We start from the raw sequence: 56,973 nt of genomic DNA, 5'->3' as shown, positions 1-56,973 counted from the left end.
ACCTGAGCCACCCCGGGCAGTCCGTCCAACGCCGCCATGTCGCCCACGACGTGCACCTCGGGATGGCCGGGCAGCGTGAGGTCGGGCTGCACGACGATTCGTCGGGCATGGTCGATGTGCGCGCCGGACTGGTCGGCCAGGATCCGGGCGAGCGGGCTGGCTTGCACACCGGCAGCCCAGATCGTGGTCGCGGCGTCGAACCGGTGGCCGTGGCCATCGCTGTCCTCCATCTCGATGCCGTCGGCGTCGACATCGGTGACCGTGGCACCGACGTGCACCTCTACGCCGACGCGGCTCAGCCGACGGCGGGCGAGGCCACCGAGCTTCTCCCCGAAAGCCGGCAACACGCCCGGGGAGGCATCCAGCAGCACGACCCGGGCGCCGGCCGGGTCGATGTTGCGGAAGTTCTCGCGCAGGGTCCGCCGCGCCAGCTCGGCGACCTGACCGGCCATCTCCACACCCGTCGGGCCGGCGCCCACGACGACGAAGGTGAGCAGCCGGTCGATCTCCACCTGCGTCTCGGCCAGCTCGGCCAGCTCGAAGGCCCCGAAGATCCGGCCACGCAGTTCGAGCGCGTCGTCGATGCTCTTCAGGCCGGGCGCGAACTCGGCGAACCGGTCGTTGCCGAAGTAGGACTGGCCGGCCCCCGCGGCCACGATCAGCTCGTCGTAGCCGTGCACCGTCGTGCGACCGAGGACGGTCGAGGTGACCGTGCGGGCGGTCAGGTCGATGTCGGTCACCTCACCCAGGACGACGCGAACATTCTGTTGCCGGCGCAGGATCTCCCGGGTCGGTGCGGCGATCTCACCCTCGGACAGGATCCCGGTCGCGACCTGGTAGAGAAGCGGCTGGAACAAGTGGTGACCGGTCGCGTCGATCATCGTGATGTCGACGTCGGCCCGGCGCAGAGCCTTGGTGGCGAAGAGGCCCCCGAAACCGGACCCGATCACCACGACCCGCGGCCGTGGCTTCGTGCGGTGCTGGTCGTTCATGGTTGCTCCACGTGGCGAGTGGGATGGGTTGATGCACGGCGCGTGGGTGACCAGGCCCGGCCGTCAGCCGCAGCCGAGGGGGCGACCGCAGTGATCACGAGCCAACGGCGGTCTGCTGGTCCGCGGTGTGCCCTGCCTGGATGACGGTAGGAAGGCCACCCGCACCGCACAGGTGCCGGCGGTAACCGGTTCCGGCCATGACTTCCGGCAGGCTGTCCGCTGGACGGAGTCGGCGGTCAGCTGTCGCAAGCCGTGACTTCCGGCACCCGCACCAGGGCCTCGTCGTCCCTACGCTCCGGGCAGGAGGTGGCAGCCATGATGTCCCGGGCCGCGGTGCGGACCATCGGCACGGCCGCATTCGTCTCGGTCGTCGCCGTCGGCGTGGTCGTGCTCATGACGGCGTCGGACCTGGATCCGGGCTCCTCGCCCGCGCGACCGGCGTGGTGGTGGACGGCCTACCTGCTCTACGTCGTGGTCTTCCTCGTCATGCTCGACCACCTCCCGCGGCCGCCCGGGGTGACCGACGACGCGTTGGTCGTCGCAGCGGTCGCGCTCGGCATCGCCGTCTTCATGCTGTACCCGGACCCCGGTTGGACCGCGATCGTGCTGGTCGTCACGGCGGCGGGCGCGGCATTCGTCTGGCCGCCGCGCGCCGTCGTGGCCGTCATCGCCGTCCAGACCGCTGCAGTCGGGCTGGCCTTCGGGATCGGTGTGGCGACGAAGGGCTGGCCCGTCTCGGAGCTCGTGCTGTCCGTCCTGGCGGACGGCAGCTTCCAGTTCTTCGCCGCGCTCCTGGTGCGGACCGCACGGCGGGAGGCCGAGGCCCGTACGGACCTCGCCGTGGCCCACGCCGAACTGCGCGCCGCCTACACGCTGCTGGAGGTCACCAGCCGGGACGCCGAACGGCTGCGCATCTCCCGCGACCTCCACGACGTGCTCGGTCACAAGCTCACCGCCCTCGTCCTGGAGCTGGAGGTCGCCTCCCATCTGGTCAGCGGGACGGGCGCCGAGCACGTGAGCGGAGCACGGACGATCGCCAAGGACCTGCTCGGTGACGTCCGCGCGACCGTCGGCCGGATGCGGGAGAGCGGGCGCGTCCTCGAACCCATGCTCCACTCCCTGGCGCGCGACGTGCCCGGACTGGACGTGTCTCTGCAGGTCGTGGAAGCGGGCCCGGTCGAGGGGGACCAGGCCCAGGTGGTGCTGCGCTGCGTGCAGGAGGCGATCACGAACACCTTGCGGCACTCGGGGGCGGAACAGCTGCACGTGACAGTGGTCGCCGACGCCTCGGGCATCTGCGTCGAGACACGGGACGACGGCTGGGGCACCGCGGTCATCGTCCCCGGCAACGGGCTGACCGGGATGCGCGAACGGTTCCAGGCACTCGGTGGCAGCCTGCACGTCGGCTCCAGCCCCGGCCACGGTTTCACCGCGACCGGGCGTCTGCCGGCGAGGATCCCCGCAGGACGGTCGACATGACCGACGCGCCGGTCCGCGTCCTCCTCGTCGACGACCAGACCCTGGTGCGACAAGGCATCCGCGGCCTCCTCTCCCTCACTCCGGAGGTCGACGTGGTCGGTGAGGGCGCCGACGGCGACGAGGCCCTGCGCCTCCTCGACGAGTGCGACGTGGACGTCCTGCTCCTCGACCTGCGCATGCCCGGCTGCGACGGCATCGCCACGCTGGAGGCGATGCGCGAGCGCGACATCCACGTCCCCGTGCTGGTGCTGACCACGTTCGACGACGAGGAACTCGTGCTGCAGGCGCTGCGCGGCGGCGCTCGTGGCTATCTGCTCAAGGACGTCACGCTCGAGCAGCTCGTGAGCGCCGTGCGGTCGCTCGCCTCGGGCGGCACGGTCCTGCAGCCGGCGCTCACCGAGCGACTCCTGCAGGCGATGGTCGAGCGGCCGGAGATCATCGAGGGCAGCCAGCGGCCGGAGCCGCTCACCGCCCGCGAGCTCGACGTGCTGCGGCTCGCAGCCGCCGGCTGGTCCAACCGGGAGATCGCCCACGGGCTGCACCTGGCCGAGGGGACGGTGAAGAACCACATGTCCAGCGTCCTGCTCAAGCTGGGGGTGCGGGACCGCATCCGAGCCGTCCTCCGCGCGCTCGAACTCAGGCTGCTCACCTAGTGATGGCCGGATCGCCCGCCGATGTTCGCGGACCGGCGGGCCAGCCACGCGATGGGCAGGAACAGCCAGAAGGGTGAGGCCGGCATCAGGAGGACGCCCCACAACCCGGTCGCGACGAGGACGGTGGCCGTCGCGGGAGGCGGGCGTCCGTGGACCTTCTCGTGACCCCGCACGATCGCGCCCAACCCGATCACGCCGAGTCCTGATGTCACGTACCAGAACCCCACGCCCCTGCGTTCGGTGAGCACGGGGTCCGCGTCGACCGAGGCGATCACTCCCCCGTCCACGACACTGCGGACGGACTCGGGGTAGAAGGCATGCACGGACGCGACGTGCGCGACGCCCAGCACCACGGTCCAGAGGCCCGCGCTGCGCACCGGGGGCACGCCGCCTGGCGCCGTGCTCATCGCGGAGCTCCGGTCTGCGACATCTGGAGTCGAGCCAGCATCCGCCGGACTGCTCCCGGCGCCTGAGCGCGAACCCGGGGCGGGCGGCCTTCGCGGTCGGAGCCGCCGGTGGTGTCGACGCGTTCCGTGCCCGGGCCGCGCACGACGCGAGCCAGGCTCACGCATGCATCGACGTTCAGCGCCATGGTCTGTCCCGTCCTACGAGGGGCGGGTCGGGCGCCGTGTCCCCCTCGCCGCCGGCGGGAGTGACGAGGCCGTCGTCCTCCGCAGGGTTCACCGTCACGTGCAGCCCACGCATTGCGCCCGCCACCCGCGGCCGGAGGACGACGGACGGCGAGGCGTCGACGTCCCCCGGGCAGGACGAGCGCCGCGACGTCGGCACGGCAGGTGCGTGGGTCGGGTCCGTGCCGCTGGGTGCGGTCCGGTGCTCGGCCCGGACGACCCGGAGTGACCGGCGGAACTCCGGCGCGGCCCTCCGGTCGAGACTGCTCGCCGCAGCCGCCGACGGGCCGGTCGCTTGCCGGAGCCCTCCGGTCACGACTCGCCGCGCGGTCCTCCGGTGGAGGATCCCGACGATCGCCCAGACCCCCCGCGTGAGCACCGGCCGCCGGTAGCGCAGGATGGTCGTGAGCACCCTGCGCCCCGGTTCGACGTTGCGGGCGACCATCACCGTGTCCATCAGCCGGTCGGAGTCCTCCAGCACGACCACAGCGGCAGTGGACTCGACGATGCGGACCGAGCCGAGGCCGTCGGCGTTACCGGCGATCCGCTTGATCCAGGTCGGTGTGGCGTCCACTCCCGCGCGGACCCACTCCTCGGGCGAGCAGTGATCCGGCCCCTCGAGCCGCAGTTCGAAGGCGTCGGCGTAGTCGTACGGCCGGGCGGCGGCGATCGGGTCGGTGACCTTCACGCGGCGCCCCACGTGGGTGGCCCGGCCCATCCTTCGCGCCGCCCGGCTGGACGGCGACCCGGCATCGCGGCGTGCTGTGCCACGTCGCCCACCGTCAGCGCCTGCCGCGCACCCGGGGACGGGGCAGGCCGTGCGGTCGGTTCGATCGTCCATGGGGCAGTCCTCCAACACCTCGGGGTGTCCGTCTCGACTCCGGAGCGGACGGTGGCCGGCGGCTTACGCGGCTCTCGCCCACCGCCGTCGCCGACGCTAGGAGGGGTTAGGGGCTGGCACAGGTGCGTGTGGTCACCGCTTCCGGCCATGACGTCCGGCATGGCTGCCCTTGAACGGCTGGACACCTCCGGAGGCGTGATGCCCGGCTGCTGCCGCTCCAGGGCAGGCTTCGACCCAGGCACGTCCGTCCATGGGACGACGGGGCGCCCGTACGTGCCGCGCCTGGGCAGGACGGACCGGACGTCGTCCGGGCCGTCACCGTTCGTCGTTCGTTCGGAGGCCGTCGGTTCCGGACGCACGGGCCCGCTCGTAGGTGAGGACGGCGACGCCGCCCTCGATGGCCTGGACGTCGACGAGACGCATCGGCCTCAGGTGACCGGCCTCGCCGAACAGACGCGCGCCGGCTCCGAGCACGATCGGGAAGACCTTGAGCCGGATCTCGTCGACGAGGTCCTGCTCGAACAGCCCGCGGACGAGCTGGAAGCTGGCGAGCACCACGATGTGCCCGGCCAGTTCCTCCCTGAGGACGGAAGCCGCGGCGGCCCCGTCACCCCGGAGAACCGTCGAGTTGCCCCACGCCGGCTCCTCCAGCGTCGAGGACACGACGTACTTGCGGAGGCTGTTCAGCCTGTCGGCCAGCTCACCCGTCCGGGACGGCCATCGCGCCGCCAACCACTCGTAGCTCCGGCGCCCGAGGAGCAGCGCCTCGGCACCCCGCGCCTCGTCGAGGGTGAGCCTGTCGAGCTGGGGACGGTCCGTGATCCGGCCGACCCAGCCGCCGACCCGGGAGCCCTCGTCACCGGCCGGGTCCTCGACGACTCCGTCGATCGTGATGTTGTCGCTGACGACGATCCTGCCCATCGTGGTTCTCCCTCGTCCGCTGATGCTCCGGTCGATGCCGGGCGCCGAAAGCCCGCATCGATGAGGCAGACACCGCGGCGTCGGGGAAGTGGGCGGTCGGGAACCGCCCACTTCGTCGCTCGCCCGGTGTACGTACAGGACGACCTGGTGATCACGGCCCGGACGGAGGGACGCCTGTGACCGCGGTGAGATCCGACCTGATCTCGAAGGCGCAGGCCGGGGACGGCGGCGCGTTCCGGGAGCTCACCGAGCCGCACCGGCGGGAGCTCCAGGTGCACTGCTACCGGATGCTCGGGTCCCTCCAGGACGCCGAGGACGTCGTCCAGGAGACGCTGTTGGCGGCCTGGCGAGGCATCGGCGGGTTCGTCGAGGAGCGGGCCACGCTCCGCACCTGGCTCTACCGCATCGCGACGAACCAGTCCCTCAACGCGCGCCGAGCGGCCGGTCGGCGGCCCGCCACGGCGTGGGACGTGCCCGACGTCGAACCGCCCGAGCCGACGAGCCTCGGCGAGGTCACCTGGCTCGAGCCCTGTCCCGACGCCCTCATCGGCAGTCCGATCGAGGGGGCATCCGGTCCAGAATCCCGCTACGAACTGACCGAGTCCATCTCCCTGGCCTTCGTCACGGCCCTGCAGGTCCTCCCCCCGCGCCAGATCGCCGTCCTGATCCTGCGGGACGTCCTCGGGTTCCACTCCCGCGAGGTGGCCGGCATGCTGGGCTCGACCGTCGACTCGGTCAACAGCGCGCTCAAGCGGGCGCGCAGCGGACTCCAGCGCCGCCTGCAGGGTGCCGGCCGAGAACCGCCACCCGCCCCTGGCTCACCGGACGAGGCCGCGATCGTCGGCAGCTTCGTCCGCGCCTGGGAGTCCGCCGACCTCGATGCGCTCGTGGCCCTGCTGACCGACGACGTCTTCGTCTCCATGCCGCCGATCCCCTTCGAGTACACGGGCCGCGATGCTGCGATCCGGTTGTGCGGCAGCATCTTCGGATCCGGCCGCCGGTTCGACCTCGTCCCGACCCGAGCCAACGGTCAGCCGGCCCTGGGGGCCTACCTCCGCGCCTCTACCGGCGCCCGCCGCGCAGCCGGCCTCTACGTCCTCACCGTGGCCGGCGACCGCATATGCGCCATGACCCGGTTCGAGAGCGGCGTGCTCCCGTGGTTCGGGCTGCCCGGATCGCTCCCAGTCGCCAGCCGGTGGCCCGACCAGGACAGGGCGAGGCCCATCGGTCGCTGACCGATGGGCCGTCGTGGCTCCGACCCGTCCTGTGACGCGTCCCTGGCTGCGTACCGCGCCGTCTCGTCCAGGGGGACGAGCAGGCGGGGCGCAGGCGTCGGACCTGCCGCGCCGTTGAGTCTCCCGCGGGCGATCACGTGGCGTGTTCGGGACGGCGCAGGTCCTGCACCCGATGCTCACAGCTGAAGGACCGATGCCGCGAACAGATACGCCGCGGAGACGCCCGCTGGATCGTGCAGGTCTCCCGGGTTCTCCAGCACCGCCCGCGATCGAGCGCGCACGGCGGCGCCAGGATCCTCGGCCACGAGATCGACGCACAGCCCAGCGACGAGCGCACCGGCGTCGTGGGAGTCCAGACCCTCGAGGGCCAGCCCGTCGTCGAGCAGGGTCGCCGCCTCGCGGAACACCTCGCGAGCCATCTCGACGTCCACGTCGGGCCGAGCGCGAGCAACCGCCTCGGCGGTGAGCAGGAACTGATCGAACGGCGGGCGCACGTCGCCGGGCGGCATGCCGGAACGATCCCAGCGCGCCGCTTCGCGTGGCCATCCGATAACGGGCACCCGCCCGTCAGACATGGACCGCGCGAGGAAGGAGTGGACACTCGCGATGGCCCCCGGGCCGCCTCAGCCGTGTGCGCACGCAGCGGGCCTCCAAGCAGCGGCTGACAGCCGTCCGGAGATTCTGGCTGCCCGTCGCGGCAGCTCAGTTCTCGCTCTCGCGGACATCCTTTCCCTGTTCGGCGAACGCCTTGAAGTCCTGCATGTGCTGCTGCGACTGCTTGCGGAAGGAGCCGGGCATCAGCAGCGCCACCAGCCGCATCGGCAGGCTGCTGAACCGGTACTCGCTCTCGCTCTCCCAGAGCGTCGTGTCCGGGTGGGCCTCGGTCAGCCGATCACGCTGGACGCTCCGCATGCCCGCGCCGACGATCTCGCGGTCGAAGTGGACGACGCTGTCGGTCGGGATCCCGTGCAGGTCCGCCGGATCCCGGCGGGTGATCGTCTCGGTCATCTCGGTCTTCCGCTGCCCCCACTGCATCACCACCCGCGACCTGGTGCCGAGCTGCCCGTGCACCCCGTTCACGGGCTCGCGCAGCACCAGGCCCCGCAGCCACTTCGGTAGGTGTGCCGGGTCGGCGAGCAGTTGAGCCACTTTCTCCCGCGGCAGGGCGATCTCGATCGAGTTGGTGTACTTCATGTCGCCCGTTCCTCCTGGCTGTGGGATGACCTGCCTGTTGTGCTGCTCGTCCTGCTCCTCGACGGACGCGGTCTGACGTTCGTCTCGCGAATCGACACCTCGCATCGGCTGCGCGACCGCCGGGAATGCCGATCAGCCCACCGCAGCGGGAATGTCAGCTCGGGTCGGGCGCGTAGAACGTGCTGGTGGCCTCGACTGCAGCCGCGACGTGCTCCGGTTCGCCACCGGCGGCCAGGTGCGCATCGCCCCAGGCCGCAGCGCTGCGGCGGATGAACTCGCGCCCTTCGGGCGATTGCTGGACCACCTCGTGGTCGGCGGTCTCGCGACCGGCCAACAGCCGGGCCAGGGCGAGGAGGTACAGGTCCCAGCCGACGCCGCCGGCACCGGGGCCGTAGGTCGGGAAGAGCGGTTCCTCGACGACCGCTGCGTGGATCAGCTCGACATGGGTGGTCCCGGTCGCGACCGGGACCAGGCGCACCTCCACCTCGCTCGTGCCGGGCCAGGCGTCGGCGTCCGGCCCGAAGAGCCAGGACACCTTCAGCAGACGCGGCGGCTCGCACCGGAGGATCTCGCCGTGCTCGCCGCTGTCCAACGCGAACTTCCCGCCGACCCGCAGATCCCCGGTGACCGAACTCAACCAGCGGTGCAACCGCTCGGGGCTGGTGACGGCGTCCCAGACGTCGTCGATCTGCGCTTCGTACCGCCGCCGCAACTCGATGGTGTACGCCTCGCCGGCGGGCACGCTGCCCTTGCCCATCGCCCGCTGCGTGGCGGCCAGTTGGTCCAGCAGGTCTTTCACGTCAGGTTCCCTTCGCAGCTGGATCGGTCTCGTCCACATCGATGCCAGGCCCGGCCGGTCGGGTGGGCTCCCCGCCGGCCGGAGACCGAGCCGCTCGCCTGCCCCGGGCCAGTTCGGTCTCCAGGGCGTCGAGGCGGTGTTGCCACAACCGGCGGAACCGGTCCAACCATGCGTCGACCTCGCTCAGCGGCCCGGGCTCGACGGCATAGAACCGGCGAGCACCCTCGGGTCGCACCGACGTGAACCCGCTGTCACGCAGCACGCGCAGATGCTGTGAGACACCCGGCTGGGAGAGTCCGAACTCGGCCCGGATCACGTCCGTGAGCTGACCGGAGGTCTGCTCGCCGTCGGCGAGCAGCTCCAGTATTCGTCGCCGCACCGGGTCGCCGAGGACGTCGAACGCGTACACGAACCGGGACCCTACCTCCCCTCCTTATATAAGTCGATACGGGCATCCTGTCGCCGGTCGAGCGTCTTCAGGGCTGACCCTTGCCTTGCGCCGTGACCTGCGTCACGATCTCGGGGCCGATCCGCCGAGGGAGAACTGATGCGCCTGCGACGACGTCCCACCCTGCTCCTCACTCTCGGCACCGCGGTGGCACTCGCGTTGCCGGCCGGGCCGGCAGCCGCGCACCCGGGCGGCCACGGGCCCGGCCACGGTCCGGGAGGCGAGCCCTGCACCGCCGACGACACGGTGCACGTGCCCGGCGCCGAGCTGGCCGTCACCGCCTGCCTGCCGGACATCACCACCGCCGGGCTGCTCCAGGCACCCGCGGGCCAGTACACCGACCAGACGGACTGGCTCTCCCTCCACGCGCCCGGCACGGCCAACCCCAGCGGTGTGCCGGGGCTGCAGGTCGACGGCTACTTCCCGGACACCTCGAGCTTCAACACCACCCACGGCTGGAACCACGACAGCCAGTTCGTGCTGCGCATCCCGGACGACTGGAACGGCGGCCTGGTGGTGACCGGCGCGCCGGGCAACCGCAAGCAGTACGCCAACGACTTCCTGATCTCCGACTTCGTCCTCGCCCAGGGCTTCGCCTTCGCCTCCACGGACAAGGGCAACAACAGTCCCGACTTCTACCTGGACGGCGACCGGCCCGGCGACGCCGTGGTCGAGTGGCACGACCGGGTCACCCAGCTCACGATCGCTGCCCAGGGCGCGCTGCGCGAGCGCTTCGGCCACCGGCCCGAGCGGACGTACATGGCCGGCATCAGCAACGGCGGCTACCTGGTGCGCTGGCAGCTGGAGAACCGCGCGCCGCTCTACGACGGCGGCGTCGACTGGGAAGGCACCCTGTTCACGCCGGACGGGCCCAACCTGTTCACCTACCTGCCCACGGCCGTGCGCTACGTCCTGGGCCAGGCCGACGCGGAGGACATGTACGCCGCCGGCTTCGCCCGCGGGTCCGAGGCGCTGTGGCCCTACCACCAGCAGGTGTACTGGAGCCTGACGCAGAAGATCTACCGGGCCGAGTTCGACCCGGCGTACGACCCGGACTGCCCGGGGGCGACGGCGGGGACGACGCTGGCCGAGATCCTGGCACCGTGCCCCAGTGACGCCGCCTACGACGCGTGGTTCGCCGGCCCCGAGTCCGAGGACGTGCACAGAGCGCTGGCCCGGATCAGCCTGACCGGCAAGATCAAGAAGCCGCTGCTGACCCTGCACGGGACGCTGGACACCCTGCTGCCGATCAGCACCGACAGCGACGTCTACGCCGAGATGGTCGCCGACCAGTACCGGAGCCGGCTGCACCGCTACTACCGCATCGAGGGCGGCAACCACGTGGACAGCCTGGTGGGGCTGGACCCCGACACCCTCCGCCCGATGCTGCCCTGCTTCCGGACCGCCTTCGACGCCCTCACCGCCTGGGTCGAGGACCGCGAGCGGCCGCCGGCGAGCACGACCGTGCCCCGCCCGGCCGGCAACGGCGCCACCGACCCGGAGCTGCTGAACACCTGCTCGCTGAGCTCTGCGAATTGAGCCCTGCGAGCTGAGCCAGGTCCACCTGTCCGGTGGTGCCCGGCGGTCGGGACTGCGTTCCAGGTCCTGCCCGGACGTCGCCGCCGGTGGGGAACCAGCCCAGCCGGCGGGGACGTCGGCTGCGCTGACGCGGTCGTGACGGAGGAGTGACGCCCGCCGCCCAGGATCAGCGCGCGGGGATGAGCGCACGGGATCGGCCGCCGGCGGTCGACCGGCCCGAGCCGTAGCGCTCCCCCGCGAAGCACCCGACGCAGAAGGGGATCCGCTCATGACCACCCGCGATGCCGAGGACGTCGGACGCCCCGACGTCATCACCCCGTCCAACACCACACCCACCCAGCCCAAGCGACACTCGCGGCTGCACCGGGGCGTCGACGTCCTGCCGTCGTCCTCCTTCACGAGCGGCCGGTTCGGCCGGATGTTCCGCCACCTCCCGGTCTTCGAGCACCAGCCGGGTGCCCTGACCGCCCTGGCGGCGAGGATGACGGCCCCCGGGCAGCCGAGGGAGAACGCGACGATCCCGTCGGGGTACACCTACCTCGGTCAGTTCATCGACCACGACATCACCTTCGACCCCGTCTCCAGCCTCCAGCGCCAGAACGACCCCGATGCCCTGCACAACTTCCGGACGCCTCGGTTCGACCTCGACTCCGTCTACGGCCGCGGCCCGGCGGACCAGCCCTACATGTACGAGGAGTCCGGTGGCCTGACCCGCTTCCTGCTCGGTGAGGACGTCGGCGAGGTCCCGGGCGAGGCGAGCGGTGCGGGCCCGGACCTACCGCGCAACATCCCCCGCCGCAGCGGCAGCCACGAGAACTTCTTCGGCCGGGCGCTGATCGGCGACCCGCGCAACGACGAGAACCTGCTGGTGTCCCAGCTGCACTGCACGATGCTGCGGTTCCACAACAAGGTGATGGAGGCCGTGGCACAGACCAGTCCGCTGACCGGTGACAACCTGTTCAAGGAGGTCCAGCGCCTGGTCCGGTGGCACTACCAGTGGGTGGTCGTGCACGACTTCCTGCCGCGGGTGGTCGGGCAGGAGGTCGTCGACGACATCCTGCGCGTCGAGGAGCTCGTCGTCCACGGCCGGCCGGCGATCGCGCTCCTGCGCCCGCGGTTCCGCTTCTACGAGCCGACCAACAGCGCCTACATCCCGGTGGAGTTCGCGGTGGCCGCGTACCGGTTCGGCCACTCGATGATCCGGGGCCGCTACTTCATCAACGACTTCGTGAAGGGACAGACCGGGCCCATCCCCGTCTTCGGCCCGCAGAACCCGCCCGACGAGCTGTCGAACCTCAACGGCTTCCGCCGCCTGCCGGGGCAGTGGGCCGTCGAGTGGAAGTTCCTCTTCGACATGCCCGGGTCGGGAACGGACCCGATGCCCAGCCTGCAGATCGACACGTCGCTGGCCGGCGCACTGGCCGACCTGCCGCGCTCGATCGCGTCGGACCCGCCGCACTCGCTCGCCGAGCGGAACCTCCAGCGGGGCCTGCGGCTGGCACTGCCGTCCGGGACGGCGGTCGCGCGAGCCATGGGCATCACGCCGCTCTCCGCCAACGAGCTCGGCCTGGCCGATCTGGACGCGGCTCTGGCCATGCATCCGCCGCTGTGGTTCTACGTGCTCAAGGAGGCCGAGCTCCTGGAGGGGGGCCGGATGCTCGGTCCGGTGGGCGGGCGCATCGTCGCCGAGGTGCTGCTGGGACTGCTCGCGAACGATCCGCTGTCCTACGTGAACGTCGAGCCGAACTGGACGCCGGCCGCGCCCATGGCGCGGGACGACGGCAGCTTCGACATGCCGCAGCTCCTCCGGTTCGCCATGCAGCCCTGAGCCGCTGAGGAGCTGAGGCCGCGGCCCTTGCGGTTCGCGGCAGGTCGGCCCGGCACGGCCGGGCCGACCTGCCGGAGGCGCGTCAGCGCTGGGGAACGCGTCCCCCGGGCCGGGGGGACGGGACACCGAGCAGGCCCGCGACGAGACGACTCATCTGCCCGCTCGGCCGCACCCCCAGCTCGCGGTCGAAGAGGTGGCGGAAGTACTCGTACGCCCGTAGCGCCTCGGCGACGTTCCCCTCGGCCATGTGCACCTGGATGACCGTGCGGTGCGCACTCTCCCGGAGGGGCTCGGCGCCGACCGCCGCGTACGCGGCCTCGAGCGCGTCACCGAAGCGCCCCGCTGCGATCAGCCGCGCCGCGACCAGTTCGAGCGCGTGCAGGCGCAGCTGCCGCAGCCGCTCCCGTTCGAGGATGACCCAGTCGTCGTACCAACCGGGGAGGAGCTCGCCCCGCATCGCCGCAGCCGGGACCGCCACGTCGTCCAGCGGCGACCGCGGGTCGCGCAGTCGCGCGGCCCAGTGCGCCAACTCGTGGACGTCGACCCGCACACCGTCGGCGAGGCAGAGGTGGACGCCGGACACGCGGACGAGCCCGGGCAGCGCCTTCTGCAGCCGCCACAGGGCCGATCTGAGGCTGCCGTGCGCGTGGTCCTCGGACGCCTCGGGCCACAGCTGACCGGCGAGTGCCGACCGGGGCGTGCGACCGCACAGGCACAGGTGGGCGACGAGCCGCTGGACCGTGTGCGGGAGCTCGCCGCCACCACGCCGCTCGACCGGGGCGTGGATCAGGAAACCGTCGAGCAACGCCACCCGTGGTGCATCGACGTCCATCGCCGCCTCCCTCCCGACCGACGCATCGACTGTCCAGCGTGGCAGGAGCGTGACAGCTCGTAAGGGCCCAAGTACCCGCTCCTGCTCCTCTCCCCCGGGAGCAACTCGTCCAGCCGGCGCTCGACGGTCACGAGCACCGCCCGGCTCGAGGCAGCCACGGCGACGTCGCCTCCTCGGGCGCGCCCGCGTCATGGAGCTGCTGATCCCGGACAGCGGAGCGCGCAATCCCTCTCGTCGGTCTGCGGGGAGCCGTCTGGCCACGGTGGTGAAGCCACGTTGGAACGCCGGACGACGACCACCGCAAGAGGTTCTCCGCCGCTGTTCCGGCGGCAGCTGAGCTGCGAACCGCTGTGGTGTCGTTCCAGCAGCTGGCTGCGTAGTCCCGATTACCCTGCCGGCGTGGCGGACCCCAGTGGATGGAGCGGGGCGTCCGTGCGCTTCGTCCTCGCCTCCCACGAGGGAGCCTGGGAGGTCATGCCGTACGTGGACGACGTCCCGCTCACCGAGCTGGTGACCGCCTACGAGGGCGCCCGGTCCTTCGACGTCGTGGGCGGATACGACCGTGCCATCCTGGCCGACCTGGGTGACGCACAGCGGTTCCTGGGACGAGAACGGCCGTGGCCCGCCCCGTCCGTCTCGCTCCTGGACTGCGACTGCGGCTTTCCGGGGTGCTGGCCCCTGCGGGCCCGCATCCGCCGCTCCGCAGGCCGGGTCGTCTGGGATCGCTTCGAGCAGCCGCACCGCCCCCGCCGGGACTACACCGACTTCGGCCCCTTCGTCTTCGACGGGGGCCAGTACCGCCGGGCCATCGACGAGGCAGTCGGCGATCAGGGGTCTGCGCACGGTGGCGAGCCGGTGTGAGCGGCGAGACCCAGTGGTTCGGCGGACAACCGGGGCGGAACGAGGCTGAGACCGCCTACCTGGCCCGGCTGCGTGAGGAAGTCGGCGGCTGGACCCTCGATGGGCTCTCACCGGGCCATACGTGGGCGGCTGACATCGGCCTCCCCCTCTACATCGACATCGACGTGCCCGGGCTTTCGGAACTGCGTCGTCCTCTGCAGGTCGGCTTCTGGACCGGTGGACCTTCGGCAGGACGTTCCGGCGGGTACGTCCTGCAGGGTGTCTGGGGCGACGACCACCCTCTCGACGACCACGACGGCAACTCCCCGGAGTGCCTCACCGTCATCGGGGTGGACGCCACCCCGGAGCAGCACGCCACCTGGGCGGCGGAGTGGCTCCTGCGTCAGCTCCGCCGTCCCGTCGTCCGCGAGGACTGGTTGCGCGACGGCCGGGTCGTGGCAGCGACCTGGCGGCTGTCCGACACGGGCACGGTTCTCGCGCGCCAGGGCAGCAGCCCTCGGCGCCTTCTCCGGCGCGCACCCGACCGCGTGACGGAGGTCCGCTGACGGAGGAGCTCCCCCGCCGGCGTCGCCGCGGGCCCGTGCTCGGGCAGCCCGGGTCAGGCCGGCTGGACGACGACCTTGCCCTCGATGCGACCGGCGGCGGCTTCGGCGTGCAGCGCGGGCAGCTCGGCCAGCGGGATGCGGCGGGTGACCTCGACCTGCAGCGCCCCGCCGTCGACCAGGGACACCAGCTCGGTGAGGCGGTTCCGGTCGGGCAGCACGAACACCGTCGCCGCGCTGACGCCGCGGGCCTCGTCACCGGGCGTGGCCATGAAGGCGGTGGTGCTGACGACCTTGCCACCGTCGCGCACCAGGGCCACGAGCGCGGCGAACCGGTCGGGATCGATCGGGGCGAGGTTGAGCAGCACGTCGACCTGCTCGTCGACCGCGTCCAGCAGGTCCGTGGTGGTGTGGTCGACGATCTGGTCGGCGCCGGCCGCGCGGACGGCGGCGTCGCTGCGCGGGCTGGCGGTCGCCACGACGTGCACGCCGGCCCGCCTGGCCAGCGCGACGGCGTACTTGCCGACCACGCCGCCGGCACCGTTGATCAGCACCCGCTGCCCGGCGGTCAGCTTGCCGTCGTCGAACAAGGCCTGCCAGGCCGTCAGCGCCACGGACGGGAGCGCTGCCGCGTCGGGCAGCGGGATGGTCGTGGGGGCCGGGACCAGCGCGTCGGCCGGGGCGATCACGTACTCCGCCGCTCCCCCGTCGCGCTCCATCGGCAGGAACCCGATCACCGCGTCCCCCACCCGCAGCCCGCCCGCGCCCTCACCGAGCGCGTCGACCGTGCCCGAGACGTCGTAGCCGGGCACGTGCGGCAGCACGACCGGAATCGGGAGGAAACCGCCGCGCATGCCCGCGTCGGCGGCGTTGAACGCCGAGGCCGCCACCCGCACCCGCACCTGGCCCGCGCCGGGCGTGGGCTGGTCGACGTCCTCGTACCGCAGGACGTCGGGACCGCCGACCTCGGAGAAACGAACTGCCTTCATCGCCTGGACCTGCTCTCTCGGGTGTGTCGTTCGGGACGGCACCCAACGTGGCAGGTTGCAGCGCGGTCATCCTGGGCCGGTTTGGCCCACCCTGACGACCGCCGGTCCATCGGCTGCGCCGACCACCTCCGCCAGCCGGGTCGCATCGCGCGAACCCGGCGCCGCGGTGAGCATGACGGCCGCCAGGTCGTCCCCGGGGATCGCGATCAGGTTCCCGACGAGCGTGACGGAGTCCCCGTCGGACTGGGTGAAGGTCGCGCTGCTCTCGTAGGCCCCCACCGGTCGCGGTGCCCGCCACAGCGTGTCTAACCGCCGGCTCCGGGTCCGCATCTCGTCGACGAGGGCGGCGAGCGACGCATCGCCGGGGTAGCGCAGCAGCGCGGCTCTCAGCTGGGCTGCCTGGATCGCCTCGTGCGCGGTCGCGTCGGCGTCGGACTGCTGGAAGGCGGTGAACGGGTGGCAGAAGATGCGCCAGGCCACGTTCCACTCCCAGCGCTCCCCGGGAAGGTCCCAGTGCTCCAGGGCCAGGAACCCGCTGTTGACCGCGACGACGTTCATCGCCGCATCGGTGACGATCATCGGCGTGTCCGGGAACCGCTCCAGCAGCCGCGTGGCTCCCGGCCCCAGGTCGGTCGGCACCTGCCCGTCCGCGGCGGCGTACCCGGCCAGCGCGCTGAGCCGCTCGTAGTCGGCACGCCCGACCCGCAGGGCGCGGGCGACGGCGTTCACCACACCGGCCGAGGGGTGGCTGCGCCCCTGCTCCAATCGGCGGACGTAGTCCGCGGACATCCCGGCGAGCTCACCGAGTTCTTCCCGCCGCAGCCCGGGCACCCGTCGGCCGCCCGCCGGTAGCCCGACGGTCGTGGGGTCCGTGCCCTCCCGCACGCGACGCAGGGCCGCCCCGAACTCCTGGCGTGTCGCCCCGAACCCCTGGCGTGTCACGGCGTGAGTCTGCCAGGGGACCCGCCCGCCCGGGGGTGCTCCGGCCGTGCGGACGCCGAGGGCCGGACGGACATCCACCGATCGATGGATCCCGATCGTCGCCGGTCGTCCGATGTCCGAGCGGGCGCCGGTCACGAGGCTGGACGCATGACAGCGCAACCATGCCATGGCGCCTCCCCGGCGGTGCGGGTCGACGGCCTTCTCAAGCGGTACGGCGAGAAGGTGGCGGTCCGGGACGTCTCCTTCGAGGTCGGCGAGGGGGAGGTCTTCGGCATCCTCGGCCCCAACGGCGCCGGCAAGACCACCACGGTGGAGTCCATCGCGGGTCTGCGCGTGGGCGACGGCGGCGCGATCCGGGTCCTCGGCATCGACCCGTGGGCCGATCGCCCGGCGCTCACCCGCGTGCTCGGCGTCCAGCTGCAGGAGAGCCGGCTGCAGCCGAAGATCACCGTCGACGAGGCGCTCACCCTCTGGAGCTCCTTCTACGACGACCCGGTGCCGTGGCGCGGCCTCGTCGACCGGCTCGGTCTCGGCGCCCAGGGCGGCACCCGCTTCGCCGACCTCTCCGGGGGGCAGCAGCAGCGCCTGTCGATCGCGCTGGCCCTGGTCGGCCGGCCCCGCGTGGCGATCCTCGACGAGCTGAGCACCGGCCTGGACCCCCAGGCCCGGCGCCAGGTGTGGGAGATCGTCCGCGAGCTGCGCGCCGACGGCGTGACGGTGCTGCTGGTCACCCACTCCATGGAGGAGGCCCAGCAGCTCTGCGACCGGATCGCCATCATCGACGGCGGCCGGATCCGAGCCCTCGACACTCCGGAGGGCCTCATCCGCGGCGCCACCGCCGCCACCGTCACCACGTTCACGGCCTCGGCCGCCGTCGATCTCGAGGATCTCCGCGCCGCGGCCGGCGTCAGCAGCGTCCGTGCCGACGCCGGCCGCATCGTCGTCGAGGGTGCCGACGGCGCCGCCCTCGCCGTCCTCGACCGGCTGCGGCAGCAACGCGTCACGCCGTCCGGGCTGCGCATCGTCGACGGCTCCCTCGACACCGCCTACCTCGACCTCACGTCCACCACCAGCGAGGAGCAGCCGGCATGACCGCCATGTACACCACCCCGACCACCGACACCCGATCCGGCACCGGCGGTGCCGGCGCCGCGGTGCTGCGCGCCGAGGCCCGGCTCTTCGGCCGGGAGCTCGGCTCCCTGTTCTGGATCCTGCTGTTCCCGACGATCCTGCTCCTGATCCTCGGCGCGATCCCCGACTTCCGGGAGGCGGACCCGAGCCTCGGCGGCCAGCGCGTCGTCGACCTCTACGCCTCGATCGCCGTGCTCCTGGCCATGATCATGGCCGCGATCCTGGCCATGCCGGCGGTGATCGCCGGCTACCGCGAGCACGGTGTCCTGCGCCGGCTGCGCACCACCCCCGTGCACCCCGGGGCGCTGCTGGCCGCCCAGGTCGGCCTGCACGCGGCCGCCGTCCTGGTCTCGGTGGTCCTGGCGCTCGGCGTCGCCCGCCTCGCCTACGGCGTGTTGCTCCCCCGCAGCCTGGCCTTCTACGCGCTCTGCACGGTGCTCGCGACGGCGGCGACGTTCGCCATCGGCGCCGTCATCACCGCCTCGGCCAGGAGCGCCCGGGCCGTCCAGACGGTCGGCACCATCGTCTTCTTCCCGACGATGTTCACCGCGGGCGTGTGGCTGCCGGTGCAGTCGATGGGCGGCTGGCTGCACGACGTCGTCGTGCGCACGCCCCTCGGTGCCGCCGCCGAGGCGCTCAACGACGCGCTGGTGGGCCGCACCCCGGACGGCGCCGACCTCGCCGTGATGATGGGCTGGACGGCGGTGCTCGCGCTGGTCTCCGTGCGCGCGTTCCGCTGGGAGTGACGGCCGGCTGCCAGGATGCCCGTCATGACCGAGGCGCAGGTGCTGCGGCTGCTGCCGTTCGCCCTGCTCGCGCTGGGCACCGCGGTCGCCACGATCGCCGCCCCCGAGATCGGGGACGCCGCCGACGTCCGGGTGACCCTGGCGCTGTCCGGCCTCACGGCCGCGTGGATGGCGCTCACGCCCGCCCCGGGCGCGGCGAACTACGTCGGGCGCACGGCTCTCGCGTTCGCGCTGTGCTGGCTCAACCCGTGGTACGCGATCTTCGCCTGGATCGGCTACATCGACGCGTACTCGGCCCTGCGCGGCGCCTGGATCTACGTCGCTGTCGCCGTCGTGGCGATCACCCAGGCCGGCGCCCAGTCCGGCGGGTTCCCACCGGACGAGCCGATCCAGATCGTGGTCTTCCTCGCACTGGTCGGGCTCAACGCCGGGCTGGTGACGGTGTTCATGCGGCTGGCGGAGCAGACCGAACAGCGCAACGCAGAGCTGGAGCGGCTCAACGCCGACCTGCAGCGGCTGCTGGACGAGAACGCCGCACTGCACGCGCAGCTGCTCGTCCAGGCGCGGGAGGCCGGCGTCCAGGAAGAGCGGCAGCGGCTGGCGCGCGAGATCCACGACACGATCGCCCAGGGGCTCGCCGGCATCGTGACCCAGCTCGAGGCGGCCGTCGGCGGCGAGCGCCAGGAGCGGGCGCTGCGGCTGGCGCGGGAGGCGCTCGGCGAGGCACGCCGCTCGGTGCTCGGCCTGGCGCCCCGGGACCTCGACGGCGCCACCCTGCCCGAGGCGCTCACGTCGGTGGTCGACGACTGGGCGGCCGACCGGGCGGTCCGGGCCGACGTGGTGGTCGTCGGCGACGCCGTGCCCCTGCACCCGGAGGTCGAGGCGACCGTGCTCCGGGTCGCGCAGGAGGCGCTCACCAACGTGGCCAAGCACGCCGCGGCCGGCCGGGTCGGGGTGACGCTGTCCTACGACGGCGACGAGGTGGTGCTCGACGTCCGGGACGACGGCACCGGCTTCGACGCCTCCGCTCCCACGACGGCCAGCTCGTTCGGGCTCCGCGGCATGCGCCAGCGGGCCGAGCGCCTCGCCGGCCGGCTCACCCTCGAGTCCCGGCCGGGTGCCGGGACCGCGGTGTCCGTCCGGCTGCCGAAGCTCGCCAGGGAGGCGGCCTGATGCCCGGCACCATCCGGATCGTGGTCGCCGACGACCACCCCGTCGTCCGTGACGGCCTGCGCAGCATGCTCGCCGGGGTTCCCGACTTCGAGGTCGTGGGTGAGGCGGCCAGCGGCCCCGAGGCCGTGGCCCAGGTGCGCGCCACCGACCCCGACGTGGTCCTCATGGATCTGCGGATGCCGGGCGGCGGTGGCGTCGACGCCGTCCGCGCCCTCCGCGCGGAGGGGCTGCGCGCCGCCGTCCTCGTGCTCACGACCTACGACACCGACTCCGACACCATCGCCGCGATCGAGGCCGGGGCCACCGGCTACCTGCTCAAGGACACCCCGGCCGAACGGCTCTTCGAGGCGGTGCGCGCCACCGCGGTCGGCGAGACGGTGCTCTCCCCCGCCGTCGTGGGCCGGCTCGCCTCGCACGTCCGGACGCCGTCCGCGGCCGGATCGCTGAGCGCCCGCGAGCGGCAGGTGCTCGCCCTCGTCGCCCAGGGGACGTCGAACCGGGCCATCGCCGAGGAGCTGTTCGTCAGCGAGGCGACCGTCAAGACGCACCTCGTCCACGTCTACGAGAAGCTCGGCGTACGTGACCGCGCCGCCGCCGTGGCCACGGCCTACGAGCGCGGGATCCTCGGCTGACCAGCGGCCTGATGCCTGTCCGAGGGGCGGAGCGACATCGGCATCACCGGGGGCCTGGGCTCCCGAAGCGACGGGACTGCTGTACGCGAGGGACGTCGCGCGGCACGTTCGCGTCGGTGGAGGGCACCTAGGCTGGCCATGACGGCAGCCGGCGACGGACGGGGAGCCCTGGTGGAGCTCGTGGGCCGGCGCGCCGAGCGCGAGGTGGTCGGGCAGCTGCTCGCCGGCGCGCGTGCCGGGTGCAGCGCCGCCCTCGTCGTGCGCGGGGAAGCCGGCATCGGCAAGACCGCGCTGCTGGGGCACGTCCGCGGCACCGCGGTCTCCGCCGGGTTCCGGGTGGAACATGCGGTCGGGGCGGAGTCGGAGGCGCAGTTCGCCTTCTCCGGCCTGCACCAGCTGTGTGCACCCCTGCTCGATCGCGTGGGTGCGCTGCCCGAACCGCAGCAGGCCGCCCTCGGCGTGGCGTTCGGGTTGCGGGGCGGTGCCGTGCCGGACCGGTTCCTGGTCGGCCTGGCCGTGCTCCACCTGCTGGCCGAGATCGCCGAGGAGGACCCGCTGCTGTGCCTGGTCGACGATGCGCAGTGGCTGGACCAGGCGTCCGCGCAGGTCCTGGCGTTCGTGGCCCGGCGGGTGGGCGCCGAACGTCTGGCGCTCCTGTTCGCGGTGCGCGACCCCGAGGGGGACGAGGTCTCCCCGTTCTCCGGGATATCCGAGCTCCGTCTGGATCGGCTCGGCGAGACCGACGCGTGGGCGTTGCTGACCGCCACCTCGCGCGTACCGCTGGACGAGGTCGTCCGCGCCCGCATCGTCGCCGAGGCACGTGGCAACCCGTTGGCGCTGCTGGAGCTGCCCCGCAGCGCGCAGCCGGCACACCTGGCCGGCGGGTTCGAGCTGCCCGACGGGCCGGACGTCCCTCGCCGCGTCGAGGACAGCTTCCAGCACCGTTCGGGCAGCTTGCCGGCCGAGACGCAGCTCCTGCTGCTGGTCGCCGCGGCCGAGCCGACCGGCGAGGCGGAGGTGTTCTGGCGCGCGGCCGAACGGCTGGGGATCGGCCGCGAGGCAGCTGCGCCGGCGGAGATCGCCGGGCTGCTGGAGATCGATATCCGGGTGCGGTTCCGTCATCCGCTGGTGCGCTCGGCGGTGTACCAGGCGGCCACCCCACCGGATCGTCGCCGCGCCCACGGTGCGCTGGCCGAGGCGACCGATCCGCAGGTCGACCCAGATCGCCGTGCCTGGCACCGCGCGCGGGCGGTGCTCGGAGTCGACGAGGAAGCCGCCGCGGCGCTGGAGCGTTCGGCCGGCCGGGCACAGGCCCGGGGCGGGGTGGCCGCCGCGGGCGCGTACCTGCAGCACGCGGCCGAGCTGACCCCCGAGCCGGCCACCCGTGCGAGACGGGCACTGGAAGCCGCCTACGCCAAGCACGAGGCCGGCGCGTCCGCCGTCGCGCTGGAGCTGCTGGCGATCGCAGCGGCCGGACCGCTGGACGCCCTGCAGCACGCCCGCCTCGAACTGCTGCGGGCCCAGATCGCGTTCCACCTGACCCGCGACAGCACCGTGCCGGGGATGCTGCTGGACGCGGCCAAGATGCTCGCCCCGCTGGATCCCGCGCTGTCCCGCGAGACCTACCTGCACGCTCTGGACGCAGCGGTCATCAACGGTGAGGGCGACGCCGTGCAGATCGCCCGGGCAGCCCTGGCCGCTCCCCCGGCCGAGACACCGGCGCGACCCGTCGATCTGCTCCTCGATGGCCTTGCGGAGGCCCTGACGGGTGGCTACGCGGCGGGAGCACCCGGGCTGCGGCGTGCCCTGGAGGCGTTCCGCGACGCCCCGCTCACGAAGCCGGAGCAGGACCGCCGGAGCGACCACTGGCTGTGGTTGGCCGCCCGCAACGCGGTGGCGGTCTTCGACGACGGGCTGCTCTCCACATTGGCCAGTCGCAACGTCCAGCTGGCTCGTCAGGCCGGGGGGCTGGCGACGCTCCCCGCGGCGCTGAGCTTCCTGTCCATCACGTCGGTCCTGATGGGCGAGCTCGCCCGAGCCGACGAGCTCGCCACCGAGGCGACCACGATCACGCTGGCCACCGGCGGCGTCCGGCTGCGGCACGCGCACGTCATCCTGAGCGCCTGGCGTGGCGACTCCGCCGGGACCACGGCGCTCGACGCCACCATCGCCGAGGACGTGGCCTACCCCGACGAGGGCACGGAGATCCTCCTGGCCCGGTATGCGGTGGCGGTGCTGCACAACGGGCTGGGCGACTACCCGGCAGCGCGGGAGGCCGCGGCACGGCTGTGCGGGTCCCGGGAACTGTCGCTGAGCAGCGCGGGTCTCCCTGAGCTGGTCGAGGCGTGCGTCCGTGCCGGTCGACCGGAGGAGGCGGCTGCCGCGGCGGAGGAGCTCAGCTCCCGAGCCGACGCCGCCGGGACCCCCTGGGCGCTCGGGCTGGCGGCCCGCTCGCGAGCCCTGATCGGCACCGGCCCGACCGCCGAGGACGACTACCGCGAGGCGATCGAGGAGCTCACGAACTCCCGGATGGCGGCCCACCTGGCCCGCACCCACCTCGTCTACGGCGAGTGGCTGCGCCGCGAGGGCCGGCGTCAGGACGCCCGGGACCAGCTCCGCACCGCGCACGACCAGCTGACGCGCATGGGGGCCGCCGCGTTCGCCGCACGCGCCGCCCGCGAGCTGCGCGCCACCGGGGAGCACCCGCGCAGCCGGACCGCGCAGCCGACCGATGCGCTCACCGCCCAGGAGCTGCACATCGCGCGGCTCGTGGCCACGGGCGCCACGTCGCGCGAGGTCGGCGCGCAACTCTTCCTCAGCCCTCGCACGATCGAGGCCCACCTGCGCAACATCTTCCGGAAACTGGGCATCACGTCCCGCCGACAGCTCAGGGAACTCCGGCTCCCCTGACCGAGGCGCCGGCTCCCCTCACCCGGCCGCGGAGGACCGTCGCTCCTCCATCTCCGCCGCCTCGTCCTCGGCGCGGTCGAAGGTGTACATGACGACGGTCGCCGTGCTGGTGAAGGCGGCGACGAGCGCGAGCAGCAGCGACGGGACGAATGCCGACGGAGGAGGCAGCCACCCCGCGGCGGCCCACGGCAGGACCACCAGCAGGAGGACCAGGACGGTCGTCGCGATCTCGTTCACGGCGACGGACGGCGACATGTGCGTCGCCCCCCTCGCCATGATCCGGCGGGAGGTGTCGACGGTCGCCGCGACGAGCGCCGCGCCCAGCAGTGCGAACGAGGCCGCAGCCCAAACGGGTCCCATCCCCACGAGGACCATCGGCACGAGCAGCGGGAGGCTGTAGGCCGCGAGCACCCACCGGGCGCCGGACCGCATGTAGCGGTCCGCGGCCCCGCCCGACCCGCGCGCGTGGTGCAGCGAGGAGTTGAGGTAGAAGAGCACCCCGACGGTGAACGTGCCGAGCAGGGTCGCGGAGATCCCGGCCGTGCTGAGCAGGAATGCGTCCGACACGTCTCGCACGTGCTCGCCCCCTTCCGCGGGAGTGCGCTTGGGAACGACGGCCGGGAAAGCCAGCCGCCCACCCCCGGGGGCAGCGGCCGGCCGTCCACCGGATCAGGCGCGGCCCCGCCGTCCGGTGGTCCCGGGCTGCTCGGGTCCCACGCTTCTGGGCACGCGCTGTCTCACGTCGACCGGGCGTCGCGGGCCGAGCCGAGGAACTTGCGCAGGGCGGCGTTGACCTCGGCCGCGTGCGTCCAGAGCAGCCCGTGCGGAGCGCCCTCGATCTCCACGTACTGCGCATCGGGGAGAGCCCGGTGGAAGCGGCGGGCCGTGGCATCGATCGGCAGGATGTTGTCAGCGGTGCCGTGCAGGATCAGCGCCGGCGTGCCGCTGTCGCGGACCGCCTCGACGTCGGCGCGGAAGTCCTCGATCCAGGAGGAGACGACGGCGTGGGCCGCCACCGGCGCGCTGGAGAAGGCGACGTTCCAGCTGCCGGTGACCGCCTCCTGGCTGATCCGGCTGCCGAGGTTCTCCTCGAGGTTGTAGAAGTCGCCGAAGAACTGGGTGAACCAGGCGTAGCGGTCACCCTTCGCCGCGGCCTCGATGCCGTCGAACACCTTCTGCGGCACGCCCTCGGGATTGTCGTCCCGCTCGACGAGGAAGGGCTCCACCGAGGCGAGGAACGCGAGCTTCGCGACCCGGTCGGAGCCGTACCGCGAGACGTAGCGGGCGAGCTCACCGGTCCCCATGGAGAAGCCGACGAGGACGACGTCCCGGAGGTCGAGGGTCTCCAGGAGCGTCTTCAGATCGGCGGCGAACGTGTCGTAGTCGTAGCCGGAGCCCACCTTCGACGACCGGCCGAAACCGCGCCGGTCGTAGGTGAGCACGCGGTAGCCGGCGGCGAGTAGCTCCCCCGTCTGGCGTTCCCAGCTGGCACCGCTCAGCGGATACCCGTGGATCAGGACGACGGGCTGGCCCGCCCCCTGGTCCTCGTAGTACAGCTCGACCGGGGTGCTGTTCTCGCTGCCCACGGTGAGGTAGCCCATGATCCGACTCCTTCTCGGCGCGCTGACGATGGACGGTGCCCGGCTGATCCGGTGGTGCCGGTCTGCCGCATCGTGAGGCTCGTCCCTGTGGTGGCGCCTTCGCGTCGGTGGAACCCACGTAGCTGTCCACCGGCGGTCACCACGCCCGCCTCCGGCGCCGTGCCGCACGACGCCGACCTACGTGGATCTCACCGACGCGAGGCCTTCGACGCCGCTGTCAGTCTGACGGCGCGGCAGGGGAAGAGCACGGGCGTGCCGATCGGGTATCGCGGCGGCAGACCGGGTCCGGACACCGCCACGACGCCGGCGGTCCCGCCATCCGCGCCGACACGACCGGAGAGGGATCGACGTCGACCCGATGCGCATCGCGACCGGCCGTGGACCCGGGGGCCGGACGGCACACCCGCCGCCGGCCGCCGGCACTCCGGACCCCACCACCTACGGCAGAAGGGCATGACGATCATGTCGGCTGACATCACCGTGACCAGGAACCCCGACCGGCGGCGCTACGAGGCCTCTGCCGGAGGGACCACGATCGCGGGCTTCATCGACCACCAGGAGACCAGCGAGCTGGTGGTGCTGACCCACACCGAGGTCGAGGCCTCGTTCGAGGGCCGAGGAGTCGGCAGCGCGCTGGCCCGCGCCGCGCTGGACGACATCCGCGACCGCGGGCTGAGGGCGCTGGTGATCTGCCCCTTCATCCTCGGCTGGCTACGGAACCACCACGAGTACCGCGACCTGCTCTTCAACGCTCCTCCGGCCAAGGCCACGGACTAGTGGCCCCGGCCAGGATCGAGCAGCCCGACTTCTCCGGGCTGCGCGCGACGTACGTCAACTGCACCCTCAACCGCTCCCCCGAACGCAGCCACACCCAGGGCGTGATCGATCGCAGCGTGGCGATCATGGAGGCGAACGGCGCATCGGTGGACCAGATCCGCGCTGTCGACCACGACATCGCGACCGGCGTCCGCCCGGACATGACCGAGCACGGGTGGGAGATTGACGAGTGGCCGGCTCTGCTGACCCGGGTCCTGGCCGCCGACATCCTGGTCATCGCCGGACCGATCTGGCTCGGCGACAACAGCTCGGTGACCCGACGGGTGATCGAGCGGCTCTACGGCTACTCCGGCGTGCTCAACGAGCACGGCCAGTACGCCTACTACGGGCGGGTCGGTGGCTGCCTGCTCACTGGCAACGAGGACGGTCTCAAGCACTGCGCCATGAACATCCTCTTCAGCCTGCAGCACCTCGGGTTCACCGTCCCGCCCCAGGCCGACGCGGGCTGGCTGGGCGAGGTCGGCCCCGGCCCCACTTACCTCGACGAGGGCTCCGGCGGCCCGGAGAACGACTTCACCAACCGCAGCATCGCCTTCATGGCCTACAACCTGCTGCACCTCGCGTCCATGATGCGGCGCGCCGGCGGTATCCCCGCCTACGGCAACCAGCGCACGGCCTGGGACGCCGGCTCGCACCCCGACCACGCCAACCCGGAGTACCGATGACCGACCCGACGACGAACTGGCCGACCCTCCGGGTCTCGGACTGGACCGCCACCCGCGACACCCTGCACATGTGGACCCAGATCGTGGGGAAGATCCGCATGGCCCACACCCCGCTGCTCAACCACTGGTGGCAGGTGACCCTCTACGTCAGCCCGCGCGGATTGACGACGTCGGCCATCCCGCACGGGACGGGAGCCTTCGAGATCGAGTTCGACTTCCTCGGCCACCGGCTCGAGGTCCGCAGCAGCACCGGCGGTGTCGGGGGCTTCCCGCTCCGGCCGATGCCGGTCGCCGAGTTCTACTCCCGGACCCTGGACGTGCTCGCCCGGCTCGGTATCGAGGCATCGATCCGGCCCTCCCCGAACGAGGTCGACCCGGCGATCCCCTTCGCCGAGGACCACGAGCACTCCTCCTACGACGGCGAGTCGGTCACCCTCTTCTGGCGACAGCTGTTGCAGGCGAACCGGGTGATCGGCGAGTTCCGGTCCTCCTTCGTCGGCAAGGTCAGCCCGGTGCACTTCTTCTGGGGCGCGATGGACCTCGCCTGCACGCGCTTCTCCGGGCGCCCTGCTCCGGCACACCCCGGCGGGGCGCCCAACTGCGGGGACTGGGTCATGGTCGAGGGCTACTCCCGGGAGCTGTCCAGCTGCGGGTTCTGGCCCGGTGGCGGAGAGGAGGGCGCCTTCTACTCCTACGCCTACCCCGCACCCGTCGGCTTCGCCGATCAGCCGATCGGTCCCGACGGGGCCTACTTCAGCACCGAGTTCCAGCAGTTCCTGCTGCCCTACGAGGTCGCCCGCGCCGCGCCCGACCCCGACCGCGCGGTCGCCGAGTTCCTCAGCACCACGTACGAGGCGGCCGCGCAGCTCGGACGCTGGGACCGGGCCGCGCTGGAGGACGATCCCCTCCGGTGGCACCCGGCTCCAGCGGTCTCCGACCGCTGAGGGCGCTCCGCTCACCGGCAGCGCGGAGCCGCAGATGCCGGCTGAGGCGGGTGCACCCGGGGGCCCGCTACGCCGAGCTCGCCCTCGCCGCGCGGCGCGGCCATCAGGTGGAGACGACCGCGCTGCACGCGGCCGATCTCGGCGCGGCAAGCGGACCTCATCGGGGCACCGAGGTCGCGTTCGTCCACTACGCGCTGGCGGTGCTGCACAACGGGCGGGGAACTACCCGGCGGCGCAGGATGCCGCGGCGCGGGCGTGCGAGGCCTACGAGATGACGCACAGCAACGTGGCCCTCCCCGAGCTCGTCGAAGCGGCATCCCGTGGCGGCCGGCCCGACCGTGCGGCCATCGCACTGGAGCAGCTCAGCTCGCGAGCCCGTGCCAGCGGCACTCCGTGGGCGCTCGGGTCGTGGGCGCGCTCGTGCGCGCTGACCAGCACCGGTCCGGCCGCCGAGCAGCATTCTCGGAGGCCATCACGCAGCTCCGGAAATGCCGGATCGCCACCCACCAGCGCGATGGCAGGCCGAGGTCGTGGCGTGGCGCGAACCGCCAGGTGAGCGCGGCGGCGTCCGGTCCGGCGGGACCGGTGAAGAGGCCTTCCCCGTCGGGCTCCGGCCACGCGTGGCCCATCCCGTGCACCAGGTAGTACTCGACGAGCGTGCGCCCCGCGGAGGTCTCGTGGACGGTGCGCTCGTACGCGTGGCGGTCAACCGCAGCCGGAACGGAGGTCGTGGTGGCGGTGAGCGCGAGCCTGTCGTTGGACAGACCGTGCGACCCCCGCGAGGAGGGCAGCCTCACCGGCTCCGCGCAGCTGGTTCCGCGGATCGGACGAGTTCCAGCAGTTGATCAGGTTCTCGGAGGGCCGCTGGGTCGGGTAGACGACGATGAAACCCTCGCCGTCGGCGAGGACGTCGAACTGCGTGGTGCTCTTCATCGAGTTCACCCCGAAGCCGGTCATCCCGCACCCGTGGATCGCCATCACCACGGGGAGCCCGGTGCGCCCGTCGTACTGCGGCGGCAGGTGGACCTGGTAGTGCTGCCGGGTGCCGCCCGCGCCGCGGTGGACGTGGAAGGAGTCGCCTTCCCCGCCTCAACACGGCAACCCGAGATGGACCACTTTCAGCACGGCGACGGCTGCGGCGACCAGGACGGCCACGACACCCGCTGCGACCCACGGCCGCCTCATCGGAGGTTCCCCCGGACGGCGGAGGCGATCGGCGTCTCCCCCGCGTTGAGCTCCAGGATCTGCCGGCGGATCCGGGGTTCGTGCAGGAGCTCGGCCAGGGTGGCCGCGACGTCCTCGCGCGGGATCTCATCGTGCGGTTGGGCAGGGCCGAGGGCGACCCTCCCGGTCCCGCCGCGATCGACGAGCATCGAGGGCCGGAGGATGAGCCAGTCGAGGTCGCTCAGGCTCACCGCGACGTCGGTGAGCTTCTTCACCGCGAAGTAGTGCTCCTCGTCGTCGCCGAGGTCGCGCTCGCGCCACGCCTCGGGCAGCACCGAGACCAGCGCGAAGCGCCGCACCCCGGCGAGCCGGGTGGCCTCGAGCGCCGTGACGACACCTTCGCCGTCGACGGCGTCCGTGACGTCCCTCCGCCCACCGTTGGACCCTGCGGTGTACACCACCGCGTCGACCCCGCCGAGCATGGCTGCCAGCGACTCGGCGGTCAGCACACCGATGTCGCCGACCCGCACCTCGACGTCCCGCGTGGCGAGCTCGGCGCGCTGCTCGTCCCGACGCACCAGTCCGGACACGACGTCCCCCCTACCGGTCAGGTCCCTCGTCAGGAGCCCCCCGACGGCGCCGCTGATCCCGATGATGAAGACCCTCACCACGGGCTCCTTCGCCGCGTGTCCGACCACGTCCCCGCGCCGTCGGTCACGGCCCGAGCCAGCTGGCCGCGGCCATCCCGACGGGGATGAAGAAGAAGCCTCCGTAGAAGGCGAACTCCCACCGGAGCGAGGCCATGGATGCACTGCCGGCCGCACGAGGAGTGGCGGGTCGGCGGTGGTGCCGGACGACCACGACAGGGGGCTCGGGGTAGGACGCCGCACGCCCGCGCGCTGCGTACGCCGGGGACTGTTCGAGCCGGGTCGTCGTGGCCATGCCGTCAGGTTCCCGTCGACCGCGGCACGCTCGCGTCGGTAGAACCCCCTGTGTACGCAGGTGACCGCTACCGACGCAGGCCCGATCGCCCTGGGGCGATCACCGCGGCGGTCCGCGTTCCGGCAGCGCGTCAGTTCGCGGCGCCGTCGAGCAGCCAGTGGTACCGGAGCCGGAGCGCTCGCTCCGCACTGGCCGCCGCCGCACCCACGCCCAGGGTGATCGTGAGCCACAGCGGCAGCTGGAGCGGGGCGTCGAAGCCCCCGTAGCGGTCGACCACGGGCGGGATCCGACCGATCGCGTCCACGAGCTCGAGGACGACGACGCCCACGCCGAGGACGAGCAGCGTCACGGACGCGGCGCCGATGAACCGGCTCAGGGCCGGATGGTCGTGCTCGAGGCGAGCCCGACGCCCCGCCGCGGAGCGCGGGTCCGGGACGAGTTGCCGCTCTCCCCCGTCCGGCGTGACGTAGTGGCAGCGCTTGAGCCCGAACATGCTCGCGGCCACCTCGATCACGCCGCCTTCGACGGGGAAGGCCGCGGGGACCTTCGACGTGGCGTGGTGCCGGCCGTCCCGGTAGAGCTCGGCCAGGACGCGGCCGTCCTCGTCGCCCGCCGGCCGGAGATCGACGGCGTAGACGGTCCGGTGATCGTCGGCGTCGAGCAGGGAGAGGTAGAACAGGGAACGGCTGAGCTGCCACCACCGGAAGGGCTGCAGCGGGCGCCCGTTCCCGGGCTTCACGCGCCTGGCGGCCCGACGCCGTCGCACCTCCTCGAACACTCCTCCGCCCCTCACGCCGACGTCTCGTCCGGCGGCGGGTGCGACTCCGCCGCCGACGGCTCGTCCAGTCCGGCATCTCCCGCGGCAGCGGCTCGGTCGAGCCGCCACGCGGGCCTCGCCGGGTCAACGGCGGAACCGGTCACGTCGGGGTGCTCGGCCACCGGGCGCCCGAGGGAACGGATGGCAGGTAGCCCCGCAGTCCGCTCGGGCAGACGGCGCCGGACGGGTCGCCGCCCCGCCCGGGAGTCCGCCGCGAGCTGCCGGGCGGCCGTGACCGATGCCGGCTCGGGGCTGTTCATCGTGTCCTCACCGGGTGGCGGTCGAGACGATCAGCAGTTCCGCCGCGGTCATCGGCGCGGCTCCCAGCGGAAGAACCGCGCGGCGAGCACGACCGCCACGACGACCCAGCCGAGCGTCGGGCCGAGCAGGAGCAGCGAGTCGGCGACCGGGACGCCGCCGTTCCAGGCGTCGATGACCAGCTCGGTGGCCGAGCCGCCGGGCACCAGCCGCTTCAGCCAGGTGAGGTCCGCCGTCCCGGCGATGCCGATCCAGCTCGCCACGCCGATCGCGCCCAGGCTGATCGGCAGGGTGGTGACCTGCGCCTGCTCGGGGGAACTGGTCACCCCGGCCGTGGCGAGCCCCAGGGCCAGCAGCATGAGGAATGCCGCGACGATCGCCGTGACCAGGAGCACCACGTCGGACGGGCGCCCGCTGACCGCGGCGAAGACCGTCAGCATCACCGCCACCTGCACCACCGCGATGACACTGACCGGGAGCACCAGGCCGATCAGGATGGCCGGGTCGCTGGCGGCGGTGGACCGCAGCCGCTTGAGGAAGAGGGTCTGCCGGCGGGCGGCCAGCACGGTCACGACCGTGGCGTAGAGGCTGAACGCGCCGACGGTGAACACGAGCACCGCCCCGATGTAGCCGAGCCCGCCGGCTCCCTCGAGCAGGTCGCGGCTGTAGATGAAGAAGGCCGCCGCGGCAGCGGGCATGAGGAGATTGGCGATCAGCACGGACCGGTTGCGGAAGATCTGGATCAGTTCGCTGCGGGCGATGGGGAGCATGACGGATTCCCTTCGGTACGGGGTCAGGAGGTGGCGGGCTCGGAGCCGACGGCGCGGAAGACGTCGTCCAGGCGGGTGGGCGCCGCGGACAGCCCGAGCAGCTCGACGGCGTGGTCGTCGGCCCAGTCGAGCAGCTGCTTGAGGTCGCGCTGCATGTCGAAGGTCTCGACCACGTAGGCGTTCCCGGAGACCGGGGCGGAGTGCATCGGCGGCGTCGCGGTGCCGGGTGGCAGGGAGAACTGGATGGACGCCGGCAGGGCCCGGGTCAGCTCCGACACGGTGCCCTGCTGGCGCAAGGTGCCCTGGTGCATCAGGCCGATGCGATCGGCCCGTTGCTGGGCCTCCTCCAGGTAGTGCGTGGTCAGCACGACGGTGGCTCCGTCCTCGCGCAGCTGCTGCACGACGTCCCAGAGGGCGTCCCGGGACTGGATGTCCAGCCCGGTCGTGGGCTCGTCGAGGAAGATCAGCTCCGGCCTGCCGTAGACGGCGGTGGCGAAGTCGAGTCGTCGCTTCTCGCCGCCGGACAGCTGGGACACCCGCGTGTCCGTCTTGTGGGAGAGATCGACGGTCTTCAGCACGGCGTCCAGGGCGTCGACCCGCCCGGTGAGCCGGCCGATCAGCCGGACGGACTCCGAGACGGTGAGATCGTCCGAGAAGCCGCTCTCCTGGAGCATGATCCCCGTCCGGGGCCGGATGGCGCCCCGGTCCGTCGGGGGCTGGCCGAAGACGCGCACCGTTCCCGATGCCGCCTCCCGGTGCCCTTCGATCACCTCCAGGGCGGAGGTCTTCCCTGCTCCGTTGGTGCCGAGGAGCGCATAGAGCTCCCCGGGTTCGACCTGGAAGGACAGGTCCTTGACGGCGTGGAAGTCGCCGTACCTGACGTTCAGCTCGTCGACGTCGATGACCGGGTTCGTGGACATGCCTCCATGGGACAGGCGTCCGTCTGGGCGGCCCAGTGTCGTGGTGTCAGCTCATGGCATGACGTCGTCACGGCGCTCGCATGACGTCGTCACGGCACCCTCCATGACGCGGCGTCACTACCGGGGCGTAGGCGCCGGGGTCGAGGATGATGCGCACCGCTGCTCCCCGCCCCGGAAGGCCGCCCGTGGATCGAAGCCCCCGTCCGGCACTCCCGGAGCCGACCACAGCCGGATCGGCCGCCGCGACGCAGGTCTCGCGACGGCGGTTCCGGACGCTCAACCTCGCCCTCTTCCTGCCGCTGCTGGCCACCGTCGGGGCGCTCCTGGTGGCGCGGCAGGCCCAGAGCTGGGGGCAGGCCGCCGTCCTCGGGCTCGGGATCGTGGCGGCGCTGGTCGCCTTCGAGCGGTGGACGGCCGGCGACGTCGCCCGCGTCGCGGTCCCCTGCCTGGCCGTGGCCGCCGGGACCTGGCCCTTCGGCCTGCTCGTGGTCGACAGCAGGAACCAGGGGGCGTTCTACGCGATCGCCGTCGTCGGCTCCCTCGTGGTGTCCCAGCTGCCCCGCCACCGCGGTCCAGCGGCGAGCGGCCTGGTCGTCTACGTCGCCGCGGTCGGCCTCATCGGCCTGCTGACGCAGAGCCCGGCCGACGCGGACGGCGTGATCGAGTACGTGATCCTGCCGACCGGCTTCACCGCGATCGTCACCGGGCTGATGTTCCCCAACAAGCGCTTCTACGACGTCGTGGCCGACCTCGAGGAGGCCCGGGAGCGCGACGCGGAGCTGGCGGTCATGCGGGAGCGGATGCGTTTCGCCGGCGACCTGCACGACATCCAGGGGCACACCCTGCACGTCGTGAAGCTGAAGATCGCGCTGGCCCGCAAGCTGATCCACAGCGATCCCGAACGGGCGGAGCAGGAGCTGGGCGAGATGTACGCACTGGTCGGGGACACGATCGCCCAGACCCGGGAGCTCGCGTACGGGCAGCGCCGGCTGAACCTCGCCGCGGAGCTGGAGAACGCGAAGAACCTGCTCGAGGCCGCCGGGGCCCAGGTCCGCGTCGACTCCGAAGGCGACGCCGGCGCCCCCGCCGACGACCTGCTGGCGCAGGTGCTCCGGGAGACGACGACGAACATCCTGCGCCACTCACGGGCGACGCTGGTGCACATCGCGATCTGCGAGCACAGCATCAGCGTCGTCAACGACGGCGCCATCGACGACGTGCTGCCGGAGCTCCGGGGCCTGGCCACGCTCGGGCACCGGGTGTCCGACGAGGGCGGCGAGCTCACCGTCCAGCTCGAGGGCGGCCGGTTCCGCACTGCGGCGACCTTCCCCGCGCCGACGTCCGCCGCGCAGCCGGCGACGGCCGGGGAGGCCCGCCGATGACCAGCGTCGTCCTGGTCGACGACGAGGTGCTGCTCCGGAGGGCGCTGGCCTCCCTGCTGCCGCTCGAAGGTGACATCACGGTGCTGGCGGAGGCCGCGGACGGGGCGGCGGCGGTGGACGCGACGCTCACCCACCGCCCGGACGTGCTGGTGATCGACCTGGAGATGCCCGGCGTCGACGGGCTGGACGCGGTCGCCGCCATCCGTCGCGAGCTGCCCGGCCAGGTCGTGCTCATGCTGACCCGCCACGCCCGGCCGGGCGTCCTGCGCAGCGCGCTCAAACTGGGCATCCAGGGGTTCGCCAGCAAGTCCGCGGAACCGGCGCACATCGCCGCGGTCATCGCCGCGCTGCACGGCGGCCGGCGATGGATCGACCAGGACGTCTCGGTCGCGGCGATCGCTGACGACTGCCCGCTGACCGACCGGGAGCTCGACGTCCTGCGGGTCACCCGCGACGGCTACTCGGTGGCCGAGATCGCCGGCCGCATGCACCTGGCGCCCGGCACGGTGCGCAACTACCTCTCCAGTGCCATGCAGAAGACCCAGACCCGCACCCGGCACGAGGCCGCCCGCTACGCCCGGGAGCACGACTGGCTGTGAAGCCGTCGCCGACGTGCTCGCCCTGCGTACGCGCGCCGATGCGACCGTGCCGGCCTGCCCCACGTGGCGGCGCTACCGGGGGCCGTCGTCCGCGGCGGGTGCCGTCGGCCGCTCCTCGGCGAGCCGGTCGGCGAACAGCGGCGGCAGGTAGCGCAGCATCAGCGCCGACCACACGACGTGCGTGAGCACCGAGGCCTGGATGCCCCCGGTGATCCGGCGCTGCTGGGCGAACAGCAGGCCCATCGGCACGCTCGCCAGCACCAGGGCCGGGTTGCGGGTGGCGGTGGTGGCCAGCCCGTAGACCGCGGTCGAGACCAGCACGGGCCGCCGCACCCCCGCGGCCGCGTAGAGCGCGCCACGGAAGAACACCTCCTCCGCCACGCCGTTGGCCAGCGCGGTGGTCGCCACCAGCGGGGTCGATCCCTGGTCGGCGTACCGGAGCACCGAGCCGATGGCCCGCTCGAGGACGGGGATCCGCCGGGCGACCAGCGCCGCGGCGTAGAAGGCGCCGAAGGCGCCCACCCCCGAGGCGACCGGCGTGACCACCGGCCGGCGCAACCGGTCGCCGGGCCCGAACATCCGGCCCAGGTGCAGCGGGCCGGACGCCAGTCCCCCGACCACCCAGGTGCCGGCGACCCCGAGGGTCAGCCCGTAGAACCGCGGTGAACCCGGCGGCGTCGACAGCGACACCCCCAGCAGTGACGCGCCGGCCACGGAGACGGCGCCGGTGACCCGCCGGCGGCGCCGGAAGGCCGCGTCAGACTCCCGGTGGTCGCGCGGCACGCTGCGCAGCAGCGGCTCGGCCGCGCGGAACGCCCGGGCCCGCAGCCCCCGCACCGCCCGGCGCCGGTTCACCGCCGCGCTCCGCGGCTCAGCCACCCGCCGCGCCGCTCGCCGGCATGCCGACGTCGTTCCCGGGCCCGTTCGACCAGCGCGGTCATCACCATCTCGTCGTAGTCCATGGGCTCGAAGGGCACGACCGAGCGGATGGCGTCGTCGGTGACCACCACCTCGTTGGTCATCGAGTCGATCAGCGAGCGGCCGGTGGCCAGGTCGACGTCGGTGACCAGGGTCAGCCAGCGCGAGGAGAGCTGCGGGCTGAGCAGCGGCACGGGGACGACGAACATGTGCCGGTTCTGGATCTCGGCCACCCGGCTCATCATCTGCAGGTAGGTCAGCACCTCGGGCCCGCCCACCTCGAACACCCGCCCGGTGGCCTCCGGTGCCTCGAGGACACCGACCAGGTACCGGACGACGTCGGCGACCGCGATCGGCTGCGTCCGCGTGCTGACCCACCGGGGGGTGACCATGGCCGGCAGGTGGGCCACGAGCTGCCGGGTCATCTCCCACGACACCCCACCGTGGCCCACGACGATGCCCGCGCGCAGCACCGTCACCGGCACACCGGTGCCGCCCAGGAGCCGCTCGACCTCCCGGCGGCTGCGCAGGTGCCGCGACAGCTGGTCGCCGTCCTGGCCCAGGCCGCCGAGGTAGACGATCCGGCCGACCCCGGTCGCGGCCGCGGCCCGGGCGAACGCGCGGGCCGCCTCGGCGTCCTTGCGCTCGAAGTCCGGGTCGTCGAGGGAGTGCACCAGGTAGTAGGCGGCCGCGCAGCCGGCGAGCGCCTCCCGCAGCGAGCTCTCGTCCCCGACGTCCCCGGCGACGGGGGTGCCGGCCCCCTCGTAGCGCTCCGGCCGGCGGGTCATCGCGCGGACGTCGTGGCCCGCCTCCACCAGCGCGGTGGCCAGCCGGCTGCCCACGAACCCGGACGCACCGGTGACCAGGACCCTCACCGCGCCCAGCCTGCCCCGGCCCGGCGACGAGCGCGACCCGTGCCGCACCCGCCCCGCCCGGTCACCGGGGCAGCGCGCGGTGACCGCGGCCACGTCCTCCCAGACCGGGATGGGACGATCTCGACCGGCGCGGGGCGCGGACGCCGGCCTCCGCCACCCGAGGACACCGGTCCGTGGAGGAAGCCGCGATGACGCATGAGCCAGGACAGACCCTCTACATCGACGGGCAGTGGCGCCCGGCCGAGAGTGGCCGGGTGTTCCCCGTGACGGATCCGGCCACGGGCGACGTGATCGGGCAGGCCGCGGACGGCGACGCGACGGACACCCGGGCGGCCATCGCCGCTGCTGATCGCGCGCTGCCGGCCTGGTCCGGCGCCACCGCCTACGAGCGCGCGGCCGTCCTCGCGAAGGCGGACGCGCTGATGCGGGAGCGGCGGAAGGACCTGGCCGCGCTGATGACCCGCGAGCAGGGCAAACCGCTGAAGGCCTCGATGAACGAGGTGGCGTACGCCGCGGACTTCCTGGCGTGGTTCGCCGAGGAGGCCAAGCGCATCGGCGGGGTCACGATCCCCTCGGCGCGGGCGGACCAGCGCTTCGTGACGATGCGCCAGCCGGTCGGCGTCGTCGCGGCGATCACCCCGTGGAACTACCCGATCTCGATGCTGACCCGCAAGCTCGCGCCGGCCATCGCCGCCGGGTGCACCTCGGTCCTCAAGCCCGCCGACCAGACCCCGCTGTGCGCCGTCCAGCTGCTCGCCGACGCAGGCGTCCCCGCCGGGGTGGTCAACCTGGTCACCACCACGCGCCCCGGCGAGGTCGGCGACGCGCTGCTGGAGTCCCCGGTGGTGCGGAAGCTGACGTTCACCGGGTCGACCGCGGTCGGGAAGATGCTGGCGGCCAAGGCCGGCGCCACGCTGAAGCGGGTGTCGGTGGAGCTGGGCGGCCACGCGCCGTTCATCGTCTTCCCCGACGCCGATCCGGTCCGCGCGGCCAAGGGGGCCGCGCTCGTGAAGTTCCTCAACACCGGCCAGGCGTGCATCAGCCCCAACCGCATCTACGTCCACCGCTCGGTCTACGACACCTTCGTGGCGACCCTCGAGCAGCGGATCGCGGCGCTGCGGGTCGGCAGGGGCGACCACGACGGCGTCTCGATCGGCCCGCTGATCGACGAGCGCGCCGTGGCCAAGATGGAGGCCCAGGTGCTCGACGCCCGCACCCGGGGCGCCCGGGTGGTGGCGGGCGGCGAGCGCCTGCAGGTCGACGGGCTCGACGGCACGACCTTCTTCGCGCCGACGCTGCTGGCCGACGTGACGCCGGACATGCTCATCTCCCGCGAGGAGACCTTCGGGCCCATCGCCGCGGTCACGCCGTTCGACGACGAGGACGAGGTCGTCGCCCGGGCGAACGACACCGAGTACGGCCTGGCCGCGTACGTCTACACCAACGACCTGTCGCGGGCGATCCGGGTCACCGAGAAGCTGCGGTTCGGGATGGTCGGGGTCAACGACATCAACCCCACGTCGGCTGCCGCACCGTTCGGTGGCATCAAGGCCAGCGGGCTGGGGCGCGAGGGCGGGTACGAGGGCATCGACGAGTACCTCGACACGAAGCTCGTCGGCATCTCGGTCTAGTCGACCCCGTCAGGGCGGCGTCGTGCCGCGGAGCCGCTCCTGCTCGACCACGGCCTCGAGGTCCGCGAGCCGGTCGAGGCCCTGCAGCGGCCGGCGCATGCGGGGGTTGCCCGCCAGCCGGTCGCGCGTGCGATCGAGGAAGGCCCAGTAGCCCGCGGTGAAGGGGCAGGCGTCGTCCCCCAGCCGCTTCCTCGGGTCGTAGCGGCAGCCGCCGCAGTAGTCGCTCATCCGGTGGATGTAGGCCCCGCCGGAGGCGTAGGGCTTGGTGGCGAGCAGGCCGCCGTCGGCGTGCTGGCTCATGCCGACGACGTTGGCGACCATCACCCACTCGTAGCCGTCGACGAAGCTCTCGTGGAACCAGTCGGTCATCGCCGAGGGGTCGATCCCCCGCTGCAGCGCGTAGTTGCCGAGCACCATCAGCCGCGGGATGTGGTGCACCCAGCCGTCGCGGCGCAGGTCGCCCAGGACGTCGGACAGGCAGGCGGCGTCGACGGCGGTGTCGTCGAGCCCGGCCAGCCAGTCCGGCACGTCGGCGTGCGCGGCCAGGGCGTTGCGGGTCCGGAAGTCGCGGCCGAGGTGCCAGTACATGTGCCAGATGTAGTCCCGCCAGCCCAGCACCTGCCGCACGAAGCCCTCGACGCTGTTCAGCGGCAGCGGATCCCCGTCCGAGACCGAGTCGCGGTAGCGGCGCTCGGCCTGCGCGACGACGTCGAGCGGGTCGAGCAGCCCGAGGTTGAGCGCGGGCGAGAGCAGCGAGTGGGCCAGCCACCGCTCGCCGGCCAGCATCGCGTCCTCGTGCGGGCCGAAGGCGCCCAGCCGGTTGTCCAGGAAGTCGGCCAGCCGGTGCCGCGCCTCCTGCCGGCTGGCCGGGAACAGCCGCGGACCGTCGTCACCCACGAACGAGACGTCACCCGCCGCCTCCCAGCGGTCCAGGTCGGCGCGCACCTCCTCGTCGATCTCGTCCTCCTCCGGCCACCACGGCTCCGGGGCCGGCGAACGACCGTCGGCGGGCGGCGGCTGCCGGTTCTCCTCGTCCAGGTTCCAGCGGCCACCGACCGGCTGTGCGCCGTCCAGGAGGACGTCGTGCCGGCGCCGGGCGTCGCGGTAGAAGTCCTCCATGAGCAGCCGCTGCCGCCCGCGGCCGTCGGCCCAGGCCGCGAACTCCGCGTGGGAGCTCCCGAACCCGCGGGCGGCGAGCAGCTGCACGCCCGGGCGGCGCAGGACGAGGTCGCGGCTGCCCCACGAGGTCGGCGCGCAGACGCTCAGCGGCTCCCCGACCCGGTCGAGCGCCTCGCCGTAGGTGCCGACCTGGTGGAACTCGGCCTGGTCGCCCAGCTCGGCGGCGCGGTGCCGGAGCGCCGAGAGCACCAGGTGCGCCTTCTGCCGGTGGAACCGGCGGCGGGCGAACACCGCCCGCGACTCGATCAGCAGCACCGGCTGCTCAGGCTGGTCGAGGAAGTGCGGACCGAGCTGATCGGCGAAGCACCAGCGCCGCGTCCCCGGGGCCCGGTCCGGGAAGTCGGCCAGCGCGGGATCGCCCCGGTACCCGTCCGGCCCCCGGCCACGACCCTCCGCGCGCGCCGTCACCGGCCCCACCTCCGCGGCCATCGTGCGGTGACCAGGGCCCGGCCGCCAGTCGTCCGGCACCGGACGGCGAGGACTCCCACGCCCCGCCCGGCGGCGTTACTGTCCCCCATGACGACCCGGCGGGCGCTGCTCCTGATCGCCGACATCGGCGGCTACACGGACTACATGCAGTTCCACCGCAGCATGCTGGGGCACGCGGAGGCGGCGACCAGACGCCTGCTCGACAAGATCGTCGGCGCGGCACGGGACTTCGACCTCATCGAGATCGAGGGCGATGCGGCCTTCCTCTCCCGCGACGCCGAGGGCCTGGATGGCGCAGCGGTCCTCTCCGCCGCCACCGGTGCCGCCGTCGCCATGCACCGCGCCTTCCACGCGCAGCGCCGGCTGATCGAGCTCAACATGTGCCCCTGCGGGAGCTGCACGAAGACCGGCGCCCTGAAGCTGAAGTTCGTGGCGCACGTCGGGGACGTCGCCACCCAGACGATCCGGCGCCGCAAGAAGCTCGTCGGCATGGACGTCATCTACGTCCACCGCCTGCTGAAGAACCCCGTGACGGTGCCGGAGTACCTGCTCGTCACCGACGACCTCTGGCGCAACGGCGGCGCCGCCCCCGCCGAGCTGGTCGCCCACGAGATCGGCCAGGACCTCGAGGGCATCGGCCCCGTGCAGAGCTTCTACATCGACGTCGAGGACATCGCCGCACCCCTCGCCGACCTGCCGGGCCCGTCGCTGCTCCTGCGCATCGGTGCCACCTTCGACATGGTGGGCCGGGGCCTTCCCCACGTCCTCCCCCGCCGACGGTCTCGGGCGCTGGCCTCAGCGACCTGAGGCGCCGTCGCCGAGGAGGGACGCGTCCAGCGCGCGTTCCGGCAGCACCTGGATGAAGTACTCGACGCCGAACATCTCGCGGAGGATCGAGTCGGGGAACATCGCCGGGTCGATCGGGTACTGGGACCGGTGCGCCGCCGTCGCCCGGATCTTGTGCCCGACGAAGTCCGAGACGTCGATGCAGGTGCTCACCCGGGCGTCGACCCGGTCCCCCGAGGGCAGCGTCCGGGTCAGCAGCGGGAGCGCCGGATCCCGCTGCCCGTCGGCGGCGGAGAAGGGCTCCGCAGCCAGGAACGTCAGGCTGGTGACGTCGTCGACGGCCACCACGTGCGCGTTGCGCGGCCGGCCGGTGGCGATGCCCTCCTCCCCGATGAACTCACCGGGGCCGGACCGGTCGACCACCTGCACGTGGCCGTGGGCGTCCTCCCGCCGGATCTCCACGGTCCCGGAGAGCAGGAAGTGCATCGTCGTCGCCTGTTCCCCCTGCTCGATGAGGTAGGAGCCGGCCGGGAACCACTCGACCTCGATGAAGTCGGCCGCGTACCCCAGCCCCGCCGTCTCGCGCGAGAAGACCGACAGGGCGCGCACGAAGTCCCGGCTGCCCTTGAACCGGGTCGTCAGCTCGACCACCCAGGCGGCCAGGCGGTCGCGGAGCAGCATCCGGCTCCGCGGCAGGTGGCAGTGGAACAGCCGCGGGGAGGTCGCCGGTCGCAGCCGGTAGCAGGCCGCGGTGACCGCAGCGCCCACGGCCACGTGGTCGGGGTGACCGGAGAACCCGTCGGCCCCGAACGTGATCACCACGTCGGGATCGAACTCCGTGATCAGCTCCGACACCTGCGCGATCAGGCTCTCGCCGTCGACGTCGGCGAGGCCGCCGTCCAGATGGTCGAGACACCTGGTCCGGGTCAGCCCGAGCGCCTCGCCGGCCGCGGCGAGCTCGCGCTCCCGGACCGCGGTCAGGGTGGCCCGGGTCGCGACGGCGGCGTCCCTGATCTGCCCGGCCCCGCCCCTCGTGAGCGCGACCACGCTGACTTCGGCGCCGGTGCTCGCGTACTTGGCGAGCGTCCCGCCGGCGCAGATCGTCTCGTCGTCCGGGTGGGCGAAGATGCCCAGCAGGCGCGGCGGCCGCCCGATCGGGTCCTCAGACATGTGCGCTTCCCCATCCCCGTCGATCCTGCCGCCGGCTGCGCGGGGTGGAGCTGTCGACGGCCGGCCGGGGTTCGGCACGGTACCGCCTCGCCGGGCAGGTCACCAGCAGCGGCCGCGGCGCAGCCGGCCCTCACGGCCCGGCATCGCTGCTAGCGTCCGCGCCGTGGCGGGCTCGTACCGCGAGGCCTGGGCGTCGGTGACCGGCAACCGGAACCTGCGCCTCGCGCAGTTGTCGTCGCTGGCCGCCTGGACGGGCGAGTTCCTCTTCCTCTCGGCGATGACGGTGTACGCGTTCGACCAGGACGGCGCGGCCGGGGTGGGTCTGGTCGGGTTCCTGCGCGTGCTGCCGGCGACGGTCGCGCTCCCCTGGCTGGGCGTGCTGGCCGACCGGGTCTCGCGCCGCCAGTTGCTCGTCGCCGCCTGCGTGCTCCGGGCGGCCACCGCGGCGGGGGCGGCGGTCGCCGTGGACCAGTCGGCGGTGGTGTACGCGCTGCTCACCCTCTCGACGGTCTGCCATGCCGCCTACCGGCCGGTGCTCGCCGCCCTGTTCCCCACGCTGTGCACCACCCCGGAGGAGCTCACCGGCGTGAACGCCGTCCGGGCCATCCTCGACGGGGCCGCCGCGCTCGTCGGCCCGCTCGCCGCGGCCGCACTGCTCGCGGCCTACGACCCGGCCGCCGCGTTCGCCGCGGTGGCCCTGCTCGCCGGGCTGGCCGGCGGACTCGCCGCCCGGCTGCGCTACGAGACGCCGCACCTCGCCGCGGCCGGTGGGCCGACCGGCCGGGGTGGCGTGGTCGCCGACGTGGTGGAGGGCCTGCGCGAGCTCCGCCGGCGCCCGCGCGCCCTCGAGGTGATCGTGCTGGGCGGCGCGCAGTGCCTCGTCCGGGGCGCGGTCACCGTGCTGGCGGTGGTGGTGGCCGTGGAGCTCACCGACCTGGGCGGCCCCGGGGTCGGGATCCTGTGGGCGGCCTTCGGGGTCGGCGGGTTCCTGGCGGCGATGGCCTCGATCGGCGCCGCGGGGAGCGCCCGGCTGGGCACGCTGTTCGGTGCCGGGATCGCGCTGTGGGGTGCACCGCTCGTGCTGATCGGCCTGCTGACGGGCAGCCCCGTGGCGATCGGCGCCTTCGTGGTCATCGGCGCGGCCAACGCCATCGTCGACGTCACCGGGTTCACGCTGCTGCAGCGGCTGGTCCCCGACCAGACGCTGGCGCGGGTGCTCGCCCTCACCGAGGCGGTGTTCTCCCTCGCTCTGGCCATGGGCTCGCTGGCCGTCCCGTTCGTCCTGTCCGCGCTGGGCGGCACCGGGGCGCTCCTCGCCACCGGCGCCGTCCTGCCGGTGGCCGTCGTGGCGCGCTGGGCGGCGCTCCGGGCGATCGATGCCGACATCGGCGTCCGGAAGGACCGGATCACGCTGCTGCGCCGGGTCGGCATGTTCCGCCTCCTGCCCGTCCCCGTCATCGAGGGCCTGGCGCAGCGCCTGGGCCGGGTCGGCGTCCCGGCGCAGACCGACGTGTTCCGGCAGGGCGACCCGGGCGACGGGTTCTACGTCGTCGAGTCCGGCCGCGTGGCCGTGCTCGTCGACGGGCGGGAGATCCGCCGGCTCGGGGCCGGCGACGCCTTCGGGGAGATCGCCCTGCTCCGCGCGGTGCCGCGGACGGCGACCGTCCGGGCCCTCGAGGACACCGAGCTCGCCACCCTCAGCGGGCCGGCGTTCGTCTCCGCGATCACCGGCTTCTCCGCCACCGCCTCGACCGCCGAGCAGCTGGTCAGCGGCTACCTGACGGAGGACCGGCAGCGGCAGGCGGAACCGCCGCGCCCCGAACCCGACCGCGGCCAGGGCCCGCGCTGACGGGTGCCGTCCGGCGCCCGGTCGCCGCGGTCGGCGGACGGGCAGGTGGGTGGGTAGGTTCCGTTGCCGGGGCGGACCCACTGGCCCGGACGCGCGACACGAGGGGACGACGATGTCCGCAGAGCCGGCCGAGCACGCGGTGCGCGGCGACCTGGAGTTCGGCCTCTTCGACTGGATCGACGCCGTGCCCGGCCGGTCGCCGGCCGAGGTCTACGACGCCCGGCTCCGGGTCCTCGCCGAGGCCGACCGGGGCGGGTTCAGCACCTACCACCTGGCCGAGCACCACGGCACCCCGCTCGGGCTGTCGCCCTCCCCGGCGGTGTTCCTCGCCGCCGCCGCGCGGGAGACCGAGCGGATCCGCCTCGCACCGACCACCTTCATCGTGCCGCTCTACGACCCCCTGCGGCTGGTGCAGGAGATCTGCATGCTCGACCAGCTCAGCCACGGCCGGCTGGACATCGGCGTGGGCAAGGGCTCCTCCCCCATCGAGGCGGCCATGTACGGGCTGACCCCGGCCGGCACCGCGGAGTCGTTCGAGCAGCTGTTCCCCGCGATCGTCGAGGCGCTGGAGACCGGGACGTTCCGCCGGCCGGGCGCCGACGGCGCGGCCGCGGAGGTCCCGCTGCACGTCCCCGTCTTCCAGTCCCCGCACCCGCCGCTCTGGTACCCGACGTCCAACGCGGCCTCGATCCCGCGGCTGGGCGACGAGGGCTACAACGTGCTGTTCGGCTTCGGCTTCGCCTCGCCGCCTCTGGAGGTCGTGCGCGAGCAGAGCCGGGTGTTCTTCGAGCACTTCTCGCGGTCCGCCGCCGACGGCGGCGTCCGGTACAGCCTGCCCGGGTCGCCGCCGCGGTTCGGGATGCTGCGGCACGTCGTCGTCGCGGAGACCGACGAGGCGGCCGTGGCGCTCGCCCGGTCGGCCTTCGACGCGCACTACGAGAACTTCACGCACCTGTGGCGGGCGCACGGCAGCGACCGCTTCACCGGCCCCGCGGACTTCGACGCCCTGGTGGCCGGGCACAAGCTGTTCGTCGGCTCGCCGGAGACGGTCGCGGCGCAGGTCGCCCGCGCCCGCGACGTCGGCGAGATCAACTACTTCGCGGGCGCCTTCGCCTGGGGCTCGCTGGACGTGGAGACGGTCCTGGCCTCCGTCCGGCTCTTCCGCGACGAGGTCGTCCCGGCCGTCCGCGCCACGGTCGGCCGGTAGTGGCGGCGGGCGCCCGCCCAGCGGCGGGGACGACGGTGCACCGCGACGTCGGCTACGCGACCGTCGACGGCCTGGAGCTGCGGCTGGACCTGTACCTACCCGACGTGCGGCCGGCCCCGCTGTGCATCTGGTTGCACGGTGGTGGCTGGCTGCGGGGGTCGCGCAGCGACCGCGCCGACGCGCGGCTCCTGCCGCTGGCCGCCACCGGGGTGGCCGTGGCCGCCGTGCAGTACCGGCTCAGCGGGCAGGCGCCGTTCCCCGCACCGCTGGAGGACGCGCGGGCCGCCGTCCGCTGGCTGCGGGCGCACGCCGGTGACCACGGCCTCGACGCCACCCGGATCGGCGCCTGGGGCGCGTCGGCGGGCGGCCACCTCGCCGCGCTGCTGGCGCTCACCGACGATCCCGCCGGCGACAACTCCTCGGTGCAGGCCGTCGTCTCCTGGTTCGCCCCCTCCGACCTGCTGCTGCGCGACTCCGACGTGCCCGAGGGCCCGCTGCCGCCCTTCGTCACCGGGCCGCTGCCGGAGCCGTCGTTCGAGGCCCGGCTGCTGGGGGTCGAGGACGTGCGGCAGGACGCCGACGCGGCCCGCGCGGCCAGCCCGGTCGCGCACGTGCGCCCGGGCGCCCCGCCCTTCCTGCTCATGCACGGCGACCGCGACGGGCTGATCCCCTCCGCGCACAGCCGCGCGCTGCACCGGGCGCTACGCGCCGAGGGGGTCGACTCGACCCTGTGGCTGCTCTCCGGCGCCAACCACGAGGACCCCGCCTTCGACTTCCCGGCCTCCCTGGCCGCGGTCAGCGCCTTCCTCCGGACGCACCTGCTCCCCTGACCTCGGCAGGGTGGGGCGCAGTCTCCTCCGACGACGACCGCCAGACCGGGCGTGCCGTCGGCCGTCGTGCCCCCGAAGACGCCGCCCTGCGCGGCGACCCGGGTGGCGAGGGCGTCGGCGCCGCGCTCGCGCCGTCGCCCGGCTATGCGGCCGCGACGCCTCGGATCAGTCCCACGAGGGTGACGGCCAGCAAGGCTGCCGCCACGGCGACCACCGGGAGCTGCCCGGCCAGGTGGAACTCGCGGCGCCCGGACGACGACGTGGTGTCCCGCTGCCCCTCCGGGACGAAGGAGACGCCGGCCAGGATGTTCTGGTAGTCCTGGGCCGCCTCCTCGACGGCGAGCCCGCCGTACTCGAGCCGCGCCTGCAACCCGGCGAGCATCGCCCCGGCCGCCTGGGCGGCGCCGACCCGCGACTTCAGATCGCTGGTCTTCTCCAGATGGGCTGACACGGCCGCCGTCATCGACACGACCAGCGCGCCGAGGCACAGCACCTGCCACACGGTCTGCGACGCATCGAGCGACAGCCCCTGCTGGACCCGCTCCGCGAAGGTCGGGCCGCCCAGGGCGGGGCCCGCGGTCAACCCGGCCACGACCGCGCTGCTGGCGATGCTGACGGTCGAGAGCCGTCTGCTCACCGGGGCCGTGCGCCGGACGTACGCCTCGATGTCGGCCCTCCTGGCCCGGATCGTGTCGAGCAGTCCGGCTCGCGGACCTGGCCCCTCAGTGGGTTCCAGGGTGATCACCCGCCTTCGGTCGCTCACCGTCAGGGTGCGCCTCGCCCATGCTCGGGACCATCACCCCGATCGCGGGACCCCACCCTGCTCGCGTGGCGTCATCTCGACGTCACCACCCGGAAGCAGGCGGCAGTGGCGCTCCCGCGTCCGGTCAGGTCCCCGGCCTCGACGTGGTGCCCAGCTGTGACCTTTCCGGCGAGTGGCGGCAGGAGTGGCGCGGACCCGCTCTCCCCGAGAAGCTGTGCGGCGTGACCGACATCGACGGCGTGATGGACGCGGCAGGACTCAGCAACCAGCACGTCCGCGACTACGTGCACCGGTACTTCGAGCTCACCGGGGCGGACCGGATCGAGGTGGTCAACGCCTCGGACGACGCCCGGCTCTTGCGCGAGGCGCTCGACGCCGGTGAGCTGGCCCCCGCCGGGGAGGGCCGCTACTACTCCCGCAGCCATCCCAAGGACACCGCGCGCTCCGAGGAGCGCACCGTCGTCGCGACCAGCAACCCGGCCGACGCCGGCGTCTACAACAACTGGCGGCCGGCCGCGGAGATGCGCCCGCTGCTCGAGGACCGCATGCGCGGCGCGTCGGCCGGCAAGACGATGTACGTCGTCCCGTACCTGATGGCTCCGCCCGGGTCCCCGCTGGAGGCCTTCGCGGCCGGCGTCGAGCTCACCGACACGCGCACCGTCGTCCTGCACATGATCCGGATGGCGCGGGTCGGCGTGGACCACGTGAACGACCTCGGCGACAGCTTCGTCCGAGCCGTGCACGTCACCGGTGACCTGGACTCGCTCGGCCAGGGCACCCCCGACGACCAGCGCTGGTTCGTGACCCTCGCCGACGAGCGGACGATCCTGCACTACGGGTCCTCCTACGGCGGCAACGCCCTGCTGGGGAAGATCGCCCACGGCCTGCGCCAGGCCACCTACGACGGCTGGGCCTCCGGGGACTTCCTGGCCGAGCAGTTCCTGCTGCTCGGCATCACCGACAAGCAGACCGGCCGCAAGTACCACGTCTGCGGCGGCATGCCGAGCGCCTCGGGCAAGACGAACCTGGCGATGACGCTGGCGCCCGACGCCCTGGGCGACCGGTACCGCGTCGACTTCTACGGCGACGACATCGCCTGGCTGCGGGCCGACCCCGACGACGGCCGGATCTACGCGATCAACCCCGAGTACGGCGCCTTCGGCGTCGCCAAGGACACCAACGAGAAGACCAACCCGACGGCCGTCGAGGCGATCGCCGAGGGCACCGGGACGATCTTCACCAACGTCGCCTACAACGAGCAGACCCAGGACGTCTGGTGGGAGGGCAAGACCAAGTTCCCGCCCGCCGACGTCACCGGCTGGCGCGACTGGAAGGGCGAGCTGATCTCGGAGCGCTCCGAGGAGGAGAAGGACGCCCCCTGGGCCCACCCGAACAGCCGCTTCACCACGACGCTGGCCAACATCCCGAACATCGCGCCGGACTACGAGAACCCGAAGGGTGTGCCGGTCGACGCGATCATCTTCGGCGGCCGCACCCGGGACCGGGAGCCGCTCGTCCGCGCGGTCACCGACCTCGCGGAGGGCGTCTACGACGGGCTGACCCTGGGCGCGGAGGCCACCTTCGCCGCCGAGGGCACCGAGGGCGTGCTGCGGTACGACCCGATGTCGATGCGGCCGTTCATGGCCTATCCCGAGGGCGCCTACGCGGCGCACTGGCTGAAGGTCATCGGCGCGGCCACCGACCAGCCGATCTTCGCCCACGTCAACTGGTTCCAGCGCGACCCCGAGGACGGGCACTTCCTGTGGCCGGGGTACCGGGACAACCTGCGCCCGCTGCTGTGGCTGATGCAGCTGCGCAACGGCGAGGTCACCGGCCGGCAGACACCGGTCGGCGTCGTCCCGACCCCCGAGGAGCTGGACCTCACCGGGATGGACCTGCGCCCCGGCGACCTGGACACGCTGCTCACCATCGACACCGCGCGCTGGCAGCAGGAGATGGCGCACCGCGAGGAGCACCTGGCCCAGTTCCCGGACCTGCCGGAGGCGATCTGGACGGCGCACCGCCGGGTCGCGGCCGCGCTCGACGACCAGGCCTGACCGCACCGCAGGTCGTCAGCCGGCCGGGCCCGGCGGGTCCACGCGTTCCTCGCCGAGCGCATCGGTGGAGCCCGGTCGCGCGGATCAGCCAGGCCCCGCGGTCAGTCGTCGAGGGAATCCTCGACGCGGTCGAGCAGCGCTGCGATGCCCGCCTCCACGTCGGACGTCTGCTGTGCCTCCTGCGCCCGCAGCGCCCGGAGCCGGTCGACGTGCTGCATGTCCTCGCTGCTCAGGAAGCTCGCGATGGCGAGCACCTGGAGCCGCTTGGTCTCCACGAGGTCGATCAACTGCTGGTGCACGGCGCGCAGCTGAGCGTCCTGCACCCGGACTCCCGTGAGGTCGTCCCGCAAGGCGGCCAGGCCGGCCACGGGTCCCTCCAGCAGGAGGGACGCCCCGGTCTGCGGGTCGATGGCCGGGTCCGTGGCCAGCTGCTCGGCCTCGATCGCCGACGCACGCATCCGGGCGCGTGCATCCGGTTCCGTGCTGCTCAGCCAGGTGGCGATCTCGATGCCGGCCTCGGCCGCCCCGAGTGCCGCTCCGGGCTGCGCGGACGCCGGCACGGCCCACGGTGCGATGACCGACGGAGCGGACAGCACACCGATGCCCGCGAGTAACGTCAGCAGCGCACCGAGGACGGGGGCCGGCCGGGAACCGGCTGTCGAGCGGACCGCCAGTCCCCCGGCGGCCGAGGCCACCAGCAGGGCGGCCAGGCCCAGTCCCAGGGGGATGGCCAGCGACTCGAGGAGATCCACGAGGGAGCCGCCGAAATCGGGCAGAGCCACGACGAGCAGACCGAGGACCCCGGTCAGACCGGCGACCACCGCCGCGAGCGCGCCCGCCCCCGGCCCACGCCGCGGCACCAGGAGAGCCAGGGCCAGCGCCGCTGCTCCGGCACCTCCGGCGACGACCCAGAATTGGGCGACCGCCTCGTCCGCGGACGCCGGGGCGCCGCCGATGAACCGGTCCGCGATCAACACGACGGCGGCGACGGCACCGCTGAGCAGCCCGGTCCGCACGGCGACGGATCCCACGCGCGGCGGCGCGGGCCAGGGCACCGTCGTCGCGTTCTCGACGAGCCAGCGGGGTGCGTCCGCCTCGGGTGGGGCGAGGACCAGCGCCGTGAGCGCCGCCGCCGCGAGCAGCCCGGCGACCGCCGCCGGCACGGGGGTCCCGACCTCGCTCACCAGCGCGCCGCTGGCCAGCAGCCAGCCCTCCTCGAAGGCCTGGCGGAGGATCTCCCACAGCCACAACGCCGCGCCGAAGGCGACGCTGCTCACCAGGACGGCCACCCCCCAGCTGCTCGACGGCCGTGACATCCGCGGCGCGACGTCGGACCACAGTTCCCCCAGGCCGGCGACGGCGTAGGTCGCACCCACCGCCAGCGCGGAGGTGAGCAGCACCCACCCCGGGTGCTGCATCGGCAGGCCGAGCCCCGTGTTCCCCAGCGAGGTCACGTGCCCGAGCAGCAGCCCCACCGCCAGGCCCGCGGCCACCACGAACACCCGCGGACGTGTCCCGGCGACCCGGCTGACGAGGGCCTGCCGCCACAACGCCAGGCCGACGGTCAAGCCCAGCAGGGGTCCGAGCAGCAGGCAGACGAGGACGACGACGAGATCTGTGCGCCCGGAGGGGGCCAGCACCGCGGTGAGCACGGCGGTCAGCAGCGGGGAGCTGAGACCGACCAGGAATCCGGCCACCGCGCCGTCCAGAGCTGTGACGGCCGCGATCCGCTCCGGCCGGTCGAGCACCGCTGTCCGCGCTGCTCTCGTCGGGTGGTTGCGCAGCGGCCGCCGCCACCACGGATCGGGCCGCTCGCGCGTCTGCGCGCCGAGCTGGGCGACCCACGCCTGCCTGCGCTCAGGGTGCCGCGCGATCGACCGGACATCCGCGTCGAACTCCCGGCTGCGCAGCGCGGCTGCTGCGGTCAGCAGCGCGAGCCCGGCCACGAGCACCGCCCGCCAGAGGTAGTCCGGCAGGCTCGACAGCTCCCAGGCCGCCACCTCGGTGACCACCGGGAGGAGCAGGAGTCCCACGACGGCGTAGCGCAACGAACGGGTGATCCAGGTCAGCGGGACGTCGGACGCCGTCAGGTGTGCCAGCTCGTGGCGGACGTGGGGGTCGAAGACCTCCGGCCGCCGCCACCTGGCCGCCACCCCGGGCGGCAGGACGACGGTGTAGCGGCCGGGGACGCCGAAGGCGAACGCCTCCGACGAGCTGCTGTGCCCGATCAGCAGCCGCGGAGCCGGCCGTGCCCCCGCCTCGGCGGCCAGCTCGGCGAAACGGTGCTCGGCGGCCGCCAGCCGCGGGTTGGGCCTCCGCAGCCCCCGGCTCCACCGGAGGTAGGCGGGCGTGAGGTACAGGATCGCCGCGGCGGTGACGGCCGCGGCGAGCAGGCCGGCGAGGGACCACGCAGCCCGGGTGCGTTCCACCGCGGCGGTGCACTCGACGAAGACCTCCTGGCGGTCGAACGGTGCCATGAGGTCCGCCGGGTCGAGCGGCGCACCGTAGGCGGCGTCGCTGCACTCGGCGACCGTCGCCACCCATCGGTCCCCGGCGGAGGTCGTGTTGTGCAACCAGGTGCCGACGAACAGCCCCGCGGTGAGCAGGGAGGTCATGACCAGGACGAACCGGGTGGTCGTCGGGGCCGGGTAGGCGAGGACGTCCACCCGTGGGCTGGTGCGGTCGAGCGTCTCCACGGGACTACCTCCGCGGCGGGGTCAGCCGGTCCTGCGGAGCCCGCCGACCACCGACTCGGCCAGCAGCCGGGCCCGCTCGTCGTCCAGGCCGACGTCCCGGGCCCTGGCCAGTGCGACGGCACGGACGTGCTCGACCTGCGCGCTGTCGAGCGCCATCGGCGGGTCCGCGGTGCCCTCGTCGTCGCCCAGCCGCAGCAGCCGGCGGACGGCGTGCAGCAGCCGCGGCCGCACGCCGTCCCCCACCGCCTCCACGACCACCCCTGCCAGGTAGTCCACGACCTGCTGGGCGACCGCGAGGACCACCGGGGTCAGCAGCGCGAGCTCCACGCCCGATCCCACGGCCTCGTCCCGTCGTCGCGGGTCGAGCACCGCACCGGGATCACGGAAGTAGTCCTCGGCGGCGTCGTCGAAGACCGCCAGCTCGTCCGGGTCCACGCGCTCGACCAGCTCCGCGGCGAGGTCCTGCACGAGCGCGCGCCGTTCGTCCTCGGCCGGGTGGCTGCGCTGGGCCATCTCCGCCCCTCCCGTCCGGGGTCCGGCCGTCCTGCGGTGAGGCAGACGGTAGCGACCGCCGCCGGTACCGCCAGGGCCTTTGGACACCGCCGCAGCGGACCGGGTGGGAGGCCGGAGTGCCGGCGCCGGTCAGCTCAGGTGGTGCACCTCCTGCAGCCCGTACACGGGCGTGGGGATGCCCTCGTAGCGGGCCTTGAGCTGCAGCGCCAGGTAGAGGGAGTAGTGCCGCGACTGGTGCAGGTTGCCCCCGTGGAACCAGAGCGCCTCCTGCTGGGTGGGCTTCCACATGTTGCGCTGCTCGCCCTCCCACGGCCCCGGGTCCTTGGTGGTGTCCGAGCCCAGGCCCCACACCTTCCCGACCCGGTCGGCCACCTCCTGGCTGATGAGGTCGGCCGCCCAGCCGTTCATCGACCCGTAGCCGGTGGCGTACACCACCAGATCGGCCGGCAGCTCGGTCCCGTCCTCGAGGACGACGGCGTCCTCGGTCAGGCGGACCACCTGGCCGTGCACCAGCCGCACCTTCCCGTCGGCGACCAGGTCCGCGGCGCCGACGTCGATGTAGTAGCCCGAGCCCCGGCGCAGGTACTTCATGAACAGGCCGGAGCCGTCCTCGCCCCAGTCGTGCCAGAAGCCGGCCTTCTCCAGGCGCTCGTAGAAGTCGGCGTCCCGCTCCCGCATCTGCTGGTACAGCGGGATCTGGAACTCGTGCATGATCCGGTACGGCAGGGAGGCGAAGATGAGGTCCGCCTTCTCCGTCGTCACCCCCGCGGCCACCGCCTCCTCGGAGTACAGCGCGCCCAGCCCGATCTCCATGAGCGTGCCGCTCCGGACGATGTGCGTCGAGGAGCGCTGCACCATCGTGACGTCGGCATCGTGCTCCCAGAGGGCACCGCAGATGTCGAACGCCGAGTTGTTGCTGCCGATGACGACGACCTTCCTGCCCGCGTAGGCGTCCGGGCCCGGATGGGCCGAGGAGTGCTGCTGGTCGCCGCGGAAGACGTCCTGCCCGGGGATCTCCGGCATGTTCGGCTTGCCCGACATCCCGGTGGCGAGGACGACGTGCTGCGGCCGCAGGGTGAGCGGCTTGCCCTCGCGCTCGACCTCGACGGTCCACTCGCCCTTCTCGGCGTCGAAGGTCGCCGACGTCGCCGTGGTGCTGCCCCAGTAGGGCACCTCCATGACTTTGACGTAGCTCTCGAGCCAGTCGCCGATCTTGTCCTTGGGCGAGAACACCGGCCAGTTGTCGGGGAACTTCAGGTAGGGCAGGTGGTCGTACCAGACCGGGTCGTGCAGGCAGAGCGACTTGTAGCGCCCGCGCCACTGGTCGCCGGGCCGCGGGTGCTTGTCGACGACGAGGGCCGGCACGCCGAGCTGGCGCAGCCGCGCACCGAGTCCGATGCCGGCCTGCCCACCCCCGATGACGAGCACGTACGGCCGGACGGCGCTGCCGAGGTCGGCCTCCTCCTTCTCCCGTCGCTCCAGCCAGGTCAGGCGCTGCTTGTTCGCGCCGTGCTCGGCCCCCATCGGCCGCGCCGACCCCCGCGGCTCCTCGTGGCCGGTCAGCTCGTACAGCGTGGTGAGGAAGGTCCACGCCTTCGGCTGCCCGTCCTCCTCGACCAGGCGCAGCAGCCCGCGTCCCCGGCCGGCCGCGGTCTCGAAGGTGAACCAGGCGGTGAGCACCCCGTCGGCCTCCTCGGGTGGCTCGTCGACGGTGAAGCCGCGCGGATCGGTCCGGTCGAGCGTCGCGGTGAGCAGGTCGGTGACGCCGGCGGGGTTCTCGACGGTGGTGATGTTCCAGGTGAAGGAGACGAGGTCGCGCCAGTAGCTGGTCGCGGCGAACATCCCGGCGGCGCGTGCCACGTCCCGGGCCCGCAGCGCCTCCTCGAAGCCGGTGAACCAGCGGTGCGCCCGTTGTTCCGGGGTCTGCGTCGGGGTGTCCAGGGTCTGGGTCATGGGTTGCTCCTCTTCCGAGCACCGGACGGCATGGTGTGATGTGCAGCACACCGCACTCGGCCCGAGAGCGGAAGCGTTGCAGCGAGTTGCACGCCCCCCGGCTGCGTCGTCCGGCCCGACGTGGCCTCCCCGCCGCCCTACGAACCCGGCTGACCGCCGGCGGCCAGGAGCCGACCCATCTGCTCGTGCACGGCCTGGATCCCCTTGAGCGGCCGCATCATCACGCGGAACTCGACGATCCGGCCGGCGTCGTCGCAGCGGATGATGTCGACGCCGTTCACGTACGTGCCCTCGATGCTCGTCTCGAACTCGAGCACCGCGGTGTCCCCGGCGAGCACCTGCTTGGCGTACCGGAACGCGCCTCCGGCGCCACCGACCAGCGTCCGGGTCGCCGCCTCGAGGTACTGCGTGGTGACGGCCTTCCCCCGCTGCGGCGTGTAGACCACCGGCGAGTAGAAGACGACGTCGTCGGCGAGCAGTTCGTCGAGCCCTCCGGGGAGCTCCCCTGCCAGGTAGCGGTGCCAGCGGGCGATCACGTCGTCGATCACGGTCGGCTCAGGCGGTGACGTCGGTGAGCGTGGTCCGGGAGCGGTACTCCAGGTCGCCGTACGCCTGGGCGTGCCGCTCCATGTACCGGGCCACGAACGGGCACAGCGGCAGGACCTTGAGCCCCTGACGGCGCACGTCGTCCAGCGCCTGCCCGACGAGGCCGGAGGAGATACCGCGACCCTGGTGCCCGGCCAGCACCTCGGTGTGGGTGAAGACGACGAGCTCGGGGGTCCGGATGTACTCCGCGATCGCCGCCAGCTCTCCGTCGACGCGTGCCTCGTAGCGGTGCTGCTCGGCAGCATCGGTCACGTTCACCTGCACGGGGTTCCCCTCTCGTCGCTGGACCGCGGACCGGCCCACCGGTCCGGTCGCCCGGCCCAGCATTGCGTACCGGGGTGCCGGCAGGTCAGCCCGGCAGGCTTCCCGCTCGCAGGCGGTGGCGACGGCGGCGCCCGGTCGGCGGCGAAGGTGGACAGCGAGCAGGCGCAGCTGCGGGTCACGGGCGTGCCGCGGAACGTTCGCCGGACGAGTGCGCGGAGTCCGCGGTCAGTCGCCGTTGGTGACCGTCCAGCCGTTGCGCTCCCACTCCTCCGACTGCTGGTCCAGGGTCTCCCCCGTCAGGGCATCGAGGGAGGGGTCCAGGCAGATGTTCGCCGCGGGGTCGGTCCCCGGTGCCAGGCCCTGGACGCACGCACCGTCGACGGTCCGGACGAGGCGCCCGTCGTAGCCGTACTGGTTGCCGCACGCGTCGCTCCACATCACGCCTCGCTCGTCGTAGCGTTCGAGGCCCGGCTCCGGCTCGGGCCACGTGCGGCCGAACTGGTCGACGCACGGCTCCCCCTGGCTGCTGGCGAGGCCGTCGGTGCGGATCTCGGCACCGGGGCTGCCGCTGTCCGGGCCGACGGTGCCGCTGTCGGCGGCGGAGCCGGCCGCGGGAATCGAGCCCGTCGCGGCGCCGCCGGCGGACTCCGCGGTGCCGCCGCACGCGGTCAGCGTGATCACGCCGGCGAGCAGCAGCATCGTTCCGCGGAGGCGGCTGGTGGTCGTGCTGGGCATCTGCGTCTCTCCCGGGGTGGGCGTGGCCGGCAGGCGCCGGCGCAAGGGTGGCGTGGAGGCCCCGGGCGCTCACCGCGCCCGGTCGCCTGCACCATCGGCCGGTGCCGCGCCGGACTTCAGGTCGATCACCCCGGAGGGGTGCTGCGCCCGGCAGCGACGGCGCCACCCACGACGCCGCCCACCGAGGTCGGGCGGTCGCGTCGCGACCGGTGCTCCCCCGCCGCGGCGACCGGTCACGCACCTCCGGCAGCCGGCCCTCCGGCGCTCGCGCCCTGCACCGGTGCGGCGGCGGGACCACCGGCCCCGACCGCGTGCGCCGCGCGCCACTCGGCGGGCGAGGCACCGAACGCCTGCCGGAACCGCCGGCTGAAGTGGCTCGCGTCGGCGAACCCGCATCGCTGGGCGACCGCCGCGATTCCGCTCGGAGTGCCCGAGGCGAGGTGCTCCCGGGCGCGGTGGAGGCGCCGGTCGATGATCCACTGACCCGGCGTCCGGTCGTGGCCGGCCCGTCCCCAGACGGCGTACAGGTGCCGGACGGAGACGTGGTGGGCCGCGGCGATGCGTTCGACGGAGAGCTCCCGATCGGCGAGGTGGGCGTCGACGTAGGCCCGCACCCGCACCTCCAGGCTGTCCGCCAGGGCCTCGTAACCGTCGGCCCCGCCGGCCGCCGTCAGCAGCAGGGTGCGCACCAGCGCCGCGGTCCCCTGCCCGGTGAGCTGCCGGGGCTGCGGCGGCAGCTGGGCGGTCGCGGCGAACAGCCCGGCCAGGTGCCCGCGGACGAGCTCGTACACCGGGCTGCGAGCGAGGACGGGGCCCGCCGCACGGACCGTGTCCACCGACACGCCGGCCTCCTGGTGGCTGATCATCAGGACGTCGCGGACGCTCAGGCCCCGCTGGGTGAACTCGTAGGGACGGGTCGTGTCCACGCAGTCGAGCTGCCCCACGCGCGGGACGCTCTCGGATTCGTCGGTCCGCACCCGGGCCTCGCCCCGTCGCTGGAGACCGAGCGCGAGGACCTCCGGAGCCGCCTGGCGCACGTGCCGGTCGTTCCGGACGATCCCCAGCGGGCTGCCCGTCTCCCGGCGCAGCCGCAGGCCCGAGCCGAGCTCCACCACCTCGGTGCGGTGGTGCACGCGGCTGTCACCCAGGAGCGCGACGTGCTGCGGGCTCTCCACCGTGAAGGCGGCCTGCAGCGCGTCCGCCCGCTCGCGCTCGGGCACCCGGGCGGTGTCGAACAGGACGGTCACCGGCTCGCCGCCCGTCCGCCGGCCGCACGCCACTCCGTGGGTGAGACCCCGAACCGTTCCCGGAAGCGGCGGCTGAAGTGGCTGCTGTCCGGAAAGCCGGACTGCCGGGCGACCACCCCGATGCTGGTGCGGCCGGCGTCGGGGTCCCGCAACCGTTCGCGGGCGCGCTGCAGCCGCCGCTCCCCGATCCACTGGGCCGGTGTCCGCTCGTGCCCGGCGCGGGCCCACACGTCGTAGAGGTGCCGGACGGAGATGGCGTGGGCCGCCGCGACGCGCTCGACCGTGAGGTCCCGGTCGGCGAGGTGGGCGTCGAGGTAGAGGGCGATGCGCGCCTCAAGGGCGTCGTCCATCGCCGCGGTCATCCCCCGCGACTGCGCTGCCGTGGTGAGCAGTGCCCGGACCAGCGCGGCGGTGGCCTGCCCGGTGAGCGACCGGTGCTCGGGGCCCAGGCCACGCGCGGCCCTGTACAGCCCGGCCACGTGCCCCCGCACCAGGTGGTAGACCGGGCTGCGCGGCAGTGCGGGCGCGGCCGCCCGCACCACGTCGACGGAGACGCCCACCTGCCGGTTGCCGAGGATCAGCACGTCGTGGCTGTTGGCCGTCCGGTGGACGAAGTCGTACGGGCGCGTCATGTCCACGCAGTTCAGGTGCCCGACGGGGATGTCGGCGTCGGTGCCGGCCGTCGACACAAGCGCGGCACCGCGGCGGTGCAGCCCGATGGCCACGTGCTCGGGAGCGTCCGCCCGGACCTGGCGGGGAGTGCGGACGATGCGCAGCGCGCTGCCCCCGGTCTGCAGCAGATGGACGTCCGGTCCGAGCGGCAGGCGCTCGACGCGGTGCCGCACCGGGCCCGCGCCCACGACGACCGACCGCCGCGGGCTCTGGCCCTCGTAGACCGCGTGCACGGCGTCGAGGCGCTCGGTCGCGGGCAGCAGGTCGGTGTCGAGCAACGTCGTCACGGCGTCCCCTCCGATCGAGACCGCCGGCGCAGGATAGGAGACGAACGGGCGCCCTGTACCGGGCCTGCGTCGCGACCGGGCGCCGGTAACC

General features: G+C 73.3%; 53 protein-coding genes and 2 pseudogenes (1 of these 55 running past the window's edge). 23 read left to right on the top strand and 32 right to left on the bottom strand.

Features of this window, described 5'->3' with window-relative positions; genetic code table 11:
* Window positions 1-992: the 5' portion of an NAD(P)/FAD-dependent oxidoreductase gene (locus BD833_RS06240; protein ID WP_166532258.1), read on the bottom strand. 475 nt of this gene lie to the left of the window's left edge; the window shows 992 of its 1,467 coding nt (coding positions 1-992); it begins with the start codon at window positions 990-992; the stop codon falls past the left edge of the window.
* A gap of 315 nt (window positions 993-1,307) precedes the next feature.
* On the opposite strand from BD833_RS06240, the gene BD833_RS06235 reads away from it, so the two are divergent.
* Both BD833_RS06235 and BD833_RS06230 read left to right on the top strand, forming a co-directional pair.
* Complete coding sequence (locus tag BD833_RS06235; RefSeq protein WP_166532257.1) at window positions 1,308-2,471, top strand: sensor histidine kinase; 1,164 nt, start codon at window positions 1,308-1,310, stop codon at window positions 2,469-2,471.
* Window positions 2,468-3,124 (top strand): response regulator, encoded by a 657-nt coding sequence (locus BD833_RS06230; protein WP_166532256.1) that lies wholly within the window; start codon window positions 2,468-2,470, stop codon window positions 3,122-3,124. The genes BD833_RS06235 and BD833_RS06230 overlap by 4 nt, the downstream gene beginning before the upstream one ends.
* On the opposite strand, the gene BD833_RS06225 is transcribed toward BD833_RS06230, so the two are convergent.
* The 3 genes from BD833_RS06225 to BD833_RS06215 form a co-directional block, all read right to left on the bottom strand.
* Entirely contained in the window at window positions 3,121-3,531 is a 411-nt protein-coding gene (locus BD833_RS06225) for a DUF6463 family protein (protein WP_166532255.1), read from the bottom strand. The genes BD833_RS06230 and BD833_RS06225 overlap by 4 nt on opposite strands.
* A gap of 175 nt (window positions 3,532-3,706) precedes the next feature.
* Window positions 3,707-4,441 carry a hypothetical protein gene (locus BD833_RS06220; RefSeq protein WP_166532254.1) on the bottom strand — a complete coding sequence of 245 codons (735 nt, stop codon included), beginning with the start codon at window positions 4,439-4,441 and terminating at the stop codon, window positions 3,707-3,709.
* Window positions 4,442-4,909: 468 nt separating this feature from the next.
* Window positions 4,910-5,515 (bottom strand): dihydrofolate reductase family protein, encoded by a 606-nt coding sequence (locus tag BD833_RS06215; RefSeq protein ID WP_166532253.1) that lies wholly within the window; start codon window positions 5,513-5,515, stop codon window positions 4,910-4,912.
* A 176-nt stretch (window positions 5,516-5,691) separates the two neighbouring features.
* On the opposite strand from BD833_RS06215, the gene BD833_RS06210 reads away from it, so the two are divergent.
* Window positions 5,692-6,750 carry an RNA polymerase subunit sigma-70 gene (locus BD833_RS06210; protein ID WP_243737478.1) on the top strand — a complete coding sequence of 353 codons (1,059 nt, stop codon included), beginning with the start codon at window positions 5,692-5,694 and terminating at the stop codon, window positions 6,748-6,750.
* A gap of 176 nt (window positions 6,751-6,926) precedes the next feature.
* Here the strand turns inward: BD833_RS06210 and BD833_RS06205 are convergent, their stop codons facing one another.
* The 4 genes from BD833_RS06205 to BD833_RS06190 all read right to left on the bottom strand — a co-directional run bounded on the left by BD833_RS06205 (window position 6,927) and on the right by BD833_RS06190 (window position 9,152).
* Window positions 6,927-7,259, bottom strand: coding sequence for a hypothetical protein (locus tag BD833_RS06205; protein ID WP_166532252.1), 333 nt, complete (start codon window positions 7,257-7,259; stop codon window positions 6,927-6,929).
* A 193-nt stretch (window positions 7,260-7,452) separates the two neighbouring features.
* Window positions 7,453-7,944: an SRPBCC family protein gene (locus BD833_RS06200; RefSeq protein ID WP_166532251.1), complete on the bottom strand. Its 492-nt coding sequence runs from the start codon at window positions 7,942-7,944 to the stop codon at window positions 7,453-7,455.
* A 154-nt stretch (window positions 7,945-8,098) separates the two neighbouring features.
* Entirely contained in the window at window positions 8,099-8,743 is a 645-nt protein-coding gene (locus BD833_RS06195; RefSeq protein ID WP_208092379.1) for an SRPBCC domain-containing protein, read from the bottom strand.
* A gap of 1 nt (window position 8,744) precedes the next feature.
* Window positions 8,745-9,152 carry an ArsR/SmtB family transcription factor gene (locus BD833_RS06190; protein WP_166532250.1) on the bottom strand — a complete coding sequence of 136 codons (408 nt, stop codon included), beginning with the start codon at window positions 9,150-9,152 and terminating at the stop codon, window positions 8,745-8,747.
* A 138-nt stretch (window positions 9,153-9,290) separates the two neighbouring features.
* On the opposite strand from BD833_RS06190, the gene BD833_RS06185 reads away from it, so the two are divergent.
* Together BD833_RS06185 and BD833_RS06180 are read left to right on the top strand one after the other, a co-directional pair.
* Window positions 9,291-10,730: a 3-hydroxybutyrate oligomer hydrolase family protein gene (locus BD833_RS06185; RefSeq protein ID WP_166532249.1), complete on the top strand. Its 1,440-nt coding sequence runs from the start codon at window positions 9,291-9,293 to the stop codon at window positions 10,728-10,730.
* A 268-nt stretch (window positions 10,731-10,998) separates the two neighbouring features.
* Window positions 10,999-12,558, top strand: coding sequence for a peroxidase family protein (locus BD833_RS06180; RefSeq protein ID WP_166532248.1), 1,560 nt, complete (start codon window positions 10,999-11,001; stop codon window positions 12,556-12,558).
* An 82-nt stretch (window positions 12,559-12,640) separates the two neighbouring features.
* Here the strand turns inward: BD833_RS06180 and BD833_RS06175 are convergent, their stop codons facing one another.
* Entirely contained in the window at window positions 12,641-13,390 is a 750-nt protein-coding gene (locus BD833_RS06175; RefSeq protein ID WP_166532247.1) for an AfsR/SARP family transcriptional regulator, read from the bottom strand.
* 399 nt (window positions 13,391-13,789) lie between these two features.
* Between BD833_RS06175 and BD833_RS06170 the strand changes: the two genes are divergently transcribed.
* Window positions 13,790-14,251 (top strand): hypothetical protein, encoded by a 462-nt coding sequence (locus BD833_RS06170; protein WP_166532246.1) that lies wholly within the window; start codon window positions 13,790-13,792, stop codon window positions 14,249-14,251.
* On the top strand, window positions 14,248-14,796 hold the full coding sequence (locus tag BD833_RS06165; protein WP_166532245.1) for a hypothetical protein: 549 nt from the start codon (window positions 14,248-14,250) through the stop codon (window positions 14,794-14,796). The genes BD833_RS06170 and BD833_RS06165 overlap by 4 nt, the downstream gene beginning before the upstream one ends.
* 53 nt (window positions 14,797-14,849) lie before the next feature.
* Here the strand turns inward: BD833_RS06165 and BD833_RS06160 are convergent, their stop codons facing one another.
* Together BD833_RS06160 and BD833_RS06155 are read right to left on the bottom strand one after the other, a co-directional pair.
* Window positions 14,850-15,782, bottom strand: coding sequence for an NADP-dependent oxidoreductase (locus tag BD833_RS06160; protein WP_166532244.1), 933 nt, complete (start codon window positions 15,780-15,782; stop codon window positions 14,850-14,852).
* Between the two features lie 66 nt (window positions 15,783-15,848).
* Window positions 15,849-16,724: a helix-turn-helix domain-containing protein gene (locus BD833_RS06155; protein ID WP_166532243.1), complete on the bottom strand. Its 876-nt coding sequence runs from the start codon at window positions 16,722-16,724 to the stop codon at window positions 15,849-15,851.
* 147 nt (window positions 16,725-16,871) lie between these two features.
* On the opposite strand from BD833_RS06155, the gene BD833_RS06150 reads away from it, so the two are divergent.
* The 5 genes from BD833_RS06150 (at window position 16,872) to BD833_RS06130 (ending at window position 23,316) form a co-directional block, all read left to right on the top strand.
* On the top strand, window positions 16,872-17,816 hold the full coding sequence (locus BD833_RS06150) for an ABC transporter ATP-binding protein (protein WP_166532242.1): 945 nt from the start codon (window positions 16,872-16,874) through the stop codon (window positions 17,814-17,816).
* Window positions 17,813-18,601, top strand: a complete 789-nt coding sequence (locus tag BD833_RS06145; protein WP_243737477.1) for an ABC transporter permease — start codon at window positions 17,813-17,815, stop codon at window positions 18,599-18,601. The genes BD833_RS06150 and BD833_RS06145 overlap by 4 nt, the downstream gene beginning before the upstream one ends.
* A 24-nt stretch (window positions 18,602-18,625) precedes the next feature.
* Window positions 18,626-19,774 carry a sensor histidine kinase gene (locus BD833_RS06140; RefSeq protein WP_208092378.1) on the top strand — a complete coding sequence of 383 codons (1,149 nt, stop codon included), beginning with the start codon at window positions 18,626-18,628 and terminating at the stop codon, window positions 19,772-19,774.
* Window positions 19,774-20,406, top strand: a complete 633-nt coding sequence (locus BD833_RS06135; RefSeq protein ID WP_166532240.1) for a response regulator — start codon at window positions 19,774-19,776, stop codon at window positions 20,404-20,406. Before BD833_RS06140 ends, BD833_RS06135 begins: the two co-directional genes overlap by 1 nt.
* Before the next feature lie 171 nt (window positions 20,407-20,577).
* Window positions 20,578-23,316 carry an ATP-binding protein gene (locus BD833_RS06130; RefSeq protein WP_243737476.1) on the top strand — a complete coding sequence of 913 codons (2,739 nt, stop codon included), beginning with the start codon at window positions 20,578-20,580 and terminating at the stop codon, window positions 23,314-23,316.
* Between the two features lie 18 nt (window positions 23,317-23,334).
* Here the strand turns inward: BD833_RS06130 and BD833_RS06125 are convergent, their stop codons facing one another.
* Window positions 23,335-23,892, bottom strand: a complete 558-nt coding sequence (locus BD833_RS06125) for a hypothetical protein (protein ID WP_166532238.1) — start codon at window positions 23,890-23,892, stop codon at window positions 23,335-23,337.
* A gap of 161 nt (window positions 23,893-24,053) precedes the next feature.
* Window positions 24,054-24,917, bottom strand: coding sequence for an alpha/beta fold hydrolase (locus BD833_RS06120; RefSeq protein WP_166532237.1), 864 nt, complete (start codon window positions 24,915-24,917; stop codon window positions 24,054-24,056).
* 453 nt (window positions 24,918-25,370) lie between these two features.
* Here BD833_RS06120 and BD833_RS06115 point away from each other — a divergent pair, with 453 nt between their 5' ends.
* The 3 genes from BD833_RS06115 to BD833_RS06105 are packed head-to-tail and all read left to right on the top strand — an operon-like array spanning window position 25,371 to window position 27,363.
* Window positions 25,371-25,694 (top strand): GNAT family N-acetyltransferase, encoded by a 324-nt coding sequence (locus BD833_RS06115; protein WP_208092377.1) that lies wholly within the window; start codon window positions 25,371-25,373, stop codon window positions 25,692-25,694.
* Window positions 25,694-26,419 carry a flavodoxin family protein gene (locus tag BD833_RS06110; protein WP_166532236.1) on the top strand — a complete coding sequence of 242 codons (726 nt, stop codon included), beginning with the start codon at window positions 25,694-25,696 and terminating at the stop codon, window positions 26,417-26,419. The genes BD833_RS06115 and BD833_RS06110 overlap by 1 nt, the downstream gene beginning before the upstream one ends.
* The gene (locus BD833_RS06105; RefSeq protein ID WP_166532235.1) at window positions 26,416-27,363 is read left to right on the top strand and encodes a DUF5996 family protein; all 948 of its coding nucleotides are present in this window, start codon (window positions 26,416-26,418) and stop codon (window positions 27,361-27,363) included. The genes BD833_RS06110 and BD833_RS06105 overlap by 4 nt, the downstream gene beginning before the upstream one ends.
* A 705-nt stretch (window positions 27,364-28,068) precedes the next feature.
* Here the strand turns inward: BD833_RS06105 and BD833_RS06100 are convergent.
* The 5 genes from BD833_RS06100 to BD833_RS06080 all read right to left on the bottom strand — a co-directional run bounded on the left by BD833_RS06100 (window position 28,069) and on the right by BD833_RS06080 (window position 32,234).
* A complete protein-coding gene (locus BD833_RS06100) occupies window positions 28,069-28,383 on the bottom strand; it encodes a PHB depolymerase family esterase (protein WP_166532427.1) in 315 nt (104 codons plus the stop codon).
* 161 nt (window positions 28,384-28,544) lie between these two features.
* Window positions 28,545-29,195, bottom strand: a complete 651-nt coding sequence (locus tag BD833_RS06095; protein ID WP_166532234.1) for an NAD(P)H-binding protein — start codon at window positions 29,193-29,195, stop codon at window positions 28,545-28,547.
* A 404-nt stretch (window positions 29,196-29,599) separates the two neighbouring features.
* Entirely contained in the window at window positions 29,600-30,235 is a 636-nt protein-coding gene (locus BD833_RS06090) for a hypothetical protein (protein WP_208092376.1), read from the bottom strand.
* Between the two features lie 359 nt (window positions 30,236-30,594).
* On the bottom strand, window positions 30,595-31,314 hold the full coding sequence (locus tag BD833_RS06085) for an ABC transporter permease (RefSeq protein ID WP_166532233.1): 720 nt from the start codon (window positions 31,312-31,314) through the stop codon (window positions 30,595-30,597).
* 23 nt (window positions 31,315-31,337) lie between these two features.
* Window positions 31,338-32,234, bottom strand: a complete 897-nt coding sequence (locus tag BD833_RS06080) for an ABC transporter ATP-binding protein (RefSeq protein ID WP_166532232.1) — start codon at window positions 32,232-32,234, stop codon at window positions 31,338-31,340.
* Between the two features lie 146 nt (window positions 32,235-32,380).
* Here BD833_RS06080 and BD833_RS06075 point away from each other — a divergent pair.
* Window positions 32,381-33,208, top strand: a pseudogene (locus BD833_RS06075) (histidine kinase); the annotation flags it as partial.
* On the opposite strand, the pseudogene BD833_RS23450 reads toward BD833_RS06075, so the two are convergent.
* Window positions 33,125-33,376, bottom strand: a pseudogene (locus BD833_RS23450) (hypothetical protein); the annotation flags it as partial. The pseudogenes BD833_RS06075 and BD833_RS23450 sit on opposite strands and share 84 nt — an antisense overlap.
* Window positions 33,377-33,612: 236 nt before the next feature.
* Between BD833_RS23450 and BD833_RS06070 the strand changes: the two are divergent.
* A complete protein-coding gene (locus BD833_RS06070) occupies window positions 33,613-34,215 on the top strand; it encodes a response regulator transcription factor (RefSeq protein WP_166532231.1) in 603 nt (200 codons plus the stop codon).
* Between the two features lie 72 nt (window positions 34,216-34,287).
* On the opposite strand, the gene BD833_RS06065 is transcribed toward BD833_RS06070, so the two are convergent.
* The gene (locus tag BD833_RS06065) at window positions 34,288-35,070 is read right to left on the bottom strand and encodes a CPBP family intramembrane glutamic endopeptidase (RefSeq protein ID WP_166532230.1); all 783 of its coding nucleotides are present in this window, start codon (window positions 35,068-35,070) and stop codon (window positions 34,288-34,290) included.
* Entirely contained in the window at window positions 35,067-36,008 is a 942-nt protein-coding gene (locus BD833_RS06060; RefSeq protein WP_166532229.1) for an NAD(P)H-binding protein, read from the bottom strand. The genes BD833_RS06065 and BD833_RS06060 overlap by 4 nt, the downstream gene beginning before the upstream one ends.
* 188 nt (window positions 36,009-36,196) lie before the next feature.
* Between BD833_RS06060 and BD833_RS06055 the strand changes: the two genes are divergently transcribed.
* Window positions 36,197-37,639: an NAD-dependent succinate-semialdehyde dehydrogenase gene (locus tag BD833_RS06055; RefSeq protein WP_166532228.1), complete on the top strand. Its 1,443-nt coding sequence runs from the start codon at window positions 36,197-36,199 to the stop codon at window positions 37,637-37,639.
* A gap of 9 nt (window positions 37,640-37,648) precedes the next feature.
* Here BD833_RS06055 and BD833_RS06050 read toward each other — a convergent pair whose 3' ends face one another.
* Complete coding sequence (locus tag BD833_RS06050) at window positions 37,649-39,226, bottom strand: cryptochrome/photolyase family protein (RefSeq protein ID WP_243737474.1); 1,578 nt, start codon at window positions 39,224-39,226, stop codon at window positions 37,649-37,651.
* A gap of 108 nt (window positions 39,227-39,334) precedes the next feature.
* Between BD833_RS06050 and BD833_RS06045 the strand changes: the two genes are divergently transcribed.
* Window positions 39,335-40,054, top strand: coding sequence for a DUF2652 domain-containing protein (locus tag BD833_RS06045; protein WP_166532226.1), 720 nt, complete (start codon window positions 39,335-39,337; stop codon window positions 40,052-40,054).
* Here the strand turns inward: BD833_RS06045 and BD833_RS06040 are convergent.
* Window positions 40,043-41,203, bottom strand: coding sequence for a PIG-L family deacetylase (locus tag BD833_RS06040; protein ID WP_166532225.1), 1,161 nt, complete (start codon window positions 41,201-41,203; stop codon window positions 40,043-40,045). The genes BD833_RS06045 and BD833_RS06040 overlap by 12 nt on opposite strands.
* A 163-nt stretch (window positions 41,204-41,366) precedes the next feature.
* Between BD833_RS06040 and BD833_RS06035 the strand changes: the two genes are divergently transcribed.
* From BD833_RS06035 to BD833_RS06025, 3 genes are all read left to right on the top strand, one after another.
* Window positions 41,367-43,052, top strand: a complete 1,686-nt coding sequence (locus BD833_RS06035) for an MFS transporter (RefSeq protein ID WP_166532224.1) — start codon at window positions 41,367-41,369, stop codon at window positions 43,050-43,052.
* Window positions 43,053-43,164: 112 nt separating this feature from the next.
* Complete coding sequence (locus BD833_RS06030; protein ID WP_166532223.1) at window positions 43,165-44,259, top strand: LLM class flavin-dependent oxidoreductase; 1,095 nt, start codon at window positions 43,165-43,167, stop codon at window positions 44,257-44,259.
* A gap of 35 nt (window positions 44,260-44,294) precedes the next feature.
* The gene (locus tag BD833_RS06025; protein ID WP_243737473.1) at window positions 44,295-45,089 is read left to right on the top strand and encodes an alpha/beta hydrolase; all 795 of its coding nucleotides are present in this window, start codon (window positions 44,295-44,297) and stop codon (window positions 45,087-45,089) included.
* 142 nt (window positions 45,090-45,231) lie between these two features.
* Here BD833_RS06025 and BD833_RS06020 read toward each other — a convergent pair whose 3' ends face one another.
* Window positions 45,232-45,726 carry a hypothetical protein gene (locus BD833_RS06020; RefSeq protein WP_166532221.1) on the bottom strand — a complete coding sequence of 165 codons (495 nt, stop codon included), beginning with the start codon at window positions 45,724-45,726 and terminating at the stop codon, window positions 45,232-45,234.
* A gap of 347 nt (window positions 45,727-46,073) precedes the next feature.
* Between BD833_RS06020 and BD833_RS06015 the strand changes: the two genes are divergently transcribed.
* Window positions 46,074-47,909 carry a phosphoenolpyruvate carboxykinase (GTP) gene (locus tag BD833_RS06015; protein WP_166532220.1) on the top strand — a complete coding sequence of 612 codons (1,836 nt, stop codon included), beginning with the start codon at window positions 46,074-46,076 and terminating at the stop codon, window positions 47,907-47,909.
* Between the two features lie 101 nt (window positions 47,910-48,010).
* On the opposite strand, the gene BD833_RS06010 is transcribed toward BD833_RS06015, so the two are convergent.
* From BD833_RS06010 to BD833_RS05975, 8 genes are all read right to left on the bottom strand, one after another.
* Window positions 48,011-50,605, bottom strand: a complete 2,595-nt coding sequence (locus BD833_RS06010; protein WP_166532219.1) for a M48 family metalloprotease — start codon at window positions 50,603-50,605, stop codon at window positions 48,011-48,013.
* 21 nt (window positions 50,606-50,626) lie between these two features.
* Window positions 50,627-51,118 carry a hypothetical protein gene (locus tag BD833_RS06005; RefSeq protein WP_166532218.1) on the bottom strand — a complete coding sequence of 164 codons (492 nt, stop codon included), beginning with the start codon at window positions 51,116-51,118 and terminating at the stop codon, window positions 50,627-50,629.
* 129 nt (window positions 51,119-51,247) lie between these two features.
* Entirely contained in the window at window positions 51,248-53,071 is a 1,824-nt protein-coding gene (locus BD833_RS06000; RefSeq protein WP_166532217.1) for a flavin-containing monooxygenase, read from the bottom strand.
* Between the two features lie 137 nt (window positions 53,072-53,208).
* Complete coding sequence (locus BD833_RS05995; RefSeq protein ID WP_166532216.1) at window positions 53,209-53,619, bottom strand: nuclear transport factor 2 family protein; 411 nt, start codon at window positions 53,617-53,619, stop codon at window positions 53,209-53,211.
* A 7-nt stretch (window positions 53,620-53,626) separates the two neighbouring features.
* Complete coding sequence (locus BD833_RS05990; RefSeq protein ID WP_208092375.1) at window positions 53,627-53,929, bottom strand: GNAT family N-acetyltransferase; 303 nt, start codon at window positions 53,927-53,929, stop codon at window positions 53,627-53,629.
* A 237-nt stretch (window positions 53,930-54,166) separates the two neighbouring features.
* Complete coding sequence (locus tag BD833_RS05985) at window positions 54,167-54,676, bottom strand: LamG domain-containing protein (RefSeq protein WP_166532214.1); 510 nt, start codon at window positions 54,674-54,676, stop codon at window positions 54,167-54,169.
* Window positions 54,677-54,909: 233 nt separating this feature from the next.
* Entirely contained in the window at window positions 54,910-55,923 is a 1,014-nt protein-coding gene (locus tag BD833_RS05980; protein ID WP_166532213.1) for an AraC family transcriptional regulator, read from the bottom strand.
* Entirely contained in the window at window positions 55,920-56,882 is a 963-nt protein-coding gene (locus BD833_RS05975) for an AraC family transcriptional regulator (RefSeq protein ID WP_166532212.1), read from the bottom strand. Before BD833_RS05975 ends, BD833_RS05980 begins: the two co-directional genes overlap by 4 nt.
* Between the last annotated feature and the right edge of the window lie 91 nt (window positions 56,883-56,973).

The organism is Blastococcus xanthinilyticus (assembly GCF_008124835.1).
GTDB classification, from domain to species: domain Bacteria; phylum Actinomycetota; class Actinomycetes; order Mycobacteriales; family Geodermatophilaceae; genus Blastococcus; species Blastococcus xanthinilyticus.
The sequence above is the reverse complement of the archived record's forward strand: the minus strand, read 5'-3'. Positions and strand labels throughout refer to the sequence as shown.

Bases quoted from the DNA above. Each gene is read 5' to 3' on its own strand.
- BD833_RS06235 (WP_166532257.1), top strand. From the start codon at position 1,308: ATGATGTCCCGGGCCGCGGTGCGGACCATCGGCACGGCCGCATTCGTC.
- BD833_RS06230 (WP_166532256.1), top strand. From the start codon at position 2,468: ATGACCGACGCGCCGGTCCGCGTCCTCCTCGTCGACGACCAGACCCTG.
- BD833_RS06225 (WP_166532255.1), bottom strand. From the start codon at position 3,531: ATGAGCACGGCGCCAGGCGGCGTGCCCCCGGTGCGCAGCGCGGGCCTC.
- BD833_RS06215 (WP_166532253.1), bottom strand. From the start codon at position 5,515: ATGGGCAGGATCGTCGTCAGCGACAACATCACGATCGACGGAGTCGTC.
- BD833_RS06205 (WP_166532252.1), bottom strand. From the start codon at position 7,259: ATGCCGCCCGGCGACGTGCGCCCGCCGTTCGATCAGTTCCTGCTCACC.
- BD833_RS06200 (WP_166532251.1), bottom strand. From the start codon at position 7,944: ATGAAGTACACCAACTCGATCGAGATCGCCCTGCCGCGGGAGAAAGTG.
- BD833_RS06185 (WP_166532249.1), top strand. From the start codon at position 9,291: ATGCGCCTGCGACGACGTCCCACCCTGCTCCTCACTCTCGGCACCGCG.
- BD833_RS06180 (WP_166532248.1), top strand. From the start codon at position 10,999: ATGACCACCCGCGATGCCGAGGACGTCGGACGCCCCGACGTCATCACC.
- BD833_RS06175 (WP_166532247.1), bottom strand. From the start codon at position 13,390: ATGGACGTCGATGCACCACGGGTGGCGTTGCTCGACGGTTTCCTGATC.
- BD833_RS06160 (WP_166532244.1), bottom strand. From the start codon at position 15,782: ATGAAGGCAGTTCGTTTCTCCGAGGTCGGCGGTCCCGACGTCCTGCGG.
- BD833_RS06150 (WP_166532242.1), top strand. From the start codon at position 16,872: ATGACAGCGCAACCATGCCATGGCGCCTCCCCGGCGGTGCGGGTCGAC.
- BD833_RS06145 (WP_243737477.1), top strand. From the start codon at position 17,813: ATGACCGCCATGTACACCACCCCGACCACCGACACCCGATCCGGCACC.
- BD833_RS06140 (WP_208092378.1), top strand. From the start codon at position 18,626: ATGACCGAGGCGCAGGTGCTGCGGCTGCTGCCGTTCGCCCTGCTCGCG.
- BD833_RS06135 (WP_166532240.1), top strand. From the start codon at position 19,774: ATGCCCGGCACCATCCGGATCGTGGTCGCCGACGACCACCCCGTCGTC.
- BD833_RS06120 (WP_166532237.1), bottom strand. From the start codon at position 24,917: ATGGGCTACCTCACCGTGGGCAGCGAGAACAGCACCCCGGTCGAGCTG.
- BD833_RS06115 (WP_208092377.1), top strand. From the start codon at position 25,371: ATGACGATCATGTCGGCTGACATCACCGTGACCAGGAACCCCGACCGG.
- BD833_RS06105 (WP_166532235.1), top strand. From the start codon at position 26,416: ATGACCGACCCGACGACGAACTGGCCGACCCTCCGGGTCTCGGACTGG.
- BD833_RS06085 (WP_166532233.1), bottom strand. From the start codon at position 31,314: ATGCTCCCCATCGCCCGCAGCGAACTGATCCAGATCTTCCGCAACCGG.
- BD833_RS06080 (WP_166532232.1), bottom strand. From the start codon at position 32,234: ATGTCCACGAACCCGGTCATCGACGTCGACGAGCTGAACGTCAGGTAC.
- BD833_RS06070 (WP_166532231.1), top strand. From the start codon at position 33,613: ATGACCAGCGTCGTCCTGGTCGACGACGAGGTGCTGCTCCGGAGGGCG.
- BD833_RS06055 (WP_166532228.1), top strand. From the start codon at position 36,197: ATGACGCATGAGCCAGGACAGACCCTCTACATCGACGGGCAGTGGCGC.
- BD833_RS06045 (WP_166532226.1), top strand. From the start codon at position 39,335: ATGACGACCCGGCGGGCGCTGCTCCTGATCGCCGACATCGGCGGCTAC.
- BD833_RS06040 (WP_166532225.1), bottom strand. From the start codon at position 41,203: ATGTCTGAGGACCCGATCGGGCGGCCGCCGCGCCTGCTGGGCATCTTC.
- BD833_RS06030 (WP_166532223.1), top strand. From the start codon at position 43,165: ATGTCCGCAGAGCCGGCCGAGCACGCGGTGCGCGGCGACCTGGAGTTC.
- BD833_RS06005 (WP_166532218.1), bottom strand. From the start codon at position 51,118: ATGGCCCAGCGCAGCCACCCGGCCGAGGACGAACGGCGCGCGCTCGTG.
- BD833_RS06000 (WP_166532217.1), bottom strand. From the start codon at position 53,071: ATGACCCAGACCCTGGACACCCCGACGCAGACCCCGGAACAACGGGCG.
- BD833_RS05985 (WP_166532214.1), bottom strand. From the start codon at position 54,676: ATGCCCAGCACGACCACCAGCCGCCTCCGCGGAACGATGCTGCTGCTC.